The sequence below is a fragment of the Capilliphycus salinus ALCB114379 genome, assembly GCF_047276495.1.
Lineage (GTDB): Bacteria > Cyanobacteriota > Cyanobacteriia > Cyanobacteriales > Microcoleaceae > Capilliphycus > Capilliphycus salinus.
Window position 1 is genome coordinate 4,885,728 of record NZ_CP178543.1, and the last position, 57,671, is coordinate 4,943,398.

The following is a 57,671-nucleotide window of genomic DNA, read 5'->3' on the forward strand; positions in this document are numbered from 1 at the left end:
GAGAGGTCTTAAACCTGATTAATTAATGCTCAATTCTTAATTGTCAATTATCCATTGATAACTCTCCCTCCGATAGATGTCAAATTTTTGAGGATATTCTATTGTTAAAAATGAAAGTATAAAGAATATGATATCCGGTTGATTAATTTTCTGATCGGAGGTTGGGCGGGTTTAATTCAATCTCGGAGTAGTCATCAATATCTCGGATGAACCCGCCCCTACAGAATAATTATTGATTGGTCGGAGATCATATAATAAATAAACTCAGGAGAAGCAAATGAAACGTTTAATAAAAGTGTTCGGATTGGCGGTAATAATTAGCCTTTTATTTTCGAGTTTGAATGGCTTGAGTTCAACGACAGCCTTTGCAGATGCTTTAACCCCCGAAGCCGATTATTATCAAGTTAATCGGAGTGCGACTCCCTCTCTATCGGGTCGAAGCTTAGATTTAGAAAACGGCGCAAATCGTGCCGAATCTGCTGCTGATAAGATCTATCAAGGTTTAGATACAACTAAAGATGTTGTGGGCAAAACCGAACAAAGAAAACAAGTGATTGAAAAAGCAAGAGATCACGCCAGCGACCGATTAAAAGAACAATCTGAACGGGCAAAATCCGCTCAAAATCCCAATTCCCTCGATCCCAACGAACGCAATTTTCTGAAAAATATTCAGTAAAATTTAATAATAAATCCTCTGATGAAGAACCCGGTTTCTCACAGAAACCGGGTTTTTTGGGTGTCCCGTCCTAACTCCGCCTTGAAAACCCCCCGGACAGGACAGTTTAGGAATTGTAATAAGTCGGTAAATATTCCGGACGGTTGTGAACTCGAATGTTATCTTTAAGATAGATAAATCACTCGCAAAGCCTTCAACTTCTCCGTTGTTTAAACTCTCTTTATACCAAGGTTCATCCCCTTTGGTAGTGAGTTGCTGTTGCGAGTGAAAGCGTATCGTCAATCACGGATTATGAATTTTAATTCACCGCCAAAAAAAGGAGGTTAATCATGGAACTCAATCGATTAAGATTCGGCATAATTCTCACCGCTGTAACCCTACTCACCCTGATAACCTCTAGGGTGATGGCACAAGAATCAGGCTTTTTGGGAGAACGGGCCAAACCTCACTGCATTGAGGACGCATTAGCCTCGGAAGATGTTTCTCAAGGGGAAAATCTCAAAAGTCTTCTGTTTCATTGCGGCCGAGAAGAATACACGACTCAACCCCCGTTGCGATAACATTTGGGCTAAACACCGAATTTGCTTTTCCCTCATCCCTCACGATGTGCCTTCTGCGTTTCCCGGCCTATTTTAATTAACTTTAAGCGCGAAAAATCAACCCCGGAAATTTGATTAATAGGATTGATATTGATTAAATGTTTTCACGCCGCCATCTTCACCAAAAGATAACACCGCAAAGGGTTCTTTAATATTACCCGATTCCATTCCCGGCGAACCGATGGGCATTTGGGGGACAGCCAAACCGGAGACTTGAGGTTTTTCGGCCAGCAAGCGCTTGATGTCGGCCGCCGGTACGTGGCCCTCGATGGCGTATCCGTCGATAACCGCAGTATGACAGGAGGTTAACTCGTTGGGTATTCCGTATTCTTGTTTAACCGCCGCGACGTCTTCCGTGACAATATCGGTGGTTTGAAAGCCGTTGGCTTCGAGGTGTTGGACCCAAGCTTTACAGCATCCACAAGTTGGACTGCGATGGACGGTAATATTGAGGGGAATTGCCGATGATGCTACGATATTTTCGGCGGGATTTGTTGCTTGAGAAGGATTCATTCCCTGATTAGCGGATTGACTCCACACGGCAACCGTTACACCTGCGATAATTGCGGTTCCTGCAACAGAGGCGATAAGGGGTCGAAGATATTGACGCAGCCAATTTGTTGGGGGTTGATTAGACATAGAATTTGCCCAGAGTTAAATAATGTTTGGTGTTATTGTTATTAATTATTATATCGCAAAATATCCCAAAATTGTAGAGTTGTAGTGCAAGCGTCTGGCTTGCTAGATTCTTATAAATTTATAGAGTAGACCCCAAAAACCCGGTAACTTTATCGAAACCGGGTTTTTATTCCAATTCGGGTTTTTATTCCAATTCCAATTATAATCAAAAAATCAACCCTTTAGAACTCAGTTGTCATTTAAGAATGAATTTACCTGTTTTCGCCGATATTGAAAAAGCAGCACAACGCCTCGGGGGATATGCTTACAAAACCCCGGTTGTTACTTCTCGCACGGTTAACGAATTAACCGGGGCGGAAGTCTTTTTTAAATGTGAGAATTTTCAAAGAACGGGTTCGTTTAAATTTCGGGGCGCTTTTAACGCTTTGTCTCAACTTTCTGAGGCAGAAAAATCTCGGGGTGTGTTAACGTTTTCTTCGGGAAATCACGCCCAGGCGATCGCACGTTCGGGTCAAATTTTAGGCATTCCCACCACTATTATTATGCCGTCTGATGCGCCGATTGTCAAGCAAGCGGCAACACGGGGTTATGGGGCGGAAATTATTCTCTATGAACGTGCGGAAATTGCCCGAGAAGTCTTGTGTCAACAAATCGCAACGGAACGGGGTTCTACGATTATACCGCCTTACGACCATCCTGATATTATTGCCGGACAAGGTACAACGGCGTTTGAACTTTTACAAGAGGTCAAAACCCTAGATTTTTTACTGGTTTGTTGTGGCGGTGGGGGTTTATTATCGGGTTGTGCTATTGCAACTCGTCAGCTTTCCCCCAACTGTAAAATTATTGGGGTTGAACCGGCAAACGCGGATGATGCAACCCGTTCTTTTCACACCAAAACCTTACAAAAAATTGAGAATCCTAAAACGATAGCAGATGGGGCGAGAACCCCCTATTTAGGAAAGCTAACCTTTCCGTTAGTGTTGCAGAATGTTGATGATATGGTCACGGTTTCCGAGGAAGATATTATTAAAACCATGTTCTTTGTTTGGGAACGAATGAAGTTAGTGATTGAACCGACGGGGGCGTTGGCTGCTGCTGCATTATTGCAAGGGGTTGTGAAAGCGCCGGGCGCTAGAATTGGGGTGGTTATTAGTGGCGGAAATGTGGATTTAAAACAAATTGGTCAGCTTTTTTGAGTTGAGTTGAATCCCCGTCTATTCTCGCGGAAACAAACGTTCTAAACTGTCTTGGAGGTTTTTATGGGGATAAATATCGCGTTTTTTACTCCAAACATAATCGAGGGTTTGTTGATAACTCCAAGTTGGATTTTTGGCAAAACAGTAGGCGGTCACAACCGAACCACTTCTGCCAATTCCCGCCCGACAGTTCACTAATATTTTCTGTTTTCCTTGTTCAAGCTGTCGGTCAATCCAGCTAATAGCTTCTAATAATAGAGTATCAGAAATTGGGTTGTGTGCGCCATCCAAAAGGTTAATTTTTTGATAAATCACTTTGGAGTCGGAAGGGAAGTTAATTGTTAATTCATCCGCGAGATTTAAAACCCCATCAATTCCCAAAGTTTCCGCTTGAGAGGCGGCGATAAAGTTGCCCACAAATACACCGGGAAGAATCTCGATATAACTCGGCCCCTTTGTCCAGTTCATCCACTCGGAGGGCGGTTCAATCTTCACATATCCGTTTTGTTTAGAATTCCCCAACCATTGCCAAGTTTCGGGATAATCTTTCAGTCCTATTCGATAGGTAAACTGATAATTACCGACGCTGGTTGGCATCAACGAACCCGCAAAACTGTAGATATTTTCCGACTCTTGAACTTGAAAATTTAGGTCAACGGCGTGCCAATTTCCCTCGCTATTATATTTCGTTAAAACGTTCGTCCAAAGTTGGACTTTTAAGTGTTCGGGAGGGTGAGAACTCCTCAGTTTAACCGTTGCGCCAAAATATTCTAACATATACAGGGTTATGCGAGAACCAATGGCGGGTTTTATCTCGATGATTTCGGCAGTGAAAGCGTTTGAAATGTCGTTCATTTTTCCTGATTTAGCACCAAACAAAGTTTATCAAAATACAGTCCTTTTTGTAAACCGTTTCTATAGAAGCTGTTCTTGTGAAAAACCGGGTTTCTCAACGGGAATATAGGCAATAAAAAGCAGTGGCAAACCCAAATACAGTGATTTTTGTAAACCGTTTCTGTAGAAGGTGTTATTGTAGCGGATATTTTTAAGAATTCCGTACAATTACTGAGGTAGTTTGTTTGGGTATTTGCTATCATTCCAATGAGTGAGATTCAATCAAAGAAAATTGTTTTATCGTAAATCTGATTAACAATTACTGATTTAAACTTACTCATCTATTTTGATATTTTAAGGACGTTAATGTTATGAATTCACCCGAACCGGAACTTCAAAAATTCTACCAAAGTGCCAAACAAGGAAATCCTAAAGCAATTGCTGTTGTTTTGAATTCCTTGCTGAAATCAGAAAACATCGTTATTGGTCAAGCTGATATCCAAAATAATTATCTGTATCTGATTGTAGAATCTGCCGAAATTCCCCCTCCTCACTCGTCTATTAAACGAATCTATGACGCCTTGAAACTGTTCAAACTACAGCACATCCAATATGTTATAATTCAAGCGAGAAAACCCGGAGAGACTAAACTTAAAAAGATTGACTGTATTGATTTAACCCAAGAATTAGAAACACCCCAACCCGAACCCGAACCTTCTGCTTTTGAAAAATTCCAACAAAAATTCCAACAAAAAATCAAATGGCCGGCTTGGTTTCCTTATCCGAGTTCGTTTGGTCGGATGATAATATTAATATTATGGTTGTTCATTGTTCTCAGAATTGTTACCTTTTGGGGTGTGATTATCGGGGGAACGGTGTCTGTTATCTCAGACGATATCAGACCTATATTACAAGCTTTAGGAATTGGTTTTTTGGGGTCAATATTAGTTCTTTCCTATGTCTATCATGTCTTATTCTATATTTTCTCCTATATACGTCAGCTTTTGTTGAACAAATCATCGGTAAAAGCGTTTCAATGGTTCCCAACACCTTTGAGTTTATGGCAGGGAATATATACACCAATTGTTTTAATCTTATCGGTTTTAACTGTGTTCTTAGTTGTTTTACCCTTTATGCCTTGGGGAACTTGTCAACAAGAACTTTTATTGGAAGATAAAAATTGTTATTATCGCCTTCAAAATTACTTGGCGAGTCTAGAAGTTATAGCGACTATTGTGTGGATAACATCCGGTTTGTATCTGTATCAAATTGAATATCTTATTCGCCAAAGAGTTTCCGGGGAAAAGATAATTAAGTTTATTGCTTTGGTTGTTTTTTCTTTCATGTCAACGGTTTTGATTTACACAACTGCAACCAATTGGAATTATATTTACGGTGCCTTTGCTAATTTTGAAAATCCTTTGGCATCGTCAGAATTAGCTGAAAATATTAACGCAACAGAACCCCCCGGTGTAGACACTGTAAATTCACCCAAAGCAGTTGTAAATTCACCAAAAATTGAAACGGAAAAACCCGAAGTTATCCCGCCTCAAGTTCCCGATGAAAACTTCAAAAAAGGGATAGAAAATGCGACTAACGCTTCGGTATTAGTGCAAACGGCAAAATCTAAAAATGAATGGGAATTCGTCGAGACACAGTGGCAAAATGCGATAGACTATATGAAACAAGTACAACCCGATGACCCCAACTACGAAGCCGCACAAAAACGGGTTGTACAGTATCAGAAAAATCTCGAATATGCGCGTTTGGCGGGAAATCAGGCGAAAGAATAACCGAGTTTTTCCCCTAGTCTAAATTGAGAATATCAAACTCAGTTTCACCCCAAATCATCTGTTTATCCAACGCCGATAATACTTTATTATTCGCCGCAGGAGACTGCAAACACCGACAGGCCAATGTTGCCACATCTGCCCGATGAATCGTTCCAGAAATGGTATAATTTTCGGTTAAAATGCCGTTACCTGTGGCGGGTTCGGACTTTAATCCACCGGGACGAATTATGGTATAATTAAGACCGCTATCGATTAAATGTTGTTCGGCTTTTTCCTTTTCTGCTAACACGGTGCCGAGGGTTTCCAAAGCTTGGGGAGGTAAAGCCACTCGACTGTTACCGGAACCGATAGAAGACACTAAAATAAACTTTCCGGCGCCGACTTCAACTGCTGCGTCAATTAAGTTTTTATTCCCCAAATAATCAGCCCTTTCCCCGTCTTTGGGTAAACCGCCAATGGTACTCATCACCGCAGAAATAGGGGAACCGGACATGGCTTGTTTAACGGCTTCGGCGTCGAGGGCGTCTCCCATTACCACTTCTATTCCCATTGCTTCTAACTCGGGTTTGGTGTCGGGCGAACGCAATAAAGCCTTTACCATTATACCTTGTTCGCGCAAACATTTGGCAATTTCTCGACCGACGCCGCGACTTGCACCGGCGAGGAAAATCAAAGATTCTGAATTCATTTTTTTTCTCCAATTAACTGATATGAGAAGGTTTTTTTATCCCCCTAAATTTCCCTGGAAAGATCCTCCTAAATCCCCCGCCCCCGTGACCCCCAATAATGGGGGTAAAAAGGGGGACTTTATCCCCCTAAATTTCCCTTGGGAAGATCCCCCTAAATCCCCCTTGGGAAGGGGGACTTTATCCCCCTAAATTTCCCGCCCCCGTGACCCCCAATAATGGGGGTAAAAAGGGGGACTTTATCCCCCTAAATCCCCCTTGGGAAGATCCCCCTAAATCCCCCGCCCCCGTGACCCCCAATAATGGGGGTAAAAAGGGGGACTTTATCCCCCTAAATCCCCCGCCCCCGTGACCCCCAATAATGGGGGTAAAAAGGGGGACTTTAATATTATTTTTTCCTAAAACAAATGACTTTTAACATCATTCCCCCCTCTTTTCCCCCCGATCATCGGGGGGTTAGGGGGGATAAAGAGGGGATAAAGGGGGCTAGGGGGGGATAAAAAGGGTTAGGAAGAACAAAAAAGATTACCAGCAACTCTCACCGTTTTCCTCAATGTTTATAGAGATGTTCGGGGGAACGTCTGTTATAATTAATTGTGGATTCTTAATCTTTTTGAGGACTAGATTGAGGGATAATTTTCCCCAAACTGAGATCGTCCAAGTCTATTCCTTTAGCGCCTTTTTGTTCCAGTTGAATTAATAACCGAGTTAGCTGATACCAAACTAACCCCGCCATCAATACTGTTAACGGAATTGAAAAGGAATAAGAAAAGAACGCCGAGAAGGTAAAAACCTGCAAACAAGAGGCTAAAAACAGACAAATTCCGATAGCAATTCCGCAAAAGGGAAACAACAATTGAAAACCCCGTAATTTGGCTAAAGCGCGAGTTGAACGACTCCTAGACCATTCTTTTAAGAGTTGTTTAAGCGTGGTAATAAAAGCGGTACAAGAGGTAATTCCTGCAAATAAACCTAAAGCAAGAATAACGTAAGGCGGATCGGACATTTCATACATGGCGGTTAAGTTCCCTCAAGTTTAATTGAACGGCTTTGGTACAACGAGAAGCTTTTTAATTTTGTGCGCTCTTCACGCAACAACGGGTTTTAACATGATATTACATTATTTTCCCCTGCTCAGTAACAGGGGATAATCGCTTGTTAAACTGTATTTTAGGCGGCGTCGGTCTAGTCTTGACGCAAAGCGGCGACTTGGGTTGTAGAAAACTCGGCGATCGCACTGATCGCCACATCAAACAAACGGGCGGGTTTAATGTGCGGACCAACCAAACTCCAAAGGCGTCTTACTTCTTCGGTATGGAGGCGATCGTCTTCTGTCAAGGCTAAAATAAGCTGACGGCGAAGAAATTCCCCTTCTTGAGACAGTAGGTATTGCAAACCCAATTGTGCGGTTGGTAGAATATCAAAAGTCTGATCGGATTGGGCGATCGCTAACATATTCTCCAAGCGATTCCACTGGAATTTGCCATCTTTAATTAACACTTCCAGCAAGCGCCGACGCAAAGCCGGAGTTTCCCCTTTCAACAGACGTCGTGCAACATAAGGATAGGCGACATCGACAATTTTGAAATTGGAATTAAGGGTTAAAGCAATGCCTTCTTGAGTCACCAAAGACCGAATAATTAGGGCAAATTTTGCCGGAACTCGGAACGGATAATCGTACATCAACTCCGAGAAACTATCGGTAATCGTTTTAAAATTAAAATCCCGAACACTTTCACCCATCGCATTTCCCAAGACCTTTTCTAAGGCGGGAACAATCGGGATAATGTTAGTTTCCGGGGTCAAAAATCCCAATTGAACAAAGTCTTTTGCTAAATCGTTGTAATCTCGATTAATCAGATGAACAACCGAATCAACTAAAGTTTCTTTAACATCTTGTTCTAGCTGATCCATCATCCCAAAATCAATAAATGCCATGCGACCATCGGGCATTGCAAATAAATTACCGGGATGAGGATCGGCGTGAAAGAAACCAAATTCCAGCAGTTGTCTCAAACCGCTTGTTACCCCGACTAAAATCAGATTATCGAGGTCTAAACCTGCCGCTTGAATGCTGGCAACATCGGTCAATTTAAACCCGTTAATCCATTCTAAAGTTAAAACCCGAGTGCTGGTATATTTCCAATAAATTTCGGGAACTTTTACGGTTGGATCGTCGCTAAAATAGGCGGCAAATCGTTCGGCGTTGCGACCTTCATTGAGATAATCTATCTCCTCAAAAAGTTTAGTCCCAAATTCATCAACAATCAAGCTCAAATCGTGACCCAAATTAAGCGGTAGCCAAGGGGCGATCCAACCGGCGGCCCACCGCATTAGATACAAATCTAGGGTAATAATGGGAACCAAATTGGGTCGCTGAACTTTGATCGCGACTTCTTCCCCGGTTCGCAAACGGGCGCGATAGACTTGACCTAAACTGGCTGCGGCGACGGGTTCGGGTGAAATTTGACTGTAAACGCTGTCTAGATCTCGGTCTAACTCCGCCTCAATAATTGCCATCGCCGCTTGATGGTTGAAAGGCGGTAACTGATCCTGAAGTCGGGTGAGTTCTTCTAAAAAGTCTTTGCGAACCAAGTCGGGACGGGTGGAAAGGGCTTGACCGACTTTAATGAACGTGGGGCCGAGATGGGTTAGAATTTCTCGTAACTGAGTCGCCCGTTGCGGTGTATGTTCAACATCGGGTCTGCGCCATCGATCCCAAACCAGACCTAATATAAACCCTGTAAAAAACCAGACTACGGTGATAGCCCGCCAAATGGCCTGCCAGGGACGACGGCGATAATATCGGGCGATCGCTTCTGGGTCATAACACCGTTCAGATGTGAATTGGTGTGGACTCACGCTGTTTATTTTCCTCTTAAACGCTGAATTGTAACTAGGGGGGTTACAGTTGACAGATCGACTCGGGTTGAGCGGATCTCTATCTGTAGTTTTGTGTTTATCGTCTTGTTATCGTTTTGTTAATTAACAGTATACAAAACTACACACCCAAATCGGAAGCAAATTTACCTATTGACTCAAAAAATCCTTGATCGCGTAGATCACAGAGTCCTGTTGTTCGGTTGAGAGTTCGGGAAACATAGGCAACGATAACACCTCCTGAGACAGTTGTTCAGCAACGGGAAACTGACCGGGTTGATAACCCAAATCTTCATAAACAGGTTGCAAGTGCAACGGTACCGGATAATAAACCATCGTAGTAATTCCCCGTTCGGCTAACTGTGCGCGAACAACATTTCGATCGAAGATTAAATCCGTTGCTCGTTGCAAAACTCGAACGGTATACTGATTCCAAACACTTTGTCCGGGAGTGGCTTCAGTCGGAACAATCAAACCCGGAACCGCCCCGAGAAATTGATGATAGCGTTGGGCGATGCGCGATCGCTGTTCATTCCATTGATCTAGATAACGCAGTTTAACGTTCAAAATAGCGGCCTGTAACGCATCCAACCGACTGTTAACCCCAACCACTTCCGAATTATACTTACTGGACTGTCCGTGATCTTTAATCATCCGAATTTTAGCAGCGATCGCAGTATTATCAGTTGTAATCGCGCCGCCATCCCCACAGGCACCCAGATTTTTAGTTGGGAAGAAACTAAAACAACCAATATCACCAATACGACCGATTTTTTCACCGTTCCAAGTCGCCCCCGTCGCCTGGGCGCAATCTTCAATTACACTTAATTGGTGAGTTCGTGCAGTTTCCATAACTCGGGTCATATTCACCGACTGACCAAACAAGTGTACCGGAATTATGGCTTTTGTTTTAGAAGTAATCGCCGATTCGAGTTTGTTAACATCGAGATTAAACGTATTTTCATCAATATCTACAAAGACCGGCGTCGCCCCGACAGAACTCACCACTTCCGCAGTTGCAATAAAGGTAAATACCGGAACAATGACTTCATCGCCCGGACCAATATCGAGGGCGCGAAGGGCGAGAAATAGGGCGTCGGTACCGGAGTTACAGCTAATACAGTCGGAAACCCCAATATACTCGCCAAAAGCTTCCTCAAACCGTGCAACCTCCGATCCGCCAATATAGTAACCCGAGGCTAACACCTGTTCGACAGCGACGCCGATTTCCTGTGCAATTAATTTGTACTGTTGACCAAGATCGATAGGAGGGATTTTGTTCACGCTTCACACCTAAAATGAAAAATGAGTTATTCGTTATCTGTAACACTGTAGGGTGCATCAAACCAGTTAATCTGAAGACTCCTCAACAGAGAACAATCATTGATGGACTCTACCCCTAAACTACTGTAGGGTGCATCAAAGCAGTTAATCTGAGAACTCCTCCACAACAGAGAACAATCATTGATGCACCATAGAGGGGTTAATCTAGTGATTGTCAACAACCAGGGGAGGCGGGTGATGCACCCTACCCCTGTTAATTGGAGTTGAGGCTTGTTAATTCCCCTAGATTTTACAGACTTAGCGTTAGCATTGGGACTGATTGCCATTGCGTGCGCCCTATCATTTTGGCAACAATTGGGCTTAGAAGGACAATTACTCCTCGCTACGGTGCGAACAATTGTTCAGTTGGGCGTTGCGGGTTACGTTTTGGCGGTGGTTTTCGATCCGGCGCGACCTAACCCCTGGTTAATTTTAGCCTTTGGACTGTTAATGTTAACCCTCGTTACCGTTGTTACCCGCAACCGCATCAGCAAAAAACTCCCCCGACTGCTATTTTGGGTTTGGGGGTCGTTGGGGTTGAGTGCGGTGTTAATTGTCGGTTATGCTCAACTGTTGGTGATTCAACCGACGCCGTTCTACAGTCCCCAATATCTAATTCCGTTATTGGCGGCTATTTTAGGAAATGCGATGAATGCGGCTTCTATCGCCGGAGATCGTTTGGTTACGACGTTGAACTATTCCCAGACCGAAATTGAAACCCATCTCAGTTTGGGGGCGACTCCCCAACAGGCGGTGAAACTTTACCGGAGTGAAGCGATACGGGCGGGGTTGCTTCCTACACTGAATTCTATGGCTATTGTGGGAATTGTTACCCTTCCCGGTATTTTAACCGGTCAGTTGCTCGCCGGAGTTGAACCCTTGGATGCGGCGTCCTATCAAATTTTGATATTGTTGGCGATCGCAGTGTCGAATTTAATTGCTACCCTGGTGTTGACTGCGGGAATTTGTCGCCAATTTTTCAACCCTGAGGCGCAATTGCAAAAATTTTAACGAGAATTTTAACGATCGGCTTGATTTGATGAGATCGGATCGGGTAATCTACAATCCCAGTAACGTTCATTATTTTGGGTTCAAAATGTCAGAATTTTTAGATTTTCTTAAACATAAATATGCTTACGTTGCGATCGGCGAATTTAAAGCCGGTAAGTTTGACGAGGCCGAACAACTGTTTGAAAAAGCGGTTTCGACCTATACAAAAGGGTTCAAAGGCTCTTATTTGTTGCAAGAACCGGGAACCGATAAAGGAATTGCGATTATATTTTGGGAAAATATAGAAGATATGGATGAAAATCATAGTGAAGCCTATGAAGCCATTATGAATGAAATGGCGCACCTGTTTGCTAAAGCGCCCAAAACCTCTTTTTATGAAGTTTGTAGCGAAGTTCATCCCCTAGAATTGGCTTCAGAAGAAGGTTAAATTCTGTGCGGTGCATCAAAAATTAAGTAAGTTCGTAGTTGGGCTTTAGCCCTTGTCTAATGCGCTGAAGCGCAACTACAAACTCGATCCGAACGCACCCTATTTGAGGAATTTAACCAATTGTTCGAGTTTTGACCATGCCGCACCACTGCTGATAATATCTTGAGCAACGGACAGCCCAGAAACATGATCTCCAACGGGAACAAAACCGCTAACTTGTAAAGCCAAAGACGCATTTAAAGCCACCACATCCCGTTGAGCCGGTGTTCCTTTTCCTTGTAAAACATTTTGCAAAATTTCCGCATTTTCCGCAACTTCCCCACCTTTTAAAGCGGTTATTTCTGCCGAATTCAAGCCCAATTCTTGCGGGTTAACTGTTCCTTTTTCGACCTTTCCTTCCGATAATATTGCCAAATCCGTTAAATCTCCCAACCCCGCTTCATCGAGTTTTTCTCGTCCGTGCAGAACAATCGCCTGTTTTAACCCCAATTTTCCCAAAGCTTCGGCAATTATTTCTAATAAATTGGGGTCATAAACACCCATCACTTGACCCGCAGGTTTTAAAGGATTAACTAACGGCCCCAACAAGTTAAAAACCGTTCTGACTTTTAAGGTTTTTCTAAGCGGAACAACCGCTTTCATCGCCGGATGCCAACCCGGTGCAAATAAAAAGGTAATTCCCACTTCTGTTAACGCCGAAGTAATCTTTTCAAAGGGCGAATTTAACTGAATTCCTAGTGCTTCTAAAACATCAGCAGAACCCACCTTACTCGAAGCGGAACGGTTGCCATGTTTGGCGACGGGAACCCCCGCAGCAGCAGCCACAAACGCCACAGCAGTGGAAATATTAAACGTAGAAGCGCCATCTCCCCCCGTCCCACAAGTATCAATAATATGATAGGGAGAATTAGGAATTTCAACAGGTGTTGAAGCCGACGCCGACTGAGACTGCAATACAGAAGCCATTCCCGCCAATTCTTCTGCGGAGACGCCTTTGGTTTGCAGCGCCATCAAAATTGCACCCGAAAGCACCTCGGGAATTTCCTCGTTTAGCCATCCCTGCATTAACGTTGAGGCTTGGGAAACCGAGAGGGAGTCCCGGTCGAGGAGTTGTTGCAGCAAATTCGGCCAGAAGTTGGTATCGTGAGTTGGGGAAGCTGTGACAGTCATTTCAGGATTATTAAATCTAATCGGCATTTTGACAACCTGAAGATTTATTTTACCCTCAATGGGGTACTTTCTTTATTAATTCTGTCAATACTGTAGGGGCGGGTTCTACAATATCTTTAACGACTACTGAGAGATTTACATAAACCCGCCCCACACTCATAACACTAAAAAACCCCTACAAATTCCAATCAATGTAGGGGCGCTGCGGTTTGCGCCCAATCCCAAAAAAAATCTGAGAACAAACTCGCGCCCAATCCCCCAAAAACCCGATAAAAAAACTCGCGCAAATTTTCTAAAAAAAGTGATAAAAAACAACATTTTATCCTATAATTTTTTAAGAATTAATTCTACAAACCAGGGTGAAAACCGACTCGCTTTTTTACCGCATTTTCCAAACGGCTCCGGCTATTTTCTTTGAGCTAATTGGTCAACCCGTTCAGGAGGGATATCAATTTCAATCCGTTGAACTCAAACAAACCGCATTTCGGATTGATGGGGTATTTTTACCTCCACCCGAAGCCGAAAATCAGACGGTTTATTTCGTTGAAGTTCAGTTTCAAAAAGATCCTCTGCTGTATCATCGTTTATTTGCCGAACTATTTCTCTTTCTCAACCAGAACCCAAATACAGTAGACTGGCAAGCCGTCGCAATTTATCCTAATATTAGCCTAGAACCAGAAGAAACCCATCTCTACCGAACGCTGTTAGAAAGTTCCCAAGTTCGGCGTATCTATCTTAATCAACTTTCGGGTTCATCGGTTGAGTTGGGAATTGTCGAATTAATTCTAGAACCCCAGGAAACCGCAGTCAACAAAGCCAAACAGTTGTTATCCGAGGCTCAACAAGCCACACAACTGCCCGTAGCGGTTATCATGGAATTGATAGAAACGACAATGGTTTATAAGTTTCCACAATTGACTCGTCAGGAGATTATTCAGATGTTGGAATTAGCAACAGACTCCAAACAAACCCGAGTTTATCAAGAAGGTCGAGAAGATGGAGAACGATCGCTTATCCTACGTTTATTAACCCGAAAGTTTAATCAAATTGATCCTCAAGTTCGTTCTCAAATTGGATTGCTTTCATCGGAACAGTTGGAAATGTTAGCAGAGGTGTTGTTGGATTTTTCATCTTTGCAAGATTTGACAAATTGGTTAGAGGAGTATTTGAGAAGTTAATATCATCTCCGATTAATCAATCATCATCTGTAGGGGCGGGTTCTACAATATCTTTAACGACTACTGAGAAATTTACAGAAACCCGCCCCACCCGATTTTTCATCTTTGCAAGATTTGACCCATTGGTTACAGGAAAATTTGAGGGAATAGAAGGTTCTAAGGCTGACAGTACAGACTAAAAAAACCCGGTTTCTTATATGGCTTCCTCGCTCAAGACGATGTGTATTGTAAAAGAAACCGGGTTTTTGGCTTCGGAATAAAAGGTGCTAGGGTTGACAGATGTTTCGGTTGGGTTGTTGACGCTGAACTCCGGTTTTTGTGGGGTCATAACCGACTAATAACACGTTCCCATTTTCGTCTCTTACCCAACCCCTCGCCGGAACAATTGTTCTTGAATCTATAGGATAATCATCAAGATTATTATCCCGTTTTTGAGATTGTTGTTGAGGAGGTTGTGAGGAATTATTCCGTTGAGGAGTAACAGGTTCAATGAGTAGAGATTCTAACTCAACTAACCCAGGAATTGCCGATGAATCTTGAACGGGATTTGGTGCAATTCCTCCCCGTCCGGTAATAATAAATGAACTATCTCGACCTTGTTTGCAGGGGTCTTGAGCAATTAAGGCGTTAGGATCAACGATGTTTTGAGGGAGGTCAACTAATGCGGCGTCGGGGTCAATTTCAGTTTGTAATTGAATGATACCACTCAAAGACGGATCGGTGCGGGAAATTGAAGTAATACTACTTCTGGAAAGAAGGGTTGGATCGAAGTTAACCAAGTTATCTCGGCCAAATTGTTCTTCTAAACTGTCTCGACCGAGAATTTCAAAGCCAAATAAACCCCGAGTTGTAATGTTAACTGTACCGCCCCGACCTAAGAAAGCATTGGCTGCAATTTGACTGCTTTCTAAACCGACTAAAAGTTCATTATCAACGGTAATATTACCGCCATCGCCTTCTAAGTTTGCCAAACCTGCATCGGTGCGAATTGAACTCCCATTTCTCATAAAAACCTCCCGACCTTCTAAGTTAATATTACCGCCATTACCCGAAGTCGTGAGGGTAAACACTCCGGAAGTATTATTAAAGAGAACATCTCCAGTTTCAATATTAATATTACCGGCTCTGTTTTCAAATGTACTAACATTTGCAGCAGAAATTCCGGCTTGATTAAGCAGAGAAAGCTGATTAGTGTTGATAGTAATATTACCTCCATCTCCCTGTCCTGATGTACGGGTAGAGATGACAGCATTATTAGTAATTGAAAGATTGTCTGTGGTGATGAAAATTTCGCCGCCTTCTCCCACCGCACCCGCTTCTACACTAGAAAAGGCGCTACTTGGAAATGATTGACTATCAATTCCATCAAAAGAAACACCATCGCGAGTTTCAATTGTAATAGTACCCGCATCACCGGGTCCGCGAGTTAACGTCTGAAGTTGAGAACCATTCATCACATAAAGATTGTCTGCGGTGATGCGAATTTCTCCACCTTGAGTGTTTGGGGCTGCTGTTTGTTCAACGGTGGCAAAAATTCTACTGCTCCCATCTAAGAAAACATCTCCTTCTGCTTCAATAATCACATTTCCGGCATTGCCAAATCGTTCGGTTTGAGCTTGAATTTCGCTGCCTTGAGTGGCGGCTAGGTTTCCGGTTGTAATCACAACATCTCCACCTTCACCCACCCCGGTTACACCAACATTGGTAAAAACAGCACTGTTATCTAAAGATACATTTTCGCGGGCATTTATAATCACATTCCCCGCATTTCCTTCGCCAAAGGTACTGGCATCAACTTGAGCGCCATTTGTGACGAATAAAATCCCGGTATTGATGCGAACATCTCCCCCCTCTCCAGCCCCAAATAAGCCGACAAAACTGGACCCAAAGCTAGTAAAAATTTGCTCGTCTGTTGTTTCTAAAACCCCATCAAAAAACACACTTTCACGAGCATCTACAGTGATACTTCCTGCATTTCCCTGACCGCTGGTTTCGGCTCGCAAATTGCCCCCATTGGTGACGGATAAATTGTCGGCAATAATGCTAATATCTCCGCCATCACCTATCCCAAATAATCCAAATTGAGTAAAGCTGACATCGGTAAAAACGGCACTCGGAAAGCTTTGATCGGCGACTCCATCTATAAACACACCCTCTCTGGCATTTACCGTAATATTACCCGCATTTCCAATACCCTGAGTTTGAGCTTGTAACTGACCGCCATTGGTAATAAATAAATTGCCAGTGATAATATTAATATCGCCCCCTTCACCTTCGGCTTGCAAAAGTTGTCCGTTCAAGTTTAAGATTCCGACTTGGGTAAAGGCTTCACTATCATCAATCGAAATATTGTTGAAAGCATTAACAAAAATATCTCCAGAATTTCCAAAACCTTGGGTTTGAGCCTGTAACTGTCCTCGGTTAGTTATGGAAAGATTTGCTGTTGAGATGGAAATATTACCCGCATCTCCAAAGCTGGCTGTACGGGTTTGAACTTGCGCTCCATCGCTAATAAAAATGTTGTCGGCGGAGATTTCAATCGCCCCGCTATTTGCCTCATTTTGTAAGCCGAGTAATTCTAAACTAAATCCTCCCAATTCTACCGTTGTAAACACTCCGCTGGAGGGAAAATTACCGTCTTGAGTTTGACCCAAAAACACATTGCGAGCATTGAGAATAATATCTCCCGTTCCTCCAAATCCTCGGGTTAACGCTTGCAATTGAGCGCCATTGGTAACGGCAAGATTTTCTGAGGTTATATTAATCTCACCGGCAAAACCCAAAGCCTGTTGTTCTACAGTTGTAAAAACACCCGTGAGATTTTGATTTCCCGCCCCATCAAACAAGGCATTCTCACGAACATTAATAATAATATCGCCCGCATTACCAATTCCGCCCTGATTAATACTAGCATCAAGTTGAGCGCCATTGGTCACGGAAAGATTGCGACCGGAAATGTTAATATTTCCTCCGTTCCCTTCAGCAAGAGTGGCAACAACAGTGATAGCTCGACTGGATTGACCATTCTCGCCGACTCCATCAAAAGAAATGCCATTTTCAGCATTAATAATAATATCTCCACCCTCTCCAACCCCTTCCATTTGTGCTTGTAATTGAGCGCCATTGGTAACAAAAAGGTTGCCGGTTGTAATCTCAATATCTCCTCCATCTCCTTGTATACCCGACTCAATTTGACTAAAAGCTCCACTGGGATTAGATTCACCGGTCAACTCATCTACGGGAATAATCGGATTAATTCCATCAAAAGTGGTATCTCCAGAAACTTCGATGCGAATATCGCCCGCATTACCTGGACGGGGTATGACATTAGAAAAACCAAAAATATAGCCGCGAACTAAACTCTGTAATGTTCCGCCTTCTTTAACTTCTAAAGAACCCGCTCGAATGGTAATTCCCCCACTATTTCCGATTCCTCCAGACTCTACGCTACTGAAAGCACCACTGGAAAATCCCTGACTATCAACCCCTTCAAATAACACCCGCTCACCGGCATTGATAGTAATATTACCCGCATTTCCAGACCCTTGAGTTTGAGCTTGCAATTGACCGCCATTGGTCACAGAAAGATTGCCGGTATTGATCTCAATATTTCCGCCAGTTCCGATGGTTCCCGGGTCTAAACTGCTGGCAATGCGAGTAAAATCACCATCGACAGAAACGAGATCCCTAGCGTTAATTTGAATATCTCCGGCATTACCGAGAGCGGCTGGGAGTCCCTGAAACTGATCGGCTCCGCGAACCAAAGCCTGTAGGGTGGCGCCGTCTTTAACTTCAACGGTCCCGGCGGTGATGGTTATTCCCCGACTATCTCCTACTGCTCCGGCTTCGACGCTGCTAAAACCCCCAGTCTGGAGTTGATCGGTTGTTCCTTCAAACAAAACGCGATCGCTGGCTTCTATGACTATACGACCCGCATTTCCTTGACCTCGGGTGACTGTTTGCAACTGACCGCCATGGGTGACAGAAAGATTACCGGTATTGATGTTAATATTTCCGCCCTGACCTTGTGCTGTGGCTTCTACGGTACTGTAAGCGGCGCTGGGAAAGGCTCCATCGCTGGTCGATCCCGTAAAGGTAACAGAACCGTTGGGAGCATTGATGGTAATATTACCCCCATCTCCGACCCCTTGAGTTTGAGCTTGCAGGGTTGCGCCATTTCTCACGGTGAGGCTTCCGGCGTTAATCTCGATGTCTCCGCCACTTCCGATCGCTCCGGTTTCTAAGGCGGTGGAAGCTCTGGTTCCGTCCCCTTCAAAAACAACATCCTTGATGGCGTTAATCTCAATATTACCCGCATTTCCAATACCGGTTCCTAAAATCAGGTTGGGATCGGATTTAATGGCAGATTCTAGGATTGCTCCGTTTGTGACCTGGAGGGAACCGCCTGTATTAATCGTTACCGTGCCGCTGTTGCCGATTCCCCCGGAGTTAACGGTGCTAAACACTCCACTACCGGGATTATTCACAGAAACAAAGTTGCGAGCGTTCAGCCTGACATTACCTGCATTTCCATTTCCCGAGGTACTAGAACTGAGTGCGGCTCCTTCTCCTACAAATATACTGCCGGCGTTGATTTCTACCAGTCCAGCGCTTCCGGTGGCGCCAAGTTCTAAGGTGCTGAAGGCTCCGCTTCTGACTCCGCTAAAAGAGGCGGTTGTAGCGGCGTTGACTCGGATGGTTCCGGCGTTTCCTCGGATAATATCGGGGTTATCGACATCGGTAGCATTGCTGTTGACTCTCGCTTGCAGGGATGAATCGCTCACCGATAGAGAACCGGTGAGTATGTCAATATTACCGCCATTGCCAATGGCTCCGGGTTCTACGTCGCTGCGAATGGAACTGTTTGCAGTCATGGAGACGGTTTCAGTGGCATTGACTTGCACATTTCCGGCGTCTCCTCTACCAAAGGTGCTGGTGGCTAGGGTTGCTCCTTCGGAAAGGGACAGATAACGGGTATTTACTCGCACATTTCCCCCAAAGCCTTCTCCTGTGGGTAAGACTTGGCTGAAGATTCCGCTGTTACCGGCGACTGTGACGCGATCGCTTTCTATGACTACGTTTCCGGCGTTTCCTTCCCCGGCGCTACTCCCGCTGATCTCGGCGCCGTTTGTTACGGATAATTGATTGGTGGTGATGCGAACATCTCCGGCTTGTCCCTGACCTCCGATTTCAACTCGGCTGAATGCTCCGCTGGGAATCTGATCGACGCTACCATCAAAGGAAACTTGGTTCTCGGCGTTGACGATCACACTCCCCGCATTTCCTTCTCCCAAGGTACTGGCACTCAGCAGGGAGGCTTCTGTTACGGATAGGTTGGGGGTGGTGATGCGAATATCTCCGCCTTGGCCTGTTGCGTTGGTTTGAACCTCGTTTAAAATTCGGCTACTCTGGCTAAGATTGATGTCTTCTGTGGCGTTGATTTCAATATCTCCGGCTTGACTGTCCGATGAACCTGAATTTGCGGCTATTCCTGCTATTAGAGCGCTTCCTTGAAACTCTATGTTACCCGCATCGATCGCAATTGTTCCTTGATTATCGCCGGTGACGTCGGCGATTCCTCTAATAAAGGTAACATCTGAACGGGTGGCTTCTCGCGGAAACCGCAGCGCTAAGGATTGTTCTGTTTCGTTGGAGGCGAGGGTTTCTATATTAACTCGACCTTGTTCTATACTTCCTATTTCTATTCGACCTCCACTGGCTGTTACTTCTCCGCCTTCAAAGCGAATTTCACCCCCAACAAATCCTAATGTTTGTCCGTCGGGTACTTGCAAACCGACAGTATCACCCGTGTCTGGATTGAGTGCTACCGATTGATTAATAAGAGTACCGGGATTTTCTCGAAGGTTTAACCCGATTGGCATATTAATTGTTAATAATGGCGGCGCTTGGGGGTTACTTGCTGCAAATTCAAAGCCATTTTCAAATAATATTCCATCGGCTGTTGAGGCGAAAAATGATCCGCCGACATCTAACCTGGCGTTCGGTCCGAAAAAAATACCGTTGGGATTGATTAAAAATAGGTTGGCATCGCCTAAAACCCCTAAGGTTCCGAGAATTTGTGAGATATTATTTCCGGTAACGCGAGTTAGAATATTAACGATATTATCGGGGTTGGAAAAATAAGCGCCCCGTCCTTCTCTGATGTTAAATTCTTGGAAACTATGAAATAAATTATTTCCTCGAATCGCTCCCCCGTCAATGCGATCGCCGGGTCTACCCCTAATGTCTAAACTGGGCGTAACGACTGAGTTTTCTGTACCTAAACTGTTATCGGGGATAATTTGAGCCTGTGCGGGTAGAAGTTGAGCAACAGAACCCAAGGTAATTAAACCTGCAAATAAGGACAGGTCTGGGAGGGGATGCTGTACCACTGGCTTTTTTAAGTTTGAGGGATAATTATTGATTTTGAGTATACCACTACTTAAGACAAAGCGATGAGATGGTTTGATTTATCTTTTTGAGGGGGTTAGGGGGTAGGGTTGATGTTTGCATATCCATCACCCCAAACCACCGTCTTCACACTTCTAGGAGTTCTCCGAGTCGGGGTATGTCTTGCATTAGTCTTGCAATTATAGAGATCGAAACTTTAGCTGACCTATCCGAGTGATTTTTCGATTAGGAGAATGACTTTCAGGAGCAAGACTAAACAGTAAAACTTGATATTCTCCCGGTTCTGGAAATTGACAAGAAAGCCGAATCTTTGAAGCCTCTGTCTGAGTTCGACAGGGTTTTAGCTGTTGATGTTGATTGGATGAATTACTCAAGAGTAAATCCCAAACTAACAAATTCGATTCATTGATTTTTGAAAATAAAGCTCCTATTATTTGGGGTTTTTGAGCAAAAGTTCTTAATTCAATCACAGCATTTTTTTCAGTGGTTGTTTGATACTCCTCGGGGGAAATCATGGTCAAGCCTTGAGCAAAAAACTGAGGAGTTAAAATGGGTTGATTTTCAAAAGATTGGTAATTTTTTGATCGGCCTAAAAGTTGCCAACCTTGTATTAAAGGTAAGTGACTAATAATCATTAGTTCTGGATGAAGCATCAAATAATCCGCACTATATAAATCCTTTGAACCTGTGTCATCCCATGTGGTATCAACTAATTGCCAGTTTCCTTCAATTTTGACAGCATTCCAAGCATGGAGTGTCCAATCATAATTGGATTCGAGTAACCTAAAAGCTTTGGGAATCAAATCTAGAGGTGCTAAGTCTTGACGAACTTTTCCTTTGATATAAACAACATCTAATCCTATCGCTCGTCCGAGTTCTTTAAAAAGATTGGCATAGCCTTCACAGACGGCTTTGTGAGTAAGAAAAACAGTTTGTGCATCCTGAGAAGGTCGTACTCCGGTTTGAAGTACATCTAAATCATAAGTGACTCTAGTGATTACATAATCATGTATGGCTTTAACTTGCAAATAGGGATCGGTTTCATATTGAGCAATATATTGAGCAACTGATTTAATACTTGTTTCAACATCGGGTGTTATGCTACTAATGATGGGATGAATAGTTTGATGCTCTTTCCAAGGCCAGGGTGATGAGACAAACGGAGGTGTGGGGTTATTGACTAGGTAAGTCATCAAATCACTATATGAATTGTACCTCATCGGGATATAGGATTTGAAAATGATTAGCAATAGGATAGACAAGAAAATTAATATATTCCTGAATTGAGTCCGGCTGAAATTCTTAAGTTTTTTGAAAGTAGCATCTAAACGGATTGACTTTAGTTGCTTTTTTTTCCGAAGGTTTTGTTGTTGAAAAATTTTAGGAAATTTCTTTTCAAAATTGTTCGACATAATACAAATTACCAATCAGGGTAGATGAACAGATGGCTGTTGCATACTTACTTATCTCTCACCCTATGGAAACTTATGCAATTTTTCCCGAAACTGCTCCCCTCGGTTTTCTGGTCTTGCTTCTCAATACATGACTCACGCTTCTAAACCTATCTCTGAGTGAGTCCAGCTTATGCAGATACAAAAGTAGGATTAAACCCCAGCTTCATCAATTCCTCAACTTCCGGGTTGACAAGTTTGAGGATTAGGGCGTTGACGCTGAACTCCCATGTTTGTCGGGTCATAACCGACTAATAACACGTTCCCATTTTCGTCTCTTACCCAACCCCTCGCCGGAACAATTGTTCTTGAATCGACCGTATTATTATCAGAATTTTCTGATTGTTGTTGAGGAGGTTCTGATGAAGTATTGGCTTGAGGAGTAACGGGTTGAATGAGAGGAGATTCCAACTCAATTAACCCAGGAATTGCCGATGAATCTTGAACGGGATTTGGTGCTATTCCTCCCCGTCCGGTGATAATAAATTGGCTGTCTCCTCTCTGTTTGCAGGGGTCTTGAGCGATTAATTCAGCCGGGTCAACAACTGTAACTTCTAATGATTCTGGGGGGTCAAAATTAAGTGTTGTATCGATAGAAACTTCTCCAGCCGCGTTAATAATACTATTTTGAGATTGAAGAAGTCCAAGTTCGGCACTTTCAAAAGGACGAATATTAATATTACTTCCTCCGGTAGGGTCAAAGGCGCTGGTAACAATTTGGCTATTTTCTAACAACACTAACAAATTAGAATTAATATCAATATTTCCATCAAACGTTTGACCGCTTTGACTTCCTGCTGCCGAAATTTGACTTTCACGCACTCGAATATCCGGTGAATTGATAGCAATATTTCCGCCTTCACCTGTTACTGATTCTGCAAATAGACCCCCTTGTTCTAAGCGAACTTGGGAAGCACTCACGTCTATATTTCCGGGATTCCCAACACCGCGACTATTTACAAAAATGTTAGATTGATCTCTAACTATTAATTGTTCTGCATCAATAGTTATCGTTCCCCCATTTCCGACCGCAGTTTCAGCAACCAATGCGTTGACAAAAGCTCGATCTGTTAATTCAATATTTTCAGCCTGTATATTTATAAAACCCGCATTCCCATTACCTAAAGTTCCTGTAGACAATGAAGCTCGATTGTTTACGGTTAAATCTCCAGTTTCAATAATAATATTTCCCCCATTTCCTATGGCTCCTTCCGAACCTCCAGTAAAAATTGCTGTTCCTTCGCCCTCTACATTAATCGATTCTGACGCTTTAATCAAGACCGTTCCTCCTCGGCGATTTGGGGGAATTTCAACAGTAGTAATTTCCGATTCAATGGGTAAACTAATTCCTGAAGAAATTATAGAGCCGTTTTGCACTCTTAGTTGTTCCGTTTCTATAGTAATATTTCCTCCATTACCCGCACCTGCCGTTCCACTAGAAATATTAACTTGATCATCAAATATAACCTCTTGAGATTGTATACTAATTGAACCTGAAGAACCTGTTCCCGAACTATCAGTGCGAATTAATGCTCCATCTTGTCCGATTAATCTTTGTGTCGTAATTGAAATATCTCCGGTGTTTCCTCCGTTACCCGCTTGAGCAGCAATTTGACTACCTATTCCGATTTCTCCGGTTGATAAGGTAACTGTTCGAGTTCCCCTTCCGCTAATTTCGATAGTATTTGCACGAATATTAATTGAACCCGAACTGCCTACATCCCCTGAAAAAGTTGATATCTGCGCTCCGTTGAGTATTCTTAATTGGTCTGCTTCGAGTGTGATACTTCCCACCCTACTACCGCCTGATAGTGTACCTGTTGTCACAAAAATCCCACTGGGAAATATTGTCTCTCCATTTTCACTGGGAAATCTTCCTTCTCCAATTAATTCAACAACAGAAGCTTGAATATTGATAGAGCCAGCACTACTCCCATTTAAACTTCTTACTGATATATTACCTCCATCTCGAATGGTTAATCGTCCGGTTTCTAAGTTGAGAGTTCCTGCGGTTCCTGCACCATTGGTAAAAACCTCCAAGCCACTGCTTGAATTCAGTCCATTTATACTCAACTCTCCTGCTATCTCCACTTCATTTGCTTTAACTTGTACAACACCCGAACTCCCCCTTCCTGTAGCAGAAGTTCCAATCTCTCCTCCCTCTTGAAGTGTGAGTTTATTTGTGGTGATAAAAACACTTCCTGCGCTTCCTTCTACATTATCACTGCTGGTTGATATGTCACTAAAAATCGCAGTGGCATCTTCAAGTGGAATAGAGGGTTCTGTACCAAATTCAACGGATTCTGGATCAAATTGAAAGGGGCTTCCTCCCCTAACTTCTATAGATTCTGAAGCATTAATAATCACATCTCCTGCTTGTCCGGTGTTGAAGCTACTAGCAAAGATTGTCCCTCCATTCCGAACGGCTAATCTGGGAGTATTAATAATAACGCTTCCTGCACTACCATTACCTAATGTTCGAGTAGCAATTCGACTGGTAATGCCAGTCGGTGAGACTCCTATTATTTCTATAGACTCCGAAGCATTAACAGTTATGTTTCCCGTTGAACCTGTTGCTTCTGGGTTAACATCAAGCCGAATATCAGCACCATCTCGAAGAACTAAAGTTCCGGTATCAATCGTAATATTTCCAATATTATCGGTTCCGGAAGTTTCGCCGAATACAATAGAATTTGAAAGATTGATGTTCTGTGCTTCAAGATAAATATTTCCTGCGTTTCCGTTACCTGATGCACTTAAACTAATCTGTCCATTTGTTGCATTTAGCGATGAGGTTGAAATTTCAAGATTTCCCCCACTTCCCACTGCATTTTCTGCGATTTCACCCAAAATAGAACTGTTTGATAGCTCTACCGAATCGGTTGCTAAAATTGATAGAGAACCCGCATTTCCTTGTCCAAATAGAGCGATTTGAATTCGCGCTCCTTCAGTTAGTCGAAATTGTCCGGTTTCGATTTGAATATTACCTCCATTACCCATACCTGTATCATTGACATCCGCAAAAAAACCACTCCGAAACTCACCATTAGGAGAAGTACCTGAAGCTTCAACGGATGCGGCTTTTACGTTTATGTTCCCTGCGTTTCCTTGTCCAAAAATAAGTGTATTGATAAACGCTCCATTATTCATTCTGAGCGAATTAGCTGTGATGTTAATGTTTCCGCTTTGACCAATTCCATTGGTATCGATAGCATTTCTAATCGAACTTCCTGCACCTGTTAGGAGAATATTTTCCTGAGCGTTAATATTAACATCTCCCGCTTGCGCTTCTAGAAACCCTAAACCTTGATCAATTCCCACCCGAATAACACTATCGCCAGATATCTCAACATTTCTCGCATTAATATTAACGTCTCCGCCTCCATTTCCACGAACGTTTATTTCTGATTCATTGGTTAACGCTACATTTCCCCGTTGAATATTATCGGGAAAACTTAAACTATTATCGGGGTTAATTTGAATAATTCCCGGTTCTGATAATCCCCCCAATTGAATTCGACTTCCTGGAGAAATTGCAAAGCCATTATCAAATAATACATCTCCCCCAACTAATGCTAAAGTTTGATTTTGAGGAACATTTAAGCCTTGCGAAATTAGAAATCCTGCATCATTTCTTAACGCACTCCCATCGGGTCGAACCAGTTGGGGTGCGGCTTGATTAACTATTGTTCCGGGATTTTCTCTAATGTTTAACCCGACCGGCATATTAATCGTTAATAATGGCGGCGCTGCTGGGTTACTTGCTGCAAATTCAAACCCATTTTCAAATAAAATACCATCGGCTGTTGTGGCAAAAAATGAACCGCCCACATCTAACCGTGCGTTCGGCCCAAATACAATTCCATTGGGATTAATTAAAAATAAATTAGCATTTCCGAGAACCCCCAATGTTCCGAGAATTTGTGAAATGTTATCCCCGGTAACGCGAGTTAAAATATTAACAATATTGTCGGGGTTGGAAAAATAAGCACCCCGTCCAACTTCGACGTTAAATTCTTGAAAACTATGAAATAAATTACCTCCTCGAACCGCTCCCCCGTCAATTCTATCGCTATTTATTCCGCGAATATTAACATTAGGAGTAACAACGGAGTTTTCTGAACCCAAGCTGTTATCGGGAACAATTTGTGCTTGTGCGGGTAGAACGGGAATAATAGAACTCAAGACAATTAAACCCGTGAATAAGGACAGGTCTAGGAGGGGATGCTGTACCACTGGCTTTTTGAGACTTGAAGGATAATTATTATTTAAAAGTATACCACTAAAAAAACACAGTCCGTCAAGTTTATAGACTAATAAAACTTGTTTGATAAACGGCGGGGCTTCATATCACCCACCAGTCACGTAGGGGCGGGTTCTGAATTCATTTATGTTTTCCCAGCAATAACTTACATAAACCCGCCCTTTACACACCAGTGATTACAGTGATAGTGGTTTTCAATTGTACGAAACACAGTTGATTAAAAACCCGGTTTCTTATGAGTTACCGGGTTGATAGAATAGACCATTAAATCGATACAGAAGGCGATCAACAATTAATGGTTTATGGTCTTTGTTCAATGCCATTACCAATGACGGCTATTTTATGGCGATAAACGAGTTCGGCGCCAAACCAACCCGTAAGTCCTAAAGCAGAAGCAACAATTAATGATAGAATTAATCCGATGGGTAGGATAAAATCTGCGGGCTGTTCCCAACGGAAAAACAGACTAATTCCTGACAAGACTAAGGCGATAATATTGCCAATCATATGAATCCAACCGGCGTTGTGTTGTCGAACCCGATCAATTTCTAAAAAGTCTATCATTCCGGTAATTGCAGCCAATAATCCCGTCAGAATTCCGGCGACTAATAACAAAACAGAAGCCCTCGCCCAAAACAGATCGTTAGTTAACAAATATCCGAAATCGGTTCCTAAAACTCCCACTAAAAAAGCGATGGGAAATGTGACAATTAAGGGATGCAGAGGATGTCCGGCAACTGCAACTTTACTGGGAACTCCACTGTCTAAATACTCTTGTTCGTCGTTTTCAATGAAGGGGGGAACATTGGGATACTGAGTCATCAGATTTCCGCTCCATAAATTAATCCGTTGTTGGGATCATTGCATTATTATTATTGGTTTTACATCTATCTAAGTAAGTAGGTCGAGAGGAAGTTGATTTAAGTTTAATTACGGTTCTACAATTACGGGTGTTCCGATGGTAACTTTATCGAATAATAGCAGTACATCTTGGTTCAACATTCGGATGCAGCCATGAGAGGCGGCTTGTCCTACGGTGTCTTCGTTGGGGGTACCGTGAAAGCCGATGTAGTTGGTCCCATCGGTCCAAAACCCGATCCAACGCATTCCCAAGGGGTTATCGGGGCCTGGGGGGATAATTTCCCCGGTAAAGGGGTGTTCCCAGGAGGGTTCTTGAATTTTTTGGATAACTTTGTACTCACCGGTGGGCGTTTCCCAACCGTCTCGACCCACCGCGATGGGGTAGCTGGTCAGAAGTTGTTCCCGGCGATAAACGTAAACTCGGCGATCGCCAAGTCGTATAATTAAGTGTAATTTCGGTTGGGAAGGCTTGGAGATGTGGGGAACAAAGGAAGGTTGAGGGGTGGAAAATTTACGGACGGATAGTTTTCTAGCGGTAACAACTCCATCATTGACGGGGGAGGAAATGACGGGTTGAGGGGTAGCGAGTAAGAGAAAAAAAACCAGGGAACTCAGCCCTCTGAGACGGTATACAAAAGATTCTCCTCTAACCATATATTGTTTGTAGAACACGAACCCGCAAACAAATTTTACCGGATTTAACGTTATTTATCCGGAATTTAACATAACATCGCCCCATCTTAGCGAAAGAGTAAGATCGAGTTAACGGCGATCGCTCGCTGAGATGTGGAAGTTGTTCAGATCGGGACCCAACCGCGATCCTAAAGGACACAAACTTGTTAAACTAGAATAGAGAGAGTCTAAAAAACTTATAAAAGCCGGGGTAAACTTTGGGCATCTACTAAACTTCCACCCATCCTATTTTTCATGGAAATTTCACGATTTATGATGGTTGAATTGTGTTGATTTCTACTATAAGCTTTTTTTAGAATTGGAGTGGGTGTTGGGAAATCTAAAATTACTTTTTGATCGGCAAATGTTAGCTGAAACTCCCACCAATGAGGCGATTTCAATGGATGCTGAACAGATTTTTCCTTTGATTGACAGCATTCTTCCGTTTGAGGTGTGTTTACACTATCAAGTGTTACCGCTATCGTTAACTGATGATTGTTTGCATTTAGGAATCGTCGATCCCGATGATAATTCTGCTTTAGAATATGTCAATAAAATGTTGGCTTATCGCAACTGTTCTCTCGTGACGAAGAAGATATCTTTCCCCGAACAACAGGCGATTTTATCGGCTTATTTATATCATACTCAGCATCAAAATTCGGACGGAAACACCGAAAAACCCATCTCAACAAATGGCGTTAAAGTTAATAAAAATTCCGCCTCAAATCCAAATAAGATTTGTCAAACTTGTTCTTGTCAAAACTCAAATTTACCGAGTTTAGAAATTTATGGCCATTACTTAAACGAGCCGATTGAAATTTTAGCAACCCTGACGCCTGAAAAATTATTACCCGAACTCTTGGGTCGAGTTATGGCGGGTGGAATTGGTCGGCTATATTTTGAACGTCAAGGCCTCTACGGGTCGAATTTTGTGGAGTCAAGATGGAGTTTTAAAATCAGTCTTAGAAGACTTAGAAGCGAGTCAATTTCAAGGGGTAATTAACGAATTAAAACGGTTGCTCGAACTCCCGTTAATTCCGGTTGACAAACCCAAACAAGCGGAAATTGAGCGCCTTTATCGGGGAACTCAAATTTTATTGCGTTTGCGAGTTACACCGGGAGAACATGGAGAAGAAGCCAACTTACAAGTGTTGCGAGGTGCGGCGTTAAAATTCCACCAACAACATCGAATGACGCTTTTAAGTCGGGATGCTTTAAAGTTAGCAGAACAACTGGAAAAAAAATTAACAGAAATTGAAAAACGTTCGGACTCTGCGCCTCTACCGTCTGATAATTTACCCCTGTTAACCCAGTTGCTAAAAACGATTCTGCGACAGGTAGAAACCTTACTGAAAAAGGATGAACCATAACCCGATAGGCAGACAAGAAAAGCGAGATTTGTTGTTATTTTGTCTGCTTTCCTTGTCGCCGGTCTGGAATGAAAATTTAAGCTAAAACGGCTTCTTGTTTGGGCCAACGATTAACAGCCTTTCCAATCACCGCCATTTCTTCCATTAAACGGTCAAACTGTTCGGGGGTCAAGGATTGGGGACCGTCGGAAAGGGCCTTGGCGGGGTTGGGATGAACCTCGATCATCAACGCATCCGTACCTGCGGCCACAGCAGCCAGGGACATGGCGGGAACGTGTTCGGCGAACCCGGTACCGTGACTGGGATCGATCATAATCGGTAAGTGAGTCAGCGATCGCAATACGGGAATTACAGACAAGTCTAGAGTATTGCGAGTGTAGCGGCGATCAAACGTGCGAATTCCCCGTTCGCAGAGAATCACGTTGGGATTTCCGGCCGCTAAGATATATTCGGCTGCCATCACCCATTCTTCGATAGTGGCCGACATTCCCCGCTTCAACAACACCGGTTTGTCTTGGGCGCCAACTTTTTTGAGGAGGGAGAAGTTTTGCATATTGCGGGCGCCAATTTGGATGACATCGGCAACGTTCCCCAACACTTCCAAGTCGTCGGCGTCCATGAGTTCGGTAATAATCCCCAAGCCGGTTTCTTCTCGGGCGGCTGCCAACAAGTTTAAGGCGCTTTCTCCGTGTCCTTGGAAGGCGTAGGGAGAAGTCCGGGGTTTGTAGGCGCCTCCTCGGAGAAAATGCGCTCCTGCGGCTTTGACCCGTTTGGCGGTTTCAACGATCATTTCTTCGTTTTCCACCGAACAGGGGCCTGCGGTAATCACCAGGGGATGATTTTCACCAAAATAAACGGTACCTGCGGGGGTGGGGACGGCGACCTCGCTGGCTTCGCCGTGACGATATTCCCGACAAGCGCGTTTAAAGGGTTTTTCGACCCGCAGCACCTCTTCAATGAAAGGACTCAATTCTTGAAGTTGCAGGGGGTCTAGGTCGGCGGTTTCTCCGACTAACCCAATGACAACCTTGTGAGTCCCGACAATTTTTTCGGGGTTGACATTCCAGGTTGTCCGCAGGTCTTCGCTTAAGCGTTCAATTTCGGCTTCGGGGGAGCCGACTTTCATTACAATAATCATTTATTCCTATGGATTCTGTTGTTGAGTTGAGTCTTCGGTTTGGCGTTGGGAGTTTGGAGAATCTCGACCAACTCCCAAAGTGTCATAAGGATCACTTTAACCCATGACCCATGACTTAATTTTTCAGTTTTTAATTCTTAATTTTTGCTCTACTTTCTCGTCGAGCTTCTTTCCAGGCTTGTACGGTTCGCCCGATATTGAGTTTAAACTCTTGCCAACCGACTACAGTTCCGGCTTGGTCTTCATCCCAGGAGGTGGAGAATATTCCATAACTCAAGCCCAAAACGCTCAGGCCAAAACAACCCAGACTCGCCAATAAAACGGCCGTATTTGGCAGGACAAACACTTCATTGATCACAATAAAGTAACTCGCCACAAAGATGCTGATTGCCATGAACAACGGCACCCCGGATAATATAGCCATCCGAAATAACATCCGCTGACTGACAATTTCGGGGATGGCGGCTTCTTCCCGAGTCGCAGGCTTTCTGTTTGACGGTTTGGCGGTTTTTTTCTCGGCGGACTTGCGAGTTTCACGGGCGGGGGTGTCGTTGGCGGGTTCACGGGCGGGCTGTGATTCAGCTTTTGAGGCTTTTTTACGGCTTTTTTTCGGTTCAAAGGGGAGTGATTGGCGTGGGCGTTCGGAAGACATGGTAATATTCGCTGTGAGTGGGGTGTTGACGGCGGGAGGGGACAGCTAAGAGCTTCTGGCTTATCCTCGAATTCCTAGACGTTGAATCAGGGCGCGATATTTGTCGTTGTCTTTGTTGCGAATGTAGGCTAACAGACGCTTACGTTGTCCGATCATTTTCATTAGTCCTCGGGTTGAGGAATAATCTTTTTTGTTTTGTTTGAGGTGGGCGCTGAGTTTGTTGATGCGTTCGGTGAGCAGGGCGACTTGTACCTCGGCTGATCCGGTATCGGTCGCGTGTACTTGGTGTTCGGTGATGATTTCTTGTTTCTGTTCTTGGGTCAGACTCATGGCTCGAAATGGTGTTTAATTTCTAATTTTCCACAATTGTTAATCCTATCATATTCTTTTGGCGGTGAGCTATTACTGAAGCGGGTTTAAGGTTTGCGGGGCGGTACTTTCGGGGTCGGGCTTGGGTTTTCAGACTCTAGGAGGATGCTAAGTAGTGCGATCGCCGTTTAAACTAGACTGGCTTTACTCGCCTACCTATAGCCTAAAATAGCAACAACCGGGCGAATTTTGGACGGGCTAAGAAGATTAAGAAGCTCGTCGTCGGGTGAGTAAAAACATATTTTCGGGTTGATCGTGCATCTATCAGTTTTTTTAGTGATCTTATTTTTTTATGGTTGATTTACAGTTCAATTATTTCTTGATTGCACTCGAAGACAGTGTAAATTTTGGCGTGTGGATCGGGGCGGGTATTTTGGCTTTGGTCGGAATTATTGCCCTAAAAAACTTCGTTCAAAATAAAATTATTAAGCGGTTTTTTTCGCCGGGAAAAATAGAACTTTACAAACAGATTTTTTCTCCCTATCAATCGCTAATTTTAACGGTGTTGGGATTGGCGGCGGCGGAAATTTTTCTGTTATCGGTTCCTTTATCAAAATCTCTTTCTAGCTTGGAAGTGGTTTTGAGTTTAATTTTGGCGATTACAGCCAGTTGGTTGGCGTCTCAAATTTTCAAGCAGTTTTTTGATATTTATCTGGTTAATAAAGCGGCTAGAAAACAAGGTCGCAGTGTGAACAGCGAACTGCTTTTAGTGGGGAAATTTATCGCCAATACGGTGATTATTATTATCGCCATTATTGCTTTTGCTCAAACCCATCAAATTAATATCTTTGGTCTGCTGGCGAGTTTGGGCGTCGGCGGACTGGCGGTGGCGTTTGCGGCTCAAAGTACGTTAAGCCAAATTCTGGGGGGAATTGTATTATATTTAGATCGCCCCTTTGTGGTTGATGATTATATTGGTTTACCGGATGGTACTTTTGGACGGGTAGAATCAATTGGTTTGCGTTCAACGAAAATTAGAACCTCAGGAAAAGGAACGTTAATGATCGTTCCCAATAGTTCGTTAACGGAAACAAACATCGAAAATTATACGGGCGCTCGCAAAGTGATTTCAATTTTAGGGTTAGTTTTTCCCCGTTCAATTAGTGCAGAAGAACAGGCGCTCATTCGACAGATTATTCTCGAAGGAACTGAAAATACTTATGGAATTGATCCGCGAGGAACCGATGTCACGTTCAAAGATTTAAGAGAAGTAACCGGAGAAGATAAAACTCACGCCCAAGTCACCTTTTTTATCTTGGGTTCGGGTCAAGAAAATTTAGAATTGCGCCGTCAACTCTTACAAATTGCGAGTCAAGATATCAATCAAATTCTTCAGCAATACGGTATTGCGTTTGAGATGGAAGAACAAAATATTTACGTGAATTCACCTATTACTGTTTAATCTATGAATTTTTACAATCCATTCGATCCCAACTCGCAGATTTTTATCGGCTTAAGAGACTCTGCAATTCCCAATCCGCTAATTTTTCTTTTATTCGTTCTCATCTCGATTTTAGTGGGTCGATATACGCCGGGAATTATTAGAGTCTTGGTCTACAAATTTCTCCCGAAAGATAATCGCAAGATTTTCCACGAATTTATTTTCCCCATTCAAGGGTCTTTAAAAGTCGCCGGCACTTTTATTTTAATTTCCCTTTCTCTGGCTTGGCTGAACGATAATCCGACGCTGTACAGATTTATTAAACCGTTTGTAGATTTGGGTGTGATTGCCAGTGTGGCTTGGTTACTTTCCCGAATTTTTAACCAATTGTTGTTAGTTTACGGGATTCCAGTTGTTAAAAAATATGGGTTAGAAGTTGATGAAACCTTTCTCATTTTTGAAACGGCTGTTAATGTGATTATTGGTTTTATTGCGGTAACTGCTTTCGCTCAAAGTCAAAATTTCCCGTTAACGGCGTTGTTGGCGGGTGCGTCTATTGGGGGCGCTGCGATTGGTTTTGGGGCGCAAAGTACCTTTGAACAACTGTTAGGAACGATTGTATTACGTCTGGATCGTCCGTTTGTCCGGGGCGAATATGTAAGGCTGGAAAATGGCACCTATGGACGGGTAGAATCGATTGGTTTGCGTTCAACAAAAATTCGACTGGCGGCGAAAGGAACGTTGGTGATTATTCCCAATTCTAATTTAATGAAGATGGAAATTGAGAATATTACCCGAGGTAAAAAAGTGATGGTTTTGTTGTATCTTGATTTTACCCGACAGTTAGAAGCTCGTGAAAAAGCTTTGGTTCAACAGGCGGTTAAAGAATGTACCGATTCGGTGTTTGGAATCGATCCGGGAAGTACAAATATTGCGCTGCTTCAACATACGGATACTCGAAATACAAGGGCGAGAGTAACGTTTTTTATTTTGGGTTCGAGCGAAAATGCGATCGCCTTGAGAAAGAGTTTGTTAGAATCCACAAATCAGAGTATTTCTAAAAAGCTGCAACAGTATAATATCTCTTTCTTGATGCAAGAACCGAGTATTTATGTTGATTCTCCCGTAACAATTTAGTAGGGTGGGTGAGAACCGATAACTTAACTGCTGAAATCATCAACTTTTTGCTGTCACCCACCAAGTTGTAGGGTGGGTGAGAACCGATAACTTAACTGCTGAAATCACCAACTTTTTGCTGTCACCCACCAAGTTGTAGGGTGGGTGAGAACCGATAACTTAACTGCTGAAATCACCAACTTTTTGCTGTCACCCACCAAGTTGTAGGGTGGGTGAGAACCGATAACCGTTGGATTGACCTGTATGGTGTGACTTGTGAAATATGTGTTGATGTATTAGTCATGTGTAATTTCAGGTTCGCCCCACGACATCATCTTAACCGATCGCGCTCCGGGTTGTCAACCCCCCTCTTCTTTTGACGCGCGGCCAAAGTTTGGTAGGGTGGGAGAGAACCGATGGTTCAATTGTTTAAATTGAAATTTTGTTGCTCTCACCCACCCGAAAATTAGACAGAAAAACCCGGTAACTCATCAGAAACCGGGTTTTTATTTAAGGTGATTTTATAGATGTGAGCGAACCCAATCAATAATCTGCTTCGTAGGGGCGGGTTCTACAATATCTTTAACTACGACTCCGAGATTTACATAAACCCGCCCCACCCTATTGATGGGGTGGGTGAGAAGGGTAATTACCCGGAGGATCTGTTAACACCAGTGGCACTCTGTTTGTTCTCTAGCCCCCCTTCTTCTTGATTTGAACGCTCTAAAGTCCTACCCGTAAAGGTTTTGTGGAGGCTTACTACTCAGTTTACTTTTTTGCCATGCAGCGTATGGCGTTGTATGATACGATTAAAAAGTTGATCAATCAAAGGACAGAAAAAATGGCCTTCTTCAAATTGGAGGATTTAAAGCCCGAGGCAAAAATTGTCTGGCTAAAAGACATGAGCCAGTACCCTTGGGTGCGGGAAGGGATGACAGATTTCACGAGCAAGCAGGGAATATCAAAGTCTCGCCAAGCTCAGATAGGGCCTGAGTTAGTTGGATACGCCGAATTGGAAGAGGATGCACCGCCTGGTTTTATTGACCCTGCGACGGGACGAAAACACTACTATCGGCGAATCTTTATGCTTCGTGATGGCGATTATAAAAATTATAATGATGGAACCTATCCCAGTGAAGCGGTAGAACCTGAAACGGTCGAACCGAAGGTGAAGGGATTATCTCCGGGTAAAAAAGCTCAAATTGCGGTTAGAATTCCTCGCTCTTTGTTGCAAAAACTGAACCGCCACATTCAGATAATGGAGATGTCGCAAACTGAAGTTGTGGTCAGTGCCTTATCTAAATACCTGGATTCACAAGAAGATATCCCTTTAATTGAGCGAATCGTGAAAATTGAGGAACGACTAGCACAATTGGAGGGACAGTAAAAGATGAGTTCTGGTGACAGTGCGAATTGTTGTGATGATACAGCAATTAATAATTTTCTGGAATTTATATATTGCTTGAATGAACATACTAAAACTCGGGGTTGTTCTGATAGACTGGTTTCATATTTGACCCATTATTATGGGGTAGATCAATCCTATTATAGGGGAGAATACAAAGAATTATTCAAAAACTTTTCCGCCGATGAGGTGTCTCAATTAATTGCTCAACTCTGTAATAAACAAGGGGAGCCAATATTCAAATCAGAAGAGATCGATATTTTGATTTCAGCCCGGGAGTTTGCGTTGAGCGATGACCCCAAGAAAAGAATTGACTACCTGTGTACTATCGAATTGGAATTTTCTCGTTACAATTCGGATGAGCCATTTAAAATTTTGGCAACGGTCAAAGTGAACTGCATCTCCAACGAATATTTAAAAATGTCGGAAGATGAGGATGAATACTATCAAGATTATCTATGGCAAGTTGCTGAACATAAACTGGAACAAAAATACCCTTCTTTCATAGACCAAGTTTTTGCATACCATCACAAACATGGTCATTCCTACAGCCTTATAGAATATAAAGCCTTGCCTTAAACTCATTCTACTAAGAGCAATAGATCTGTTGAAATCGAAATTTTGTTTTTCTCGGTTGGGTAGGGTGGGTGAGAACGGATAATTCAATTGTTGAACTCGAAAAATTGTTGCCCTCACCCACCCTACATTTACAATTGGGTCGGGTGGGTGAGAACTGATAGTTCAATTGTTGAACTCGAAATTGGGTTTCTCTCACCCACCCAACTGTTTAAATCGAAAAACAGTTGGGGTTCTATAATTTTCAGAACTCTATGCGATCAGCTTTGGGGTTGTCAACCCCCTTATTCTTTAGAGGCTTGGATCAAGGAAGGAGTATGACAGCTAAAATAAACCGAACGGTGGAACTACAATTAGAATCGACCTTTTATTTATCCAATCAGGATATTTACTATTCAAAATTGGATGATTTGCAAGTCACCCGAATCCAAACCACCATCAAAATTGACGGGGGTATTGAGTTATCGGAAGAAGAATTGGATGAAAGACTGGCATTGGGAGACTACCCGGAACCAATTCAGATTGGCAGAATGCAAGCGCACCGATTTGATTTGTATTATAACCAACGAGAAGTCATGATTGTCGCCGATTGTTTGACATCGGACTTATCGTACTTCGCGTCATTTTTTTTATTGGAAGAAGGTCGGGACGCAGTAGAATTCAACCGCTACTTGTTCTATATAAACAGCGTCTTTATCGAACCGAAGTACCGGGGTAGGGATTACGGCTTGAAGGCATTAGCGATGTTTTTACAGGGGTTGGCTTGGGGCGAAGTGGTTGGTTGTCATCCAGTTCCCACCGACGACTTATCCGACAAGTACCCGAAAGAGAAAGGGCGGTCACTGTTACGAAAATATTGGTCAAAAGTTGGATTAGAATCCTACAGCGAAAAGCACAATATTCTCTGGACTCCAGAATGGGAGATGCCTCGTTGGTTAAGGAATAAAATTTTTAAAGAGCAGGAATGGTATTAAAGCCAAAATTTTTTGACAGGAAATGACCCCGGCATTTTGACCCCCCAAAAGTAGTGGGGTGGGTGACAAGAGATAACTTAACTGCTGAAATTGAAATTTTGTTTCTGTCACCCACCCTACTAATCTAATTCACTTTCTAATACCGTTGCGATCGCTTTTTGGGCGTTTTCTTGAAACTCCCGTATATTAACGCGACTCAGTAAAGAAATAGCAACGATCATCCCTATTGCTTGTACCGCAAATACTAGCCCGTAGGCGAGGACAGGAATGCTAAAAATAGATCGACCCAAATCTAACACGGCGCCACCGAGTACAGTTGCTAAACCTCGCGCCATTGCTTGAGCGAGTCCCCAGGCGCCGATAAAAGTTCCGGCGGTTTCAGCAGCAGTTAAGTCCAGCATTAAACCAATCGCACCCGCAGTTAAAATACCACTCGCCCCACCAAACAGCAACAACCCAGTTTTCAACATTCCGGGGTTAGCCGCGAAGCCGGAACCGATAAACAAACTCAAACAAATTACAGTACCAATACAACCGACTTTAACGGTATTTTTCTTGCCCAAACGGGGAGTAATTAAAAAGCCTGTCGAAGCAATTCCGACCAGGGTTCCCATTCCAAAAAAGGCGTTGAGTTGGGTCGTTTCAGAAATACACATTCCAAACACTTCGCCGCCATAGGGTTCGAGTACCGCATCCTGCATAAATAGGCTAATACTCATCACCAATAGGAAGCTGAAAAATAAACCGGTTTGGCGACTGGCGGTTAATATTTTTAAAGCGCGAGAGAGGGTAATTTGGTCTTCTCGTTCGGTCACACGCGATCGCGTAGAATAGCGGGAAAATCGTTTTTCAACGCCGACAGTTGACAGCAAACACAACCCAAAAACAATCCCCGGAACGATTATAAATAGGGGATTAATTGCCGATTGTAATTGAGCAATATTAACGGTGCTGGCGGTTTGATTGGGGTTGTAGGTGAGAATGTCGGCGCCGCAAACTTCGGGACGGTTGAGAATTTTTGAACTGATAATGGCTCCGATGACAATGCCGATCATCAACATGGACCAAACGATACTCACCAGTTTGGAGCGGTTATCCTCATCGGAAACGTCAAATAATAACGCCGCAAAGGGGGTGGAACTGGCGCTGAGTGCCAAACCGTAGACGGCAAAGACGAGGGCGAGGAGAGCCGCCCAAGCGTAGCTGATGGGACTCAAGCCGGTATTTTGCAAACTAACGCCCAACTGCCAAGCCACCTGTAGGGCGAAGAAGGAAATGGTCGTAAATAGAACCGCACCCAACCAGATGTAGCCACTGCGATGGTATCCGAATAGGGGCTTGGCATCGGACATTTGACCAAACCAAATCCGGGCGGGTGCGACAAACTGATACATGGCGATCGCACCGGCGGCCATGAGAGCCGGGACTTTCAACTCATCGATCATCAGTCGGTTGATCACGCCCAAGGTGAGCAGGGACATAATGCCCAACCCCATCTGAAATAAACCGAGCCGAAACATGGTCAGCAGGTGAACTTTGGGCAGGGGTTGGCGATCTACTGGATTCGGTGGCGGAGACTCAGGTAAACTGTCGATTGCCATAGCACCTATTAGAAACGATTTTGATTAACTTTCTTAATTTAATATAAACCCTCACCGGGCCTCTAAGATATAATAGGCTAGGATGTTTAAATAAAATCCTGAGTTCTTCTCGTGTGCGCGTTTATTTATTTGAATCCCTTTATGGAATCTGCCCTAATCTCAAAGGTTATCAAGATTCAAACCGCAAATATTCATTATCTGGAGGGGGGAAATCCGCAAAATCCGTCTGTGTTGTTGCTGCATGGTGCTAGTTTTAGCTCCAAAACTTGGAAAGATCTCGGCACGCTCAAACGCTTGACTCAGAAAAATTTCCATGTAATCGCGATTGATTTGCCCGGTTTTGGGAAGTCGGAATCGATTTCAGACTATCATGCTGAATTTTTACCGAAATTGGTTGATAAATTGCATCTCAAGGGGGCGGTTTTAGTGTCTCCGGCGATGAGTGGAACTTACAGTTTGTCTTTTGTTGTCAACCATTCGCCGAATTTGCAAGGGTTTGTTGCAATTGCTCCGGTGGGAATTTTGAAAATGAGTCAGCAGCTTCGGGGAATTACGCTTCCGACTTTGGCGGTTTGGGGGAGTGAAGATCGGATTGTTCCGGTTGAACAGGCGGATCTTTTAGTGGAACTAATGCCCAATGCGGAAAAGATTATTTTACCGAAAGTGGGTCATGCTTGTTATTTGAAAGCCCCGAATAAGTTTCACGAAGGGTTAATTCGGTTTGTTGAAAAGGTGACCAAAGATGAAAACTCGGTGTAGATTTGTTTTGTTTTAATTACAACTGGGGGAGTTTTAAGGATTTTATTGTACAATAAAAATTCACTTCTACCAACTCTAAAATCCGATGATTGAACAGCCGAAAAAAGTTCTATTTATTCTGGGTGGATTGGATGATAAGGATTTATCTTGGATTATTAGTCGGGGGAAAACACAGGTAATTCCCCCAGGGGAAACGCTGATTTATGAAGGTCGGACGATTGGTGCGCTTTATATTGTTTTGAAAGGGTTGTTGAGTGTGTCTATTTCTCCGAATGGAGAACGAGAACTCGCCCGGTTAGCTGAAGGAGAGGTGGTTGGGGAAATTTCTTTTATTGATAATCGTCCTCCTTTAGCAACGGTGAAAGCGGTTGAAGAAAGTTTGGTTTTGGCGATTCCTCGTTATGAATTAATGGCTCAACTTCATCGAAATGCGGGGTTTGCTTCTCGATTTTATCAGGGGATTTCTTTGTGTTTGGCGAGTCGGATGCGGGGAACGGTTAGGCGGTTGGGATATGAAGTTGAAGATAATTATCTCGAAGATGTCGCCCAGGATACGGAAGAAATGGCCGAGAGCAAACAAGATTTTTTAGAGTTAGCTGAGGTGAAGTTTCAGTGGTTGGTGCAGAATTTAGACATCTCCTAAACCACGAAACGCAGAGTTAAGAGAGTGAGGCTTGATGTTGAATTAATCGTTGAACACTGGCTAATGTTCGGTTGAATTCATATCCTTTTTGTTCGGGGTTGTTTTGATAGGCTTGTTGTTCTTCTTCGATCATTTTAACATCTTGTTGAACTAATCCGTCGAGTAATTTTTGAGCCGAACCGAATAGTTTGTTTTTGAGAAAGCGACGAAATGGAATCGGGAGTTTGTGCAGGCGCCAGAATGAATGTAATGAGGTAAAGTGTATCAGATAGGCTTTGGTTTCGGTTAAACTGACGGGACAAAATAGACAGTAAATTTTAAAGTCTTTTCCCAGTGTTGAAACCCAATGAGGATAGATATAACTCACGGCTAGGGGTTCGGGGTGGAGTTGACGCAAGGCGGGAAAAAATAACTGAGAAATTGACCAGATTTTATCGATTTTATAATAGCTTTGGGCTTGATACTCCGCATCAACTCGATGGGGATGTTCGTCTATTTTTTCTAAAACCGCATCTGTCCACGCTTGCCAATCTTGATGTAAATGTCCGTGATACATATCCATCAAGTTTTCAATTAAAAAAGAATAATGAGCTTGACAGTGAATTAGAGAAACGGTGGCAATATAATTCAAATTTTCCCATTCGGGAATGCCTAGCGGTTTAATTTCGGGTTTAATTTCGGTTGAATGTTCTCCGGGAAAGAGCCAGATAAAACCGTCTAATTCTTGAACCGGATAGTTCCGAATTTGACAGTTGGGGAGTTTTTGATTTTCGGCCAAATAGGGAATTTCGACGCATTCGCCCCGAGGGTTAAATTGCCAACCGTGATAAGCACATTCGAGGGAATCTTTAATGATTTTACCATGACTGAGTTTAACTTGTCTATGGGGACAACGATCTTCTAAAGCGTGAATTTTCCCGTCGTTATCCCGAAATAAAACAATCGGTTGATTCCACAAGATTACCCCTACAGGTTGAGTTTTGATTTCACAACTCCGGGCGACAACATACCAATGATTGGGGTTTATTTCTAAGTTACGAATTTTTTGATTCATATTGTTAAAAATCCTTCTGGATTCACTGAAAATAGGGTTCGCCGCTGTAAACCTTCTTGCTGTAAAATCTCGTTGGCGGCTAATAATCCACTGCTGACGGCTCGTTCCATTAAACCGCAGGGAAAAGGCATTTTGACCCAATCTCCAGCAAACATTAAATTAGAAATACCGGAGGCGGTTTGGGGGCGTTTTGCATAGCTTCCCGGTGGATATCCGGCAAAGTTTTTTTGATTGACTAATTCTCGATGAATTAATTGAGCGGTTTGAAGTTCGGGTACAATTTCATAGAGTTCTTGTTCAAAGGTGGTGAGTAAGTCTTCTTGGGTGGGAAATTGGGATTCTTTATAACAATAAGCGTGCAGTTCAACAACGCTACCCCCGGTTTTTTGATGCCAGTCAATGAATTGTTTTTGAATGCGATGATAAAGGGTAATACTATCGGTGAGTTGGTAGCCGGATAAGGAGGTAAAGTTGCTGTGTTCCCAAGGAAAATCGCGATTAAACCAAAACCGACAAACGGCGAAGGGGTCGGCAACTTCTAGGTTTTGAATTTGTTCTTGTAGGGTTGAGTTTAGTTCTCCTTGAGTTAGCGAAAAAAGCTGTTGAACGCCGGGAATATCTGTGGCAAAGACATAGTAATCGGCTTGAATTGTGGTAGAATTTTCGGGGATATAATTTGATTGATTTCTTATGTTTTCGGCGTTTAAAGCCACCAGTTTAACTTGTTCCGGCTGACGTTGAATGACTTTAAATTGAGCTAAGTTTCGTTCGGCGGGTCCCGAAACAACTTGTCCGTTGCTTTCAAAAATACTGCCGTGACAAGGACAATGAAAGCGTCCATCCTCTGCCCGTTTAACGGTACAACCTTGATGGGTACACGTTAAAGAAATCGCTTCGTTTTTTCCGCTTTGAATGGCATAAACATCATCTCCCGCTCCCCAATATTCCCAGTTTTTTTCTATCAATTGATTTCGTTTAACCCAAAAGGGAACGGGGTTGATAGAATCGCCTTGATAATATGAAATTGAATCTATTTTTCCCGATTTTATCTGAATCTTACTAACGGTTGCTTCGGCAATAATTTCACCCTGTTGTTGTTGAATAGACTGGGCGATGGGTTGAACTAAACTCCTCCCCATATCCTGTTTTGTTCCGTTGAATGCCAAGCCTTCGGGGTTGCCAAAAAAGTAGAAGTGAAAAAACTGCATAAGTTCGGCTGCACTGAGTTTATCCGGTGCATTTAAACTGGATTTGGCAAAGGGTAAAAAATACAAATCATATAAGCCTTGGGGAAAATCTTTTTTCACCCAATTGGCAACGGAGACAGAATCTAAATGTTGAAAACTATCGGGAGTTTTAAAGCCGCCAATTTCTCGAAAAACTTGCCAGTGCTTGGGTTTGGTGAGGTTAATTCCCCAACGCAATCGATTCGGAGAAGAAACGGCTAAATCAACAATATTCCAGGGAAAAGCCGAATGGTTGGGACGAAAATTTTCCGGTTTGTATTGATTGTTTTTAAAGACAACCGAATAAAAGTCTAAAGAGATAAAATGGTTTTTAATTTCGAGTTCGTCAATGATAGAATTGAGGTTATAATATTGAGGAAAGAAACCGTGAAAACCATGTTCCATTCTAAAAGTTTCATTGCCGACTTGAATGTTCCAACTGGCAATTTTACCGCCCAGTTGCGGAGATTTTTCTAAAAGTTTGACTTGAAAACCCCGTTGACTGAGTTCGTAAGCACAGGCTAATCCGGCTAATCCTCCCCCAACAATAACTACCTGTTTGGGTTGATTGAGAAAGCGGGGTAATACCAGAGAATCCTGTTGAAAAAGTGTAGGCTGTGGCTTGTGAAATCGAGAGTAACTAATCAACCCTGAAATAGCACTCACTCCCAGAATTTTAAGGGCTGTTCGTCTAGAAAAACTGGGCAATTGTGGTAAATCAGTAAATCGGCTCATTCTGCAATGAATTGTTAAGGTTTTTTCGAGAGGTTGGGGAGTTTTGCTGTCCTCAGAATTTCACTTTTATGTTTTTAATACTAAGGAAACCCATATGAATCTTAACATTGTGTTGAGCATTTTGGGGATTGATAATCTTACTTAAAGTTTAAATTTTCCCGAGAAGCTTATATTTTTATTAAAAAAATTGGGTTTTGAATGAAAATCAGATAAAGACTTGGATACCGACGGGTACAGACATTCAATAAACCTGTGAATTGATTAAACTTTTAAAGTTTTATCGCTCTAATTAAACCCTCAGAAAACATTTTTTGATTGAAAAGAGTTTTATTCCCTAGACAAAATCAGAGTTTCTTTCTAAAATACAAGTAAGACTGGGGGTAAACAATGCCCGGTGAGGAGGGACTATTGGCAAAGACACGACGGTTTAAATTCAACCCAATCATTCAAAATTTCCAAAGAAAGTTAAAGCAATACTTTCCAATGGGAATGGCGATTTTATTTCTGGTTTCAATGGCGGTGCAACCGGTTCTCGCTCGGGCGGTGTCGCCGGGAATTCCTCTCGTTCAAACTCGGCAAAACGGCTTACAATTAACTCAACAGGCTCAAGCATTTTATCAAGCGGGAGCGTTTGAAAAAGCGGTGCAGTTTTGGCAAGAGGCGGCGGCGAGTTTTGCTCAACAAGGCGATAAAAATAATCAATCAATGGCGTTAAGTAATTTAGCCTTAACCTATCAAAAATTAAATCGGTTTCCGGAGGCAGAAGCGGCAATCACCGAGAGTTTAAGTTTGCTAGAATCGACCAAAAAATCCCGAGAAACGTTAAAAGTATACGCTCAAAGTCTCGATATTAAAGGACGGTTACAGTGGGAAACCGGAAATATCCAAAATGCAATTGATAGTTGGGTAGAAGCGGCGAAAATTTATCAAGAGATGGGAGATAAAACCCGACTCATTCAAAATCAATTAAATCAAGCTCAAGCGTTTCAAGATTTGGGTTTATATCCGAAAGTCTGTCAAACGTTATTACAAGTTTTTGAGGTCGAACAGCCCGTTGAACAGGGTTGTAATTTATCGGATTCTACCGTAAGTTTGTTATTAGAAAAATCCGATGAACCCTGGAAGTTAGAAGGATTGAGAAGTTTGGGGAATTTGCTCCGGGTTGTCGGTCAAATTGAACAGTCTCGAACCCTTTTAGAAAGCAGTTTACAAATGGCTCAACAACAAGGAAATACAGAAGCCATCGCTACAATTTACTTAAATTTAGGCAATACAGAACGAGCCATCGCCGAACGTGAACGCCGCCTTTCTTTTAAAGATGGAGACTCAGAACGAGTCAAACAAACCAAGCGCCAAGCTTATTTAGAAGATTTACAAAAAGCCGAAAATTTGTATCAACAATCTACAGAAGTTTCTCCGGTTTTACTGACTCAAATTCAAGCCCAACTAAACCTACTGAGTTTATTAATTGATAGCGAACAATGGTCAAAAGCAGAACAATTATGGCCGTTACTCTACGAACCCTTACAAACTCTACCCCCAACCCGAACTGGAATCTATGCTCAAATTAATTTTGCTAAGAGTTTATTAGCCCTAAAATCCGCAATTTCCCCGGAAAATCTGAAGATGGAAAAAATTATTTCAATCTTAGAAAATGCCGTTACTCAAGCCGAAGATTTGGGGGATATTAAAGCTCAAGCCTATGCCTTTGGAACCTTTGGAAGACTCTACGAACAAACGAAACAATGGAAAATTGCAGAAGAATTCACCCAACAAGCGCTGAGTATTGCTCCGACGTACAATTCACCGGATATTGCTTATCAATTATCTTGGCAATTGGGACGAATTCGCAAACAACAGGGGGATAGAAAAAGTGCGATTGCTGCCTATACCAAAGCCTTTGATACCTTGCAATCTTTACGCAGTGATTTAGTAGCAATTAACCCCGAAGTACAGTTTTCTTTTCGTGAAAGTGTCGAACCTGTCTATCGAGAATTGGTAGATTTGCAGTTACAAGAAGCCAACGGCTTTCAAATTGCGGGAGATACCCAAAACTTACAAGTACAAATTAAAGAAGTTCGTCAAGTGATTGAATCTTTGCAGTTGGCAGAATTAAATAATTTCTTTCGAGATGCTTGTGTGGATGCCAACCCGACCATTATTGATGAAGTCGCCCAAACTGCTGCGGTCATTTACCCGATTATTTTACCGAATCGCTTGGAAATTATTGTCAGTTTTCCGACGGAACCGGAGCCAACATTTAAACTTTATACAACCCAAGTTAACCGAGAAGAAATCAACCAAACTGTTCGACAATTACAAGGGGAATTACTCCAACCTCCGACGGATGGCACAACCGCACCCACACCCGAAATTTTAACTTTAACCCGACGGGTTTATGACTGGATTATTCGTCCGGCTGAAGTCGATTTAAAGAATAGCGGTATTGATACTTTAGTCTTTGTTTTGGATGGAAGTTTACGAAATATTCCGATGGGAACCTTGTATGATGGGAATGAATTTCTCGTTCAAAAATACGCCCTGGCGCTCACTCCGGGTTTGCAATTGTTAAACCCACAACCGTTAACTCAGGAAGACTTAAGAGCATTATTAGCGGGTGCCAGCGATGCGCCAACGTTTGGAGATTTCGGACAACTTCCTGCGGTTGATGAAGAATTAACTCAAATTGCGGAAACGATTCCCAATCACGAAAAACGTCAGAACGAAGAATTTACCCGAGAAAATCTACAAACTTTAATTAATCAGGTGCCGTTTCCGGTGGTTCATTTGGCGACTCACGGTCAATTTGGTTCTAATGCTGAAGAAACATTTATTTTGACTTATAATGATAGAATAGATGTCAGAACGTTCGACCAACTCTTACGAAAACCCGACGAAAATACTCCGATTGAATTGTTAGTTTTGAGCGCTTGTGAAACGGTAAAAGGGGATGATCGAGCGGCGTTGGGATTGGCGGGAATTGCGGTGAGAGCGGGAGCGCGTAGCACCTTAGCAACGTTATGGACTGTTGAAGATCAAAGTACGGCGAACTTGATGGTTGATTTCTATCGGGAGTTGGCAAACCCCCAACAAAAATCGAATAAAGCCCAAGCTTTACGAACGGCTCAACTTAATCTTTTAAATAATGATAGAACTCGCCATCCTTTTTATTGGGCGCCGTTTGTTTTGGTGGGGAATTGGCAGTAGAATCTGAGGTTTCATATCAAAACCCGGTTTCTCTGTTCAACCGGCTTTTTAGGGCTAGAAAATATTATATTATGTCCGGTTGATTCATTTTTCTGTGATGGTGTGGGGCGGGTTTACCTCAATCTCGGAGTAGTAGTAAAGATCTTTTAGAACCCGCCCCTACAGAATCATTATTGATGAGTCGGAGATGATATTAGGAATGCGTTCCGCTACAGTGATTAAGAATCAATTTCCGCCAATTCTAACCAACGTTCGGTGGCTTCATCAATTTCTAGGGTTAACTGTTCAACTTTTTGATGAAGTTCTTGCACTTGGCTAACTTTTCCCGGAGGTGCGCTGTACAATTCCGCTTCTAACTTTTCTTTTTCGGCTTCTAATTTGGCAATTTTCTTTTCTAACGTCTGATACTCCTTTTTTTCTTTAGAAGACAGTTTGCGGTTTCCGTCTTTATCCCAAGAATAGCGTTGAGATTTTTCAACTTGTTGGGGTTCGGGTCTCTTTTGTTCAACTTTTGTCGCTTGACTGGCGGCTTCGGCTTCTTCTCTGGCTTTGTATTCTAAATAAACCGAATAATTCCCCGGATATTGACGTAAATTTCCCGGAGATTCAAAGGCGAAAATCATGTCAACGGTTCGATCTAAAAAGTAGCGGTCGTGGGAAACAACGATAACACAGCCGTTAAAGTCTTCTAAATATTCCTCTAAAACGGATAAAGTTTGTACGTCTAAATCGTTTGTGGGTTCGTCTAATATTAACACGTTCGGCGCACTCATCAACACCCGCAATAAAAATAATCGCCGTTTTTCACCGCCCGAAAGTTTATGAATGGGTGCATATTGTTGACTGGGGGGAAACAGAAATCGTTCCAACATTTGAGAGGCGGTAATTTGCGTACCATCGGCTGTTTTGACATATTCGGCGACTTCTTTGAGGTAGTCAATTACCCGCTGTTCTTCGTTTAACGCTTGGGTTAAAGCTTCTGAATGTTGATCGAAATAACCAATGTGAATGGTTGAACCTATATCAACAATTCCCGAATCCGGTTGAATTCGACCCGTAATTAAATCTAACAAAGTAGATTTTCCGACCCCATTTTTGCCAATAATTCCCACCCGATCATCCGGTTCAAAGGTATAGGTGAAATCTTTAATAATCGGCTTGTCGCTATAAGTCTTGGAAATGTTTTTTAACTCAATAACTTTTTTGCCAATCCGACGACCTGGGGTAGAGATTTCGACTTTCCCCTGGGCTTGCTTGAATTCAGTTTCCTGCATTCCTTCGATGCGTTGAATTCGAGCTTTTTGTTTGGTACTTCTGGCTTTTGCTCCCCGTTTTAACCATTCCAATTCTCGCCGTAAAACGCCTTGATGTTTGCGTTGTTGACTGACTGCAATTTCTTCGGATTCGGCTTTCTTTTCTAAGAAATAAGAATAGTTTCCGGTGTAGGTGTATAAATCTCCTCTGTCTAATTCAATAATTCGATTCGTTACTTTGTCTAAAAAATAGCGGTCGTGGGTAATTAACAGTAAGGCGCCTCTGTAACTGTTTAAATAGCCTTGCAACCACTCCACTAAGTCAGCATCTAAATGGTTGGTGGGTTCGTCCATTAACAACACATCGGGGTTGGAAAGTAACGCGGAAGCTAGAGCAATTCGTTTGCGATATCCTCCTGACAAACTTCCGACTATGACCTCAAAATCTTCGATTCCCAGTTGAGTTAAAATTATTTTGGCTTGCGTTTCCATTTCCCAAGCATTCGCCGCATCTATGGCTTGAGTTACGGTTGATAAACGGGTGATTAACTCGCTATTTTCTGGATGTTTGGCAATTTGCGTCGAGAGTTCTTCATACTCGCGAATTAGCTTCATTTGTTCGCCACTTTTGGCAAAGACTTGTTCGATAACGGTGCTGTGGTCGTCTAACTCGGGATCTTGGGGTAAATAAACGATTTTGACTTTGGAATTGACTAAAATTTGACCGCTATCAACGGGTTCTAACCCGGCAATTATTTTTAATAAGGTTGACTTTCCCGATCCATTGGTTCCAATTAAACCAATTTTATCGGTTGCATCAAGGCTGAGATTGGCTTCTCTGAGGATTTCCTTGATTCCAAAATCTTTTTTGACCGATTGCAGTGTGAAGATACTCATTCAGCTTTTGGGGTGGTGTTCTCTATGGAAAAATTGAGAGGGAAAAGGGTTTATTCTATTTTATCATTGCCGATCGCCTTTCGGACACCAATTTTTTTATCGATGCAATTAAAGCAATTAAATATAGAAAAGTTAATTCACGAGATTATTGAGGGCGATCGCTTGGAAAAAATCAAAAAAACATTTATAATTGTAGCCAATCCATCGCGGAGCATCTGGTTATGACAAAAACTGAGATTGAACAGCTTTTAAGCGAATACTATCGCCAAGTCGCCGCTTTAAATTCACAGGCTTGGCGAGAAGCTTTTGCGGAAGATGCCGTTGTTTATGACCCGGTGGGAAAACCCCCGCTAAATGTCCAACAAGATGCGGACAAGTTCTTTGAAATTTTATCGAAATTTTATGAAAAGCTAGACATTGCACCCGAACAGATTTTTGTTGCGGGTAATGGAGCCGCCGTCAAGTGGAAAATGAACGTTGTAGCTCGAAATGGTCGCACGGCGACAAGCGAAGGAATTGCTATCTTTGACTTGAATGAGGCGGGAAAAATTCAAAAACTGCAATCCTATTGGGATGAAGCGGCGATGAAGGCGAAACTGATGGGTTGAGTCGATGACTTATCAAAAATATTTTTTAAGATAAATTTAAACATTTTCCGCCCAATTCGACTGCTTTGGCTTACCCCATTCCTGAGAACCTGCATCTATCTTTGGTGTATAATTCGATTGATCTCAAAAGATTTTCTAAAAAAAAGACTGCTTCGGTAATACCCTAACCTCCGCAGCCTCAGCTTTTCCAGAACTTGGGACTCCTCCCAAATTCTAGAACTTGACTTACACCACCCAAACTATATCATTCGATCAAGCCGATCCTTCCATTTCAGCAATATTAAGAATCATTGGCACGACTGAATCTGGATTCAAACTGATCGAATCTATTCCCAATTTCACCAAAAATTTAGCAAAGTCCGGATAATCACTCGGCGCCTGACCACAAATTCCGATTTTACGTCCCTGCCGTTTAACGGTTTGAATTGCCATTTCAATCATGCGGCGGACAGCAGGGTTGCGTTCGTTAAACAGATGCGCCACCAAAGCGGAATCTCGATCTAAACCTAATGTCAACTGCGTCAAATCATTCGACCCGATGGAAAATCCATCAAACACCTGACAAAATTCATCAGCCAATAAAACATTACTCGGTAATTCACACATCACATAAACTTGTAACCCATTTTCACCCCGAACTAAGCCATATTTTGCCATCTCTGCTAACACTTGTTTTCCCTCCTCGGGAGTGCGACAAAATGGAATCATCGGAATCACATTCGCCAACCCCATTTCATCTCGAACTCGTTTAATCGCCTGACATTCTAACCCAAAGGCTTCTCGATATTTCGGGTCAGTATAACGCGACGCACCCCGCCATCCAATCATCGGATTTTCTTCCCCCGGTTCAAACTCCCGACCCCCCAACAAATTGGCATATTCATTACTCTTGAGATCGCTGGTTCGCACAATCACGGGATGGGGATAAAAAGCGGCCGCAATCATACTAATACCATGCGTCAACTGATCGACAAAATAATCGGGTTTGTGATGATATCCTGCGGTTAACTGTTCAATTTGATGCTTGACCTTTTCATCGGTTAATTGATTAAAATGAATCAACGCCAAAGGATGAATTTTAATGTGATTGGCAATCATAAACTCCAAACGCGCCAATCCCACGCCATCAGCAGGCATCGCCGCCAAACGAAACGCTTCTTGAGGATTGCCCACATTCATTAAAATTTGAGTGCGAGTTTTGGGCAGATTTTCTAATACCGTTTCTTCCACTTTAAACGCAATTAAACCCTCATAAACCCGACCTTCTTCTCCTTCCGCACAGGAAACAGTCACCGTTTCACCTGTTTTTAAAACCGTCGTCGCATCCCCACAACCGACAATCGCCGGAATTCCTAATTCTCGCGCAATAATCGCCGCATGACAGGTTCTTCCGCCCGAATTGGTAACAATTGCCCCGGCTTTTTTCATAATCGGTTCCCAGTCCGGATCGGTTTTATTGGTCACTAATACATCGCCGGCTTGGAATTTATCGATATCTTTAACATCAAGAATCACCCGCACTTTACCCTGACCAATGCGATCGCCAACTGCGCGACCCGTTACCAATATTTTACCCTTTTCTTGCAGTTTATATTGCTGAAGAACCTGAGTTGATTTTTGCGACTGTACCGTTTCGGGGCGGGCTTGAACAACATATAATTCCCCCGTCATCCCATCTTTTGCCCATTCAATATCCATCGGCGTGTAACATCCCCGCACTCTCGAATAATGGTCTTCAATTAATATCGCCCACTTCGCCAAGTGCAGAATTTCGCTATCGTTTAAAGCAAATTGTTTCTGTTGCGCCGAATCAACATTAATATTCTTTGTTGTTCCCTCAGCATCGTAAACCATTTTCATCGCTTTGCTTCCCAAACGTTTATCTAAAATCGGGATAAAGCCTTCGTCTAATGTCGGTTTAAACACTAAATATTCATCGGGATTAACGGCACCTTGCACCACATTTTCACCCAAACCGTAAGCGGCCGTAATTAAAGCCGCATTTTTAAATCCGGTTTCGGTATCAATCGAAAACATCACCCCAGAAGACGCCAAATCCGAACGAACCATCTTCTGAACGCCCACCGACAAAGCCACATCAAAATGATTAAATCCTTTAATTGTTCGGTAAGAAATCGCGCGATCAGTAAATACAGAAGCAAAACATTTATGAGTCGCTTCAATAACAGCTTTACAGCCTTGAATATTCAAATAAGTTTCCTGCTGTCCGGCAAAACTGGCATCGGGTAAATCTTCAGCAGTGGCACTCGATCGCACCGCAACATCTACTTTTGTTCCGTAGAAATCACATAATTTTAAATAAGCTTGGGCGATCGCACTTTCTAAGTCTACCGGAAATCGAGTATTAATTAATAAATTTCTGGCTTGTTCGGCGCGAGTTCGTAAATTTTGCAGATCATCAACATCTAAATCCGCCAACAATTGGCGCAATTTTACATCCAAACCGGCCGATTTCAAAAAGTAGCGATAGGCGTAGGCGCTAATGGCGAACCCTTGGGGAACGTTCACGCCTTTGGGGGTGAGTTGGCGAATCATCTCGCCGAGAGAGGCGTTTTTTCCGCCCACCAAGCCGACATCGGCCATTCCAACTTGATCGAACCACAACACCAGCGCTTGTTGTTTGGCAAGGGGGCTATTTTGTAGGGTAATGGTTTTTAACATCAGTAAATTCACTCCAGGTTAAATTGAAGGTCTCCCGCAAAGCCTCTATCTTTCAGTAGAGTTTTTTGCGGGTTTGGCTAAAAATCGGAACGGCTTGGCCGCCCCTTTGAATCTTGTTAAAACAAGTCTTTAAAATAAAAAAGGATTGATCCCCAAAGGTTCTTTGCCGAATGTTACGTGTTTTTAACGAAAGGCTTGTGGGGGACTTGAGTCTTAATCGTTTTGACTTGACTCTACTTTTATCCTATTGTTTTCTCTGGAAATTGCAATCATCCTTTAGAGCTTCCTCACAGTTACAAAACGAAAAAAATAGCGAGGATAAGGATTTTTCGGCTATTATTAAAAAAGATGAAGTTTATGAGGATAGTCCCATGAAGCTCAAAGCAGACGACTCCACGCCTTTGCTGCTGAATGTCCCTCAGTGTCTAGAGATCACCTCTCCGATTGAATTTATTTTGGATCGGGTCGGGAGTAAATGGTCGCTTCAGATTCTCAGAGAACTGTTTGAGGGGAGTCGCCGAACCTACGAACTGGTCGAGGCGTTACCCGGAATTAGTACGAAAACGCTAACAATTCGACTCCGACAACTCGAACAATACGGTTTGGTTAAACGCACTGTATATCCCGAAATTCCCCCGAGAGTTGAATATTCTCTTACCGAAAAGGGCCAAGAACTTCGTCCTGTGATCGAAGCGTTACAACAAGTCGGACAACAATGGCTGCAACAACAGTCCCATGTTTGTCCGTTAGAATTGAGCGGATGAAATTCTGATACAATGTTTATAAATAAACCCGGTTTCTTGTCGGAAACTTCAACATTTGTCCCGAAGAACACCCATGATAAACCGGATTTTTCACCCGTCTTACCGCCTAAATTTTCCGCTAAGTTTATAAAAAACCCGGTTTCTTGCCGGAAAATTCAAGATTTGTGTCGAAAGACACCCATTAGAAACCGGGTTTTTCACTCGGATATCAGATCAGGTATTTTTTAACATGAATACAGAGATTTTCTTCGAGATTCATCAAGGTTTACCCCGCGAAGGGCCGGGTAATTTTGAGTCAACACAAAGGGCTTATTCCTCGTTAACTGATTTACCCGAACAACCCCTAATTCTTGACTTGGGTTGTGGGCCGGGTATGCAAACTTTCCATCTGCTTGAACTTTCCAACGGTCAAATTATCGCCGTTGATAATCATCAACCTTTTCTCGAACAATTACAGGAAGAAGCGGTAAAAAAGGGTGTTCAAAATCGGATTCAAATTGTTAACGCCGATATGTCAGCACTTGAATTTGAGCGAAACAGTTTTGATCTGATTTGGGCGGAAGGTTCGGCTTATAGTATTGGGTTTGAAAATGCGCTTCGCTGTTGGAAACCGCTGTTAAAAGATAAAGGTTATTTAGCTGTTACCGAGATTTCTTGGATGAATTCTAATCCACCCGAAGAATTAAAACAATTCTGGGCGGAAGAATATCCTCAAATGCGGGATATCCAATCCAATTTTACCATAATTGAACGGGCTGGATATCGTCCGGTTGGCTATTTTGTGCTTCCCGAGTCGGCTTGGTGGGAGGATTATTACACGCCTCTCGAACAAAAATTGATCGGTTTATCTCAAAAGTATCAAGATGATGCGGAAAAATTGCCGGTGATTGAACTTCATCAACTGGAAATCGATTTATATCGTCAATATTCAGCTTATTATGGATATGTTTTTTATCTCCTGCAAGTTTGAAATTAAAAACAGGGTTTCTAAAAAAAACAGGGTTTTTGGGGTATAGTGTTCAACTTTTCTCTAAACATCCAGAAACTTTATCGGGTTTTACTTTTATTTGTTCAGAGGATAAAGTTAACGGTAATTTCACGGTAAAAGTTGTTCCTCTCCCCAATTCACTCTCAACAGAAACTTCGCCGTGATGTAAATCAACCGCTTGCTTAACGATAGAAAGCCCCAGGCCGGTTCCCTTAATATTACCCACATTAGAAGCCCGTTCAAATTGTTGAAATAGTTTGTTAAAATAGTTCTGAGGAATGCCAATTCCTTCATCTTTAACCCGAAATATAACTTGTTGCAAATTACAGCTTATCTCTAAAATCACTTGGCCGCCATTCGGAGAATACTTGATCGCATTTGAGAGTAAATTGGTTAAAATATAATGCAAAAGTTTCCGGTCCAGATCAACGCGATAATAACTACTATTATTAATTAATTTTATGCGATGTTTTTCTGTGGCGATCGCTTGATATTCTTCAAGTAAGTTTTGACAAAATTCAATCAGATCGATAAGTTGTAGCCGACAGGGATGTTGAACAGTTTCCGAACGATTTAAAAATAAAACATCTTCAAGAATCTCATCCATATTTTGAATAGAAGTGCGAATTAAGTCGAGATGTTTCTGTCTTTTCTGAGAAGTTAACTGCTCTCCATATTCATGTAAAATTCCGGCGATCGCCTGAATAACAGTCATGCGGTTGCGTAAATTATGGGAAGCCCGAGAAAGATGTTGAGATTTTTCTTGACATTTATTTTCAGCATTTTCTAAAGATTTTTGCAGTTGAATCGCCTGTCGATGTTTGCTGAGTGCAATTTGAATGGTGGCGTGTAATTCTCGTTCGTTAAAAGGTTTGAGAATATAACCGTAAGACCCCGTAACCTGAGCGCGTTTTAAAATTTGATCGTCAGCATAAGCGGTAACATAAATCACCGGAACAAAATAAGATTCATAAATCTCAGCGGCTGTTTCTATCCCATCGCGATCTCCTTCGATAACAATATCCATTAAAATTAAATCCGGGTCAAACTCACGGGTTCGTTGAATGGCTTCGGCGCCGGAAGCCACAATATCGATCACTTGATAGCCTAACTTTTCTAGCTTACGGGCTAACCCCTGAGCAATCAAAAATTCATCTTCAACAATAAGAATTTTAGCCTCACTCATCACGCACAACCTATTTTATCTTTATAAAATTCTGTTTCGTTAAAATGTTTATTGAACTTCAATTTCTCCGTCAACACCGAAATAGCGATCGCTTCTCAGGCTTTGGAGAAGGACAACTGGGGATGTTGGAATCTGTTAAACGGTCAACCGGAAAAAGTAGAGGTGAACTTAACATAGTCAACAGAGGGGTCGTGAACAAAAGCGCATCTTTCTTTGGTTCAATCTTATCGTTATTGCGGCAACCCGATCAGTGATCGCGATCTTCTGCCCCCGGTCCCTTTTGCAGGGGGGCTACAGGTTGACACCTAAAACTGTAACAAATTTTACAAAATTTCCCCAAATTCAAAAATCTGAGTTAATCTAGGAATAGAGGAAATCCATCAAGGGATCAAGGAATTACCAGGAAAAATAGATAAGTACAAGTACAGGAGGCGAAAAAACGCTGCACTCCTGTTCCCACTTTCTATGAAATCCTGAAAATTCTCCCTCTCAGTCTTCACGACACGCTAAGAGGTTAAAAACTCATGGTTTCATCACTGCAAGCAACTGCGGCACCGACACCCGCTTATATTTGTCCTTTCGATCGCACCTGTAGCTATCTGCAACAGGCCGCCGACGAACTGCAAATCGATCAAAATGTCTTGGTCATTCTCGAACAACCCCGGAAAGTGGTCACGGTTTCCATTCCCGTTAAACTCGATAACGGCCAGGTGACGGTGTTGGCGGGACATCGGGTGCAACATTGCGACGTTCTCGGCCCCTACAAAGGCGGAACCCGCTACCATCCGGCGGTTACTTTGCAAGAATTATCCGCCCTGGCGATGTTAATGACGTGGAAATGTGCGTTGTTGGGAATTCCCTACGGCGGTGCAAAAGGGGGTATTGCGATCGATCCTAAATATTATAGCGTGGGTGAACTCGAACGCATCACCCGGCGTTACGTGAGCGAATTAATTAAAGATATCGGCCCCGAGTTGGATATTCCCGCCCCGGATATTGGCACTTCATCGAGAGAAATGGCTTGGATGATGGATACTTATTCGATGAATATGGGTCGGGCAATTCCGGGTGTTGTTACGGGAAAACCCCTCTCTATTGGCGGTTCAAAAGGCCGAGATTTAGCCACAGGACGGGGCGTAATGATTACCGTTCGCGAAGCTTTGCTGGAACAAAATCGCAGTTTAAAAGGCGTTGAAATTGTGATTCAAGGCTTCGGAAAAGTTGGGGCGGCTGCGGCGCAATTGTTGCATGAAGCGGGCGCGAAAATCTTGGCGGTTTCCGATGTTTCGGGCGGTATTTTTAACGAACAGGGGTTAGATATTCCCGCACTTCAACAGTATGTTGTTGAAAATAATTACAGTATTGCCGGATTTTCGGGCGGTGAAATGATTTCTAATGCGGAACTGTTGACTTTACCTTGTGAAGTGTTAATTCCGGCGGCGTTAGAAGACCAAATTACTGAAGAAAATGCCGATAAAATTCAAGCGAAATTTGTGGTTGAAGGGGCGAATGCGCCGATTACATTAATCGCCGACCAAATGTTAGAAACAAAAGGGGTAATGGTGTTACCGGATATTCTGGCAAATGCCGGGGGTGTGGTTGTTAGTTATCTGGAATGGGTGCAAGGTCAATCCTATGTTTTTTGGGATGAAAAACGGGTTAACCGGGAAATGGAAAAATTGATGGTACACGCCTATCATCGGGTTAGCGAACGTTCACAAAAACGGGGCGTTTCGATGCGTTTGGCGGCTTATACTTTGGGGGTTGGTCGTGTGGCGCAGGCGTTAAGCGATCGGGGTTTATATCCATAAATTGTCCGGTTAAGAATTGTCGGGTGGGTGACAACCTTGAATTCAATTGTTGGGATTCTGGGGAAATTGATATCACCCACCAGTTAGTTCGTAGTTGCGCTTTAGCGCACTAGACAAGGGCGGTCGCCCAACTACAAACTTTTGAAAATTTAGTGAAAATTATGCCTACCTACTGAGGTTCAAAAGCGGTTACTTGTCCCCCCAAAGCATTAACAATAGTTTCGGTATTTGACACCAACATTTTAACATAACTATCGCCCTCACTTCCCGGCGAACCAATCGAATCAGAATAAAGTTCAGTTGGCGCTAATTTTACCCCCGCTTCTTCGGCGACGGTTGTGATTAATTTGGGGTTAATTGTGGTTTCTGCAAAAATAGCGGGAACTCTGCTATTGCGAATCGAATCCGCCAACTGACTAACGGTTTGGGCGCTGGGTTGTTCTTCGGTACTAATTCCAATTAAAGTACCCGTTACTTCCAAACCATAAGCACGCGCATAATATTCAAAAGCATCGTGAGTCGTCACTAATTTGCGTTGATTTTCAGGAATCGTTGCTATTTGTTGTTCGATCCAAGTATCGAGTTGTTGCAATTCTTGGGTTAGTTTAGCCGCATTTTCGGTAAAAACTTCCCGATCTTCGGGAGAAAGTTCGATTAAACTATCTCGAATCGTATTCACCATTATTATCGCATTTTCTACATTTCCCCAAACGTGCGGATCGGGTTCGGTTTGTCCTTCATATTCCATCTCCAAAGGCGGAACAACTTCCCCAACCGCCACTTTTTTTGCGTCCACTCCCGCCGCATTCATTAACTTAATTAATCCCGGTTCTAAATTGTAGCCATTATAAAAAATTAAATCCGCTTCTTCAAAGGCAATACTATCTTGAGGAACGGGTTCATAAACATGAGGATCGGCACCGGGTTCTAATATTCCTTGATGTTCAATTTCATCGCCCCCAACCGTTTCAGTTAAATCCGCAATAATCGTACTGGTTGAAACCACCTGGGGTTTATCATTCTCGGGATTATTTGCAACATCTTGGGTACAACTACTTAATAGAGTTCCCAAGAGAATTCCTGCTGTCGTCAACCTTAAGACAGAGTTGAAAGCCTGATGAATACTCACGTTTAACCTCACTTCCGATAGATTTTCATAATCTGTTCATTGATTATTTCATAATTCTTTCATTTTGTGGTAT

General features: G+C 42.8%; 44 protein-coding genes. 22 read left to right on the top strand and 22 right to left on the bottom strand.

The features are described from left to right. The first annotated feature begins 277 nt into the window (after positions 1–277). Complete coding sequence (locus tag ACL6C3_RS19755) at positions 278–676, top strand: hypothetical protein (RefSeq protein WP_413160747.1); 399 nt, start codon at positions 278–280, stop codon at positions 674–676. A gap of 329 nt (positions 677–1,005) precedes the next feature. Then, entirely contained in the window at positions 1,006–1,236 is a 231-nt protein-coding gene (locus ACL6C3_RS19760; RefSeq protein WP_413160748.1) for a hypothetical protein, read from the top strand. Positions 1,237–1,350: 114 nt separating this feature from the next. On the opposite strand, the gene ACL6C3_RS19765 is transcribed toward ACL6C3_RS19760, so the two are convergent. After that, the gene (locus ACL6C3_RS19765; RefSeq protein ID WP_413160749.1) at positions 1,351–1,914 is read right to left on the bottom strand and encodes a DUF411 domain-containing protein; all 564 of its coding nucleotides are present in this window, start codon (positions 1,912–1,914) and stop codon (positions 1,351–1,353) included. Positions 1,915–2,159: 245 nt separating this feature from the next. On the opposite strand from ACL6C3_RS19765, the gene ACL6C3_RS19770 reads away from it, so the two are divergent. Beyond that, positions 2,160–3,113 carry a threo-3-hydroxy-L-aspartate ammonia-lyase gene (locus ACL6C3_RS19770; protein ID WP_413160750.1) on the top strand — a complete coding sequence of 318 codons (954 nt, stop codon included), beginning with the start codon at positions 2,160–2,162 and terminating at the stop codon, positions 3,111–3,113. Positions 3,114–3,131: 18 nt separating this feature from the next. Here ACL6C3_RS19770 and ACL6C3_RS19775 read toward each other — a convergent pair whose 3' ends face one another. Then, positions 3,132–3,968, bottom strand: coding sequence for a dual specificity protein phosphatase family protein (locus ACL6C3_RS19775; protein ID WP_413160751.1), 837 nt, complete (start codon positions 3,966–3,968; stop codon positions 3,132–3,134). A gap of 350 nt (positions 3,969–4,318) precedes the next feature. On the opposite strand from ACL6C3_RS19775, the gene ACL6C3_RS19780 reads away from it, so the two are divergent. Further along, entirely contained in the window at positions 4,319–5,740 is a 1,422-nt protein-coding gene (locus tag ACL6C3_RS19780) for a hypothetical protein (RefSeq protein ID WP_413160752.1), read from the top strand. A 13-nt stretch (positions 5,741–5,753) separates the two neighbouring features. Here ACL6C3_RS19780 and ACL6C3_RS19785 read toward each other — a convergent pair whose 3' ends face one another. The 4 genes from ACL6C3_RS19785 to ACL6C3_RS19800 all read right to left on the bottom strand — a co-directional run bounded on the left by ACL6C3_RS19785 (position 5,754) and on the right by ACL6C3_RS19800 (position 10,590). Beyond that, positions 5,754–6,428 (bottom strand): SDR family oxidoreductase, encoded by a 675-nt coding sequence (locus tag ACL6C3_RS19785; protein ID WP_413160753.1) that lies wholly within the window; start codon positions 6,426–6,428, stop codon positions 5,754–5,756. Between the two features lie 602 nt (positions 6,429–7,030). Continuing rightward, a complete protein-coding gene (locus ACL6C3_RS19790) occupies positions 7,031–7,441 on the bottom strand; it encodes a hypothetical protein (RefSeq protein WP_413160755.1) in 411 nt (136 codons plus the stop codon). Between the two features lie 170 nt (positions 7,442–7,611). Continuing rightward, the gene (locus ACL6C3_RS19795) at positions 7,612–9,288 is read right to left on the bottom strand and encodes an ABC1 kinase family protein (RefSeq protein WP_413160756.1); all 1,677 of its coding nucleotides are present in this window, start codon (positions 9,286–9,288) and stop codon (positions 7,612–7,614) included. Between the two features lie 168 nt (positions 9,289–9,456). Beyond that, positions 9,457–10,590 (bottom strand): DegT/DnrJ/EryC1/StrS family aminotransferase, encoded by a 1,134-nt coding sequence (locus ACL6C3_RS19800; RefSeq protein ID WP_413160758.1) that lies wholly within the window; start codon positions 10,588–10,590, stop codon positions 9,457–9,459. A 270-nt stretch (positions 10,591–10,860) separates the two neighbouring features. Between ACL6C3_RS19800 and ACL6C3_RS19805 the strand changes: the two genes are divergently transcribed. Together ACL6C3_RS19805 and ACL6C3_RS19810 are read left to right on the top strand one after the other, a co-directional pair. Next, entirely contained in the window at positions 10,861–11,640 is a 780-nt protein-coding gene (locus ACL6C3_RS19805; RefSeq protein WP_413160759.1) for an ABC transporter permease, read from the top strand. A gap of 85 nt (positions 11,641–11,725) precedes the next feature. Continuing rightward, positions 11,726–12,067: an antibiotic biosynthesis monooxygenase gene (locus ACL6C3_RS19810; RefSeq protein ID WP_413160760.1), complete on the top strand. Its 342-nt coding sequence runs from the start codon at positions 11,726–11,728 to the stop codon at positions 12,065–12,067. Between the two features lie 99 nt (positions 12,068–12,166). Here the strand turns inward: ACL6C3_RS19810 and trpD are convergent, their stop codons facing one another. Further along, entirely contained in the window at positions 12,167–13,264 is a 1,098-nt protein-coding gene (trpD, locus tag ACL6C3_RS19815) for an anthranilate phosphoribosyltransferase (RefSeq protein WP_413160761.1), read from the bottom strand. Positions 13,265–13,596: 332 nt separating this feature from the next. On the opposite strand from trpD, the gene ACL6C3_RS19820 reads away from it, so the two are divergent. Continuing rightward, entirely contained in the window at positions 13,597–14,415 is an 819-nt protein-coding gene (locus ACL6C3_RS19820) for an Rpn family recombination-promoting nuclease/putative transposase (RefSeq protein ID WP_413160762.1), read from the top strand. A 266-nt stretch (positions 14,416–14,681) separates the two neighbouring features. On the opposite strand, the gene ACL6C3_RS19825 is transcribed toward ACL6C3_RS19820, so the two are convergent. The 5 genes from ACL6C3_RS19825 to ACL6C3_RS19845 form a co-directional block, all read right to left on the bottom strand. Continuing rightward, positions 14,682–20,807 (bottom strand): filamentous hemagglutinin N-terminal domain-containing protein, encoded by a 6,126-nt coding sequence (locus ACL6C3_RS19825; protein ID WP_413160763.1) that lies wholly within the window; start codon positions 20,805–20,807, stop codon positions 14,682–14,684. 198 nt (positions 20,808–21,005) lie between these two features. Next, entirely contained in the window at positions 21,006–22,019 is a 1,014-nt protein-coding gene (locus tag ACL6C3_RS19830) for a transglutaminase domain-containing protein (protein ID WP_413160764.1), read from the bottom strand. Positions 22,020–22,454: 435 nt separating this feature from the next. After that, the gene (locus ACL6C3_RS19835; protein WP_413160765.1) at positions 22,455–26,513 is read right to left on the bottom strand and encodes a filamentous hemagglutinin N-terminal domain-containing protein; all 4,059 of its coding nucleotides are present in this window, start codon (positions 26,511–26,513) and stop codon (positions 22,455–22,457) included. Between the two features lie 328 nt (positions 26,514–26,841). Then, a complete protein-coding gene (locus ACL6C3_RS19840) occupies positions 26,842–27,363 on the bottom strand; it encodes a DUF2231 domain-containing protein (protein WP_413160766.1) in 522 nt (173 codons plus the stop codon). Between the two features lie 108 nt (positions 27,364–27,471). Next, positions 27,472–28,056: a L,D-transpeptidase gene (locus ACL6C3_RS19845; protein ID WP_413160767.1), complete on the bottom strand. Its 585-nt coding sequence runs from the start codon at positions 28,054–28,056 to the stop codon at positions 27,472–27,474. A gap of 382 nt (positions 28,057–28,438) precedes the next feature. Between ACL6C3_RS19845 and ACL6C3_RS19850 the strand changes: the two genes are divergently transcribed. Continuing rightward, on the top strand, positions 28,439–29,077 hold the full coding sequence (locus tag ACL6C3_RS19850; RefSeq protein WP_413160768.1) for a hypothetical protein: 639 nt from the start codon (positions 28,439–28,441) through the stop codon (positions 29,075–29,077). Further along, positions 29,004–29,444, top strand: a complete 441-nt coding sequence (locus ACL6C3_RS19855) for a hypothetical protein (RefSeq protein WP_413160769.1) — start codon at positions 29,004–29,006, stop codon at positions 29,442–29,444. The genes ACL6C3_RS19850 and ACL6C3_RS19855 overlap by 74 nt, the downstream gene beginning before the upstream one ends. Positions 29,445–29,520: 76 nt before the next feature. Here the strand turns inward: ACL6C3_RS19855 and aroF are convergent, their stop codons facing one another. From aroF to rpsO, 3 genes are all read right to left on the bottom strand, one after another. Beyond that, positions 29,521–30,582, bottom strand: coding sequence for a 3-deoxy-7-phosphoheptulonate synthase (gene aroF, locus ACL6C3_RS19860; RefSeq protein ID WP_413160770.1), 1,062 nt, complete (start codon positions 30,580–30,582; stop codon positions 29,521–29,523). 130 nt (positions 30,583–30,712) lie between these two features. Next, positions 30,713–31,234 carry a PAM68 family protein gene (locus ACL6C3_RS19865; protein ID WP_413160771.1) on the bottom strand — a complete coding sequence of 174 codons (522 nt, stop codon included), beginning with the start codon at positions 31,232–31,234 and terminating at the stop codon, positions 30,713–30,715. A 60-nt stretch (positions 31,235–31,294) separates the two neighbouring features. Then, positions 31,295–31,564, bottom strand: coding sequence for a 30S ribosomal protein S15 (gene rpsO, locus ACL6C3_RS19870; protein WP_413160772.1), 270 nt, complete (start codon positions 31,562–31,564; stop codon positions 31,295–31,297). Between the two features lie 331 nt (positions 31,565–31,895). Here rpsO and ACL6C3_RS19875 point away from each other — a divergent pair, with 331 nt between their 5' ends. The 5 genes from ACL6C3_RS19875 (at position 31,896) to ACL6C3_RS19895 (ending at position 37,055) form a co-directional block, all read left to right on the top strand. Continuing rightward, on the top strand, positions 31,896–33,005 hold the full coding sequence (locus ACL6C3_RS19875) for a mechanosensitive ion channel family protein (RefSeq protein WP_413160773.1): 1,110 nt from the start codon (positions 31,896–31,898) through the stop codon (positions 33,003–33,005). Positions 33,006–33,008: 3 nt separating this feature from the next. Continuing rightward, positions 33,009–34,121, top strand: a complete 1,113-nt coding sequence (locus tag ACL6C3_RS19880) for a mechanosensitive ion channel family protein (RefSeq protein ID WP_413160774.1) — start codon at positions 33,009–33,011, stop codon at positions 34,119–34,121. A 760-nt stretch (positions 34,122–34,881) separates the two neighbouring features. Next, complete coding sequence (locus ACL6C3_RS19885; RefSeq protein WP_413160775.1) at positions 34,882–35,487, top strand: DUF6009 family protein; 606 nt, start codon at positions 34,882–34,884, stop codon at positions 35,485–35,487. Positions 35,488–35,490: 3 nt separating this feature from the next. Further along, a complete protein-coding gene (locus ACL6C3_RS19890; RefSeq protein WP_413160776.1) occupies positions 35,491–36,084 on the top strand; it encodes a hypothetical protein in 594 nt (197 codons plus the stop codon). Positions 36,085–36,398: 314 nt separating this feature from the next. Then, the gene (locus ACL6C3_RS19895; protein WP_413160777.1) at positions 36,399–37,055 is read left to right on the top strand and encodes a hypothetical protein; all 657 of its coding nucleotides are present in this window, start codon (positions 36,399–36,401) and stop codon (positions 37,053–37,055) included. Positions 37,056–37,174: 119 nt separating this feature from the next. On the opposite strand, the gene ACL6C3_RS19900 is transcribed toward ACL6C3_RS19895, so the two are convergent. Next, complete coding sequence (locus tag ACL6C3_RS19900) at positions 37,175–38,656, bottom strand: BCD family MFS transporter (RefSeq protein WP_413160778.1); 1,482 nt, start codon at positions 38,654–38,656, stop codon at positions 37,175–37,177. A gap of 141 nt (positions 38,657–38,797) precedes the next feature. Between ACL6C3_RS19900 and ACL6C3_RS19905 the strand changes: the two genes are divergently transcribed. Continuing rightward, positions 38,798–39,415, top strand: coding sequence for an alpha/beta fold hydrolase (locus tag ACL6C3_RS19905; protein WP_413160779.1), 618 nt, complete (start codon positions 38,798–38,800; stop codon positions 39,413–39,415). Positions 39,416–39,500: 85 nt separating this feature from the next. After that, on the top strand, positions 39,501–40,058 hold the full coding sequence (locus tag ACL6C3_RS19910) for a cyclic nucleotide-binding domain-containing protein (RefSeq protein WP_413160780.1): 558 nt from the start codon (positions 39,501–39,503) through the stop codon (positions 40,056–40,058). Between the two features lie 16 nt (positions 40,059–40,074). Here ACL6C3_RS19910 and ACL6C3_RS19915 read toward each other — a convergent pair whose 3' ends face one another. Next, positions 40,075–41,112: a Rieske 2Fe-2S domain-containing protein gene (locus ACL6C3_RS19915; RefSeq protein WP_413160781.1), complete on the bottom strand. Its 1,038-nt coding sequence runs from the start codon at positions 41,110–41,112 to the stop codon at positions 40,075–40,077. After that, on the bottom strand, positions 41,109–43,073 hold the full coding sequence (locus ACL6C3_RS19920) for an FAD-dependent oxidoreductase (RefSeq protein WP_413160782.1): 1,965 nt from the start codon (positions 43,071–43,073) through the stop codon (positions 41,109–41,111). Before ACL6C3_RS19920 ends, ACL6C3_RS19915 begins: the two co-directional genes overlap by 4 nt. 483 nt (positions 43,074–43,556) lie before the next feature. Between ACL6C3_RS19920 and ACL6C3_RS19925 the strand changes: the two genes are divergently transcribed. Beyond that, a complete protein-coding gene (locus ACL6C3_RS19925; RefSeq protein WP_413160783.1) occupies positions 43,557–46,280 on the top strand; it encodes a CHAT domain-containing protein in 2,724 nt (907 codons plus the stop codon). A gap of 218 nt (positions 46,281–46,498) precedes the next feature. On the opposite strand, the gene ACL6C3_RS19930 is transcribed toward ACL6C3_RS19925, so the two are convergent. Then, positions 46,499–48,430, bottom strand: a complete 1,932-nt coding sequence (locus ACL6C3_RS19930; RefSeq protein ID WP_413160784.1) for an ATP-binding cassette domain-containing protein — start codon at positions 48,428–48,430, stop codon at positions 46,499–46,501. A 221-nt stretch (positions 48,431–48,651) separates the two neighbouring features. On the opposite strand from ACL6C3_RS19930, the gene ACL6C3_RS19935 reads away from it, so the two are divergent. Further along, positions 48,652–49,038, top strand: a complete 387-nt coding sequence (locus ACL6C3_RS19935) for a nuclear transport factor 2 family protein (protein ID WP_413160785.1) — start codon at positions 48,652–48,654, stop codon at positions 49,036–49,038. Positions 49,039–49,290: 252 nt separating this feature from the next. On the opposite strand, the gene ppsA is transcribed toward ACL6C3_RS19935, so the two are convergent. Next, entirely contained in the window at positions 49,291–51,720 is a 2,430-nt protein-coding gene (gene ppsA / locus ACL6C3_RS19940) for a phosphoenolpyruvate synthase (RefSeq protein WP_413160786.1), read from the bottom strand. A gap of 371 nt (positions 51,721–52,091) precedes the next feature. Between ppsA and ACL6C3_RS19945 the strand changes: the two genes are divergently transcribed. Both ACL6C3_RS19945 and ACL6C3_RS19950 read left to right on the top strand, forming a co-directional pair. After that, the gene (locus tag ACL6C3_RS19945; RefSeq protein WP_413160787.1) at positions 52,092–52,484 is read left to right on the top strand and encodes a winged helix-turn-helix transcriptional regulator; all 393 of its coding nucleotides are present in this window, start codon (positions 52,092–52,094) and stop codon (positions 52,482–52,484) included. A 229-nt stretch (positions 52,485–52,713) separates the two neighbouring features. After that, the gene (locus ACL6C3_RS19950) at positions 52,714–53,454 is read left to right on the top strand and encodes a class I SAM-dependent methyltransferase (RefSeq protein ID WP_413160788.1); all 741 of its coding nucleotides are present in this window, start codon (positions 52,714–52,716) and stop codon (positions 53,452–53,454) included. Between the two features lie 49 nt (positions 53,455–53,503). Here ACL6C3_RS19950 and ACL6C3_RS19955 read toward each other — a convergent pair whose 3' ends face one another. Continuing rightward, a complete protein-coding gene (locus ACL6C3_RS19955) occupies positions 53,504–54,658 on the bottom strand; it encodes an ATP-binding protein (protein WP_413160789.1) in 1,155 nt (384 codons plus the stop codon). Between the two features lie 51 nt (positions 54,659–54,709). Between ACL6C3_RS19955 and ACL6C3_RS19960 the strand changes: the two genes are divergently transcribed. Both ACL6C3_RS19960 and ACL6C3_RS19965 read left to right on the top strand, forming a co-directional pair. Beyond that, a complete protein-coding gene (locus ACL6C3_RS19960) occupies positions 54,710–54,835 on the top strand; it encodes a hypothetical protein (protein ID WP_413160790.1) in 126 nt (41 codons plus the stop codon). 347 nt (positions 54,836–55,182) lie between these two features. Then, positions 55,183–56,469, top strand: a complete 1,287-nt coding sequence (locus ACL6C3_RS19965; RefSeq protein ID WP_413160791.1) for a Glu/Leu/Phe/Val family dehydrogenase — start codon at positions 55,183–55,185, stop codon at positions 56,467–56,469. A gap of 169 nt (positions 56,470–56,638) precedes the next feature. On the opposite strand, the gene ACL6C3_RS19970 is transcribed toward ACL6C3_RS19965, so the two are convergent. Next, complete coding sequence (locus tag ACL6C3_RS19970; RefSeq protein ID WP_413160792.1) at positions 56,639–57,598, bottom strand: metal ABC transporter substrate-binding protein; 960 nt, start codon at positions 57,596–57,598, stop codon at positions 56,639–56,641. Between the last annotated feature and the right edge of the window lie 73 nt (positions 57,599–57,671).

Coding starts and splice junctions, on each gene's coding strand:
- ACL6C3_RS19775 (WP_413160751.1), bottom strand. CDS start 3,968: ATGAACGACATTTCAAACGCTTTCACTGCCGAAATCATCGAGATAAAA.
- ACL6C3_RS19780 (WP_413160752.1), top strand. CDS start 4,319: ATGAATTCACCCGAACCGGAACTTCAAAAATTCTACCAAAGTGCCAAA.
- ACL6C3_RS19810 (WP_413160760.1), top strand. CDS start 11,726: ATGTCAGAATTTTTAGATTTTCTTAAACATAAATATGCTTACGTTGCG.
- ACL6C3_RS19945 (WP_413160787.1), top strand. CDS start 52,092: ATGAAGCTCAAAGCAGACGACTCCACGCCTTTGCTGCTGAATGTCCCT.
- ACL6C3_RS19930 (WP_413160784.1), bottom strand. CDS start 48,430: ATGAGTATCTTCACACTGCAATCGGTCAAAAAAGATTTTGGAATCAAG.
- ACL6C3_RS19920 (WP_413160782.1), bottom strand. CDS start 43,073: ATGAGCCGATTTACTGATTTACCACAATTGCCCAGTTTTTCTAGACGA.
- ACL6C3_RS19910 (WP_413160780.1), top strand. CDS start 39,501: ATGATTGAACAGCCGAAAAAAGTTCTATTTATTCTGGGTGGATTGGAT.
- ACL6C3_RS19850 (WP_413160768.1), top strand. CDS start 28,439: ATGTTAGCTGAAACTCCCACCAATGAGGCGATTTCAATGGATGCTGAA.
- ACL6C3_RS19965 (WP_413160791.1), top strand. CDS start 55,183: ATGGTTTCATCACTGCAAGCAACTGCGGCACCGACACCCGCTTATATT.
- ACL6C3_RS19915 (WP_413160781.1), bottom strand. CDS start 41,112: ATGAATCAAAAAATTCGTAACTTAGAAATAAACCCCAATCATTGGTAT.
- ACL6C3_RS19865 (WP_413160771.1), bottom strand. CDS start 31,234: ATGTCTTCCGAACGCCCACGCCAATCACTCCCCTTTGAACCGAAAAAA.
- ACL6C3_RS19760 (WP_413160748.1), top strand. CDS start 1,006: ATGGAACTCAATCGATTAAGATTCGGCATAATTCTCACCGCTGTAACC.
- ACL6C3_RS19950 (WP_413160788.1), top strand. CDS start 52,714: ATGAATACAGAGATTTTCTTCGAGATTCATCAAGGTTTACCCCGCGAA.
- ACL6C3_RS19770 (WP_413160750.1), top strand. CDS start 2,160: ATGAATTTACCTGTTTTCGCCGATATTGAAAAAGCAGCACAACGCCTC.
- ACL6C3_RS19900 (WP_413160778.1), bottom strand. CDS start 38,656: ATGGCAATCGACAGTTTACCTGAGTCTCCGCCACCGAATCCAGTAGAT.
- ACL6C3_RS19905 (WP_413160779.1), top strand. CDS start 38,798: ATGGAATCTGCCCTAATCTCAAAGGTTATCAAGATTCAAACCGCAAAT.
- trpD (WP_413160761.1), bottom strand. CDS start 13,264: ATGCCGATTAGATTTAATAATCCTGAAATGACTGTCACAGCTTCCCCA.
- rpsO (WP_413160772.1), bottom strand. CDS start 31,564: ATGAGTCTGACCCAAGAACAGAAACAAGAAATCATCACCGAACACCAA.
- ACL6C3_RS19755 (WP_413160747.1), top strand. CDS start 278: ATGAAACGTTTAATAAAAGTGTTCGGATTGGCGGTAATAATTAGCCTT.
- ACL6C3_RS19765 (WP_413160749.1), bottom strand. CDS start 1,914: ATGTCTAATCAACCCCCAACAAATTGGCTGCGTCAATATCTTCGACCC.
- ACL6C3_RS19840 (WP_413160766.1), bottom strand. CDS start 27,363: ATGACTCAGTATCCCAATGTTCCCCCCTTCATTGAAAACGACGAACAA.
- ACL6C3_RS19790 (WP_413160755.1), bottom strand. CDS start 7,441: ATGTATGAAATGTCCGATCCGCCTTACGTTATTCTTGCTTTAGGTTTA.
- ACL6C3_RS19955 (WP_413160789.1), bottom strand. CDS start 54,658: ATGAGTGAGGCTAAAATTCTTATTGTTGAAGATGAATTTTTGATTGCT.
- ACL6C3_RS19935 (WP_413160785.1), top strand. CDS start 48,652: ATGACAAAAACTGAGATTGAACAGCTTTTAAGCGAATACTATCGCCAA.
- ACL6C3_RS19925 (WP_413160783.1), top strand. CDS start 43,557: ATGGGAATGGCGATTTTATTTCTGGTTTCAATGGCGGTGCAACCGGTT.
- ACL6C3_RS19880 (WP_413160774.1), top strand. CDS start 33,009: ATGAATTTTTACAATCCATTCGATCCCAACTCGCAGATTTTTATCGGC.
- ACL6C3_RS19895 (WP_413160777.1), top strand. CDS start 36,399: ATGACAGCTAAAATAAACCGAACGGTGGAACTACAATTAGAATCGACC.
- ACL6C3_RS19885 (WP_413160775.1), top strand. CDS start 34,882: ATGCAGCGTATGGCGTTGTATGATACGATTAAAAAGTTGATCAATCAA.
- ACL6C3_RS19875 (WP_413160773.1), top strand. CDS start 31,896: ATGGTTGATTTACAGTTCAATTATTTCTTGATTGCACTCGAAGACAGT.
- ACL6C3_RS19890 (WP_413160776.1), top strand. CDS start 35,491: ATGAGTTCTGGTGACAGTGCGAATTGTTGTGATGATACAGCAATTAAT.
- ACL6C3_RS19830 (WP_413160764.1), bottom strand. CDS start 22,019: ATGACTTACCTAGTCAATAACCCCACACCTCCGTTTGTCTCATCACCC.
- ACL6C3_RS19785 (WP_413160753.1), bottom strand. CDS start 6,428: ATGAATTCAGAATCTTTGATTTTCCTCGCCGGTGCAAGTCGCGGCGTC.
- ACL6C3_RS19845 (WP_413160767.1), bottom strand. CDS start 28,056: ATGGTTAGAGGAGAATCTTTTGTATACCGTCTCAGAGGGCTGAGTTCC.
- aroF (WP_413160770.1), bottom strand. CDS start 30,582: ATGATTATTGTAATGAAAGTCGGCTCCCCCGAAGCCGAAATTGAACGC.
- ppsA (WP_413160786.1), bottom strand. CDS start 51,720: ATGTTAAAAACCATTACCCTACAAAATAGCCCCCTTGCCAAACAACAA.